This is a genomic window from Mesorhizobium sp. GW821-FHT04C10 (assembly GCF_059420305.1).
Genome location: NZ_JBWKTL010000001.1, coordinates 4,454,054 through 4,508,962 on the forward strand (window position 1 = coordinate 4,454,054; position 54,909 = coordinate 4,508,962).

The 54,909-nt window shown below is 62.7% G+C and carries 57 protein-coding genes (2 of these 57 only partly in view); 27 read left to right on the forward strand and 30 right to left on the reverse strand.

The features are described from left to right. Window positions 1-307, reverse strand: partial view of a GntR family transcriptional regulator gene (locus tag AC07UC_RS21570; protein ID WP_140773567.1) — the start only. 467 nt of this gene lie to the left of the window's left edge; 307 of the gene's 774 nt are visible here — the first part of the coding sequence; the start codon lies at window positions 305-307; its stop codon lies off the left edge, out of view. A gap of 153 nt (window positions 308-460) precedes the next feature. Here AC07UC_RS21570 and AC07UC_RS21575 point away from each other — a divergent pair, with 153 nt between their 5' ends. From AC07UC_RS21575 to kynU, 4 genes are read left to right on the forward strand one after another with little or no spacing between them, the layout of a single operon-like run. Continuing rightward, window positions 461-1,447 (forward strand): ABC transporter substrate-binding protein, encoded by a 987-nt coding sequence (locus tag AC07UC_RS21575; protein ID WP_494907356.1) that lies wholly within the window; start codon window positions 461-463, stop codon window positions 1,445-1,447. Window positions 1,448-1,504: 57 nt separating this feature from the next. Then, a complete protein-coding gene (locus AC07UC_RS21580; RefSeq protein WP_494907357.1) occupies window positions 1,505-2,284 on the forward strand; it encodes an ABC transporter ATP-binding protein in 780 nt (259 codons plus the stop codon). Between the two features lie 5 nt (window positions 2,285-2,289). Beyond that, a complete protein-coding gene (locus tag AC07UC_RS21585; protein WP_140773573.1) occupies window positions 2,290-3,213 on the forward strand; it encodes an ABC transporter permease in 924 nt (307 codons plus the stop codon). Between the two features lie 33 nt (window positions 3,214-3,246). After that, window positions 3,247-4,494 carry a kynureninase gene (kynU, locus tag AC07UC_RS21590; RefSeq protein WP_494907358.1) on the forward strand — a complete coding sequence of 416 codons (1,248 nt, stop codon included), beginning with the start codon at window positions 3,247-3,249 and terminating at the stop codon, window positions 4,492-4,494. Between the two features lie 65 nt (window positions 4,495-4,559). On the opposite strand, the gene kynA is transcribed toward kynU, so the two are convergent. Together kynA and AC07UC_RS21600 are read right to left on the reverse strand one after the other, a co-directional pair. Continuing rightward, the gene (gene kynA, locus AC07UC_RS21595) at window positions 4,560-5,396 is read right to left on the reverse strand and encodes a tryptophan 2,3-dioxygenase (protein WP_081294742.1); all 837 of its coding nucleotides are present in this window, start codon (window positions 5,394-5,396) and stop codon (window positions 4,560-4,562) included. Then, window positions 5,393-7,018: an AMP-binding protein gene (locus AC07UC_RS21600; RefSeq protein WP_494907359.1), complete on the reverse strand. Its 1,626-nt coding sequence runs from the start codon at window positions 7,016-7,018 to the stop codon at window positions 5,393-5,395. Before AC07UC_RS21600 ends, kynA begins: the two co-directional genes overlap by 4 nt. 315 nt (window positions 7,019-7,333) lie before the next feature. Between AC07UC_RS21600 and AC07UC_RS21605 the strand changes: the two genes are divergently transcribed. Continuing rightward, window positions 7,334-8,164, forward strand: a complete 831-nt coding sequence (locus AC07UC_RS21605; protein WP_494907360.1) for a hormone-sensitive lipase — start codon at window positions 7,334-7,336, stop codon at window positions 8,162-8,164. A gap of 45 nt (window positions 8,165-8,209) precedes the next feature. Here AC07UC_RS21605 and AC07UC_RS21610 read toward each other — a convergent pair whose 3' ends face one another. Genes AC07UC_RS21610 through AC07UC_RS21630 form a run of 5 tightly spaced genes read right to left on the reverse strand, consistent with a single transcriptional unit; the run spans window position 8,210 to window position 13,615 of the window. Then, window positions 8,210-9,415, reverse strand: coding sequence for a molybdopterin molybdotransferase MoeA (locus AC07UC_RS21610; RefSeq protein ID WP_494907361.1), 1,206 nt, complete (start codon window positions 9,413-9,415; stop codon window positions 8,210-8,212). Then, window positions 9,415-9,897, reverse strand: coding sequence for a cyclic pyranopterin monophosphate synthase MoaC (moaC, locus tag AC07UC_RS21615; protein ID WP_140773598.1), 483 nt, complete (start codon window positions 9,895-9,897; stop codon window positions 9,415-9,417). The genes AC07UC_RS21610 and moaC overlap by 1 nt, the downstream gene beginning before the upstream one ends. A 2-nt stretch (window positions 9,898-9,899) precedes the next feature. Continuing rightward, window positions 9,900-10,712, reverse strand: a complete 813-nt coding sequence (trpC, locus tag AC07UC_RS21620; protein WP_494907362.1) for an indole-3-glycerol phosphate synthase TrpC — start codon at window positions 10,710-10,712, stop codon at window positions 9,900-9,902. Between the two features lie 3 nt (window positions 10,713-10,715). Next, the gene (gene trpD, locus AC07UC_RS21625; protein WP_202322349.1) at window positions 10,716-11,726 is read right to left on the reverse strand and encodes an anthranilate phosphoribosyltransferase; all 1,011 of its coding nucleotides are present in this window, start codon (window positions 11,724-11,726) and stop codon (window positions 10,716-10,718) included. Further along, window positions 11,723-13,615 (reverse strand): SurA N-terminal domain-containing protein, encoded by a 1,893-nt coding sequence (locus AC07UC_RS21630; protein WP_494907363.1) that lies wholly within the window; start codon window positions 13,613-13,615, stop codon window positions 11,723-11,725. Before AC07UC_RS21630 ends, trpD begins: the two co-directional genes overlap by 4 nt. Window positions 13,616-13,759: 144 nt before the next feature. On the opposite strand from AC07UC_RS21630, the gene tpiA reads away from it, so the two are divergent. The 5 genes from tpiA (at window position 13,760) to AC07UC_RS21655 (ending at window position 19,026) form a co-directional block, all read left to right on the forward strand. Next, window positions 13,760-14,530 carry a triose-phosphate isomerase gene (tpiA, locus tag AC07UC_RS21635; RefSeq protein ID WP_202322352.1) on the forward strand — a complete coding sequence of 257 codons (771 nt, stop codon included), beginning with the start codon at window positions 13,760-13,762 and terminating at the stop codon, window positions 14,528-14,530. A 167-nt stretch (window positions 14,531-14,697) separates the two neighbouring features. Further along, the gene (gene secG, locus AC07UC_RS21640; protein ID WP_140773608.1) at window positions 14,698-15,174 is read left to right on the forward strand and encodes a preprotein translocase subunit SecG; all 477 of its coding nucleotides are present in this window, start codon (window positions 14,698-14,700) and stop codon (window positions 15,172-15,174) included. Window positions 15,175-15,387: 213 nt separating this feature from the next. Further along, on the forward strand, window positions 15,388-16,512 hold the full coding sequence (locus tag AC07UC_RS21645; protein ID WP_494907364.1) for a L,D-transpeptidase: 1,125 nt from the start codon (window positions 15,388-15,390) through the stop codon (window positions 16,510-16,512). Window positions 16,513-16,730: 218 nt separating this feature from the next. Further along, the gene (pyrG, locus tag AC07UC_RS21650; RefSeq protein ID WP_140773612.1) at window positions 16,731-18,368 is read left to right on the forward strand and encodes a CTP synthase; all 1,638 of its coding nucleotides are present in this window, start codon (window positions 16,731-16,733) and stop codon (window positions 18,366-18,368) included. Window positions 18,369-18,480: 112 nt separating this feature from the next. Next, window positions 18,481-19,026, forward strand: a complete 546-nt coding sequence (locus AC07UC_RS21655; RefSeq protein ID WP_494908971.1) for a DUF1697 domain-containing protein — start codon at window positions 18,481-18,483, stop codon at window positions 19,024-19,026. 35 nt (window positions 19,027-19,061) lie between these two features. Here AC07UC_RS21655 and AC07UC_RS21660 read toward each other — a convergent pair whose 3' ends face one another. Further along, the gene (locus AC07UC_RS21660; RefSeq protein ID WP_140773614.1) at window positions 19,062-20,519 is read right to left on the reverse strand and encodes an NCS1 family nucleobase:cation symporter-1; all 1,458 of its coding nucleotides are present in this window, start codon (window positions 20,517-20,519) and stop codon (window positions 19,062-19,064) included. 204 nt (window positions 20,520-20,723) lie between these two features. Beyond that, window positions 20,724-21,854, reverse strand: coding sequence for a LysR substrate-binding domain-containing protein (locus tag AC07UC_RS21665; protein ID WP_494907365.1), 1,131 nt, complete (start codon window positions 21,852-21,854; stop codon window positions 20,724-20,726). On the opposite strand from AC07UC_RS21665, the gene AC07UC_RS21670 reads away from it, so the two are divergent. From AC07UC_RS21670 to AC07UC_RS21705, 8 genes are read left to right on the forward strand one after another with little or no spacing between them, the layout of a single operon-like run. Beyond that, window positions 21,855-23,369 carry a leucyl aminopeptidase gene (locus AC07UC_RS21670; protein WP_494907366.1) on the forward strand — a complete coding sequence of 505 codons (1,515 nt, stop codon included), beginning with the start codon at window positions 21,855-21,857 and terminating at the stop codon, window positions 23,367-23,369. A 55-nt stretch (window positions 23,370-23,424) separates the two neighbouring features. Next, window positions 23,425-24,330, forward strand: coding sequence for a proline iminopeptidase-family hydrolase (locus AC07UC_RS21675; RefSeq protein WP_494907367.1), 906 nt, complete (start codon window positions 23,425-23,427; stop codon window positions 24,328-24,330). 18 nt (window positions 24,331-24,348) lie between these two features. Further along, window positions 24,349-26,010 carry an ABC transporter substrate-binding protein gene (locus AC07UC_RS21680; protein ID WP_140773620.1) on the forward strand — a complete coding sequence of 554 codons (1,662 nt, stop codon included), beginning with the start codon at window positions 24,349-24,351 and terminating at the stop codon, window positions 26,008-26,010. Between the two features lie 22 nt (window positions 26,011-26,032). After that, window positions 26,033-27,049 carry an ABC transporter permease gene (locus tag AC07UC_RS21685; protein ID WP_140773622.1) on the forward strand — a complete coding sequence of 339 codons (1,017 nt, stop codon included), beginning with the start codon at window positions 26,033-26,035 and terminating at the stop codon, window positions 27,047-27,049. Continuing rightward, window positions 27,049-28,020: an ABC transporter permease gene (locus AC07UC_RS21690; protein ID WP_140773624.1), complete on the forward strand. Its 972-nt coding sequence runs from the start codon at window positions 27,049-27,051 to the stop codon at window positions 28,018-28,020. Before AC07UC_RS21685 ends, AC07UC_RS21690 begins: the two co-directional genes overlap by 1 nt. Beyond that, window positions 28,017-28,976 carry an ABC transporter ATP-binding protein gene (locus AC07UC_RS21695; RefSeq protein WP_056577099.1) on the forward strand — a complete coding sequence of 320 codons (960 nt, stop codon included), beginning with the start codon at window positions 28,017-28,019 and terminating at the stop codon, window positions 28,974-28,976. The genes AC07UC_RS21690 and AC07UC_RS21695 overlap by 4 nt, the downstream gene beginning before the upstream one ends. A gap of 8 nt (window positions 28,977-28,984) precedes the next feature. Next, on the forward strand, window positions 28,985-29,971 hold the full coding sequence (locus AC07UC_RS21700) for an ABC transporter ATP-binding protein (RefSeq protein ID WP_494907368.1): 987 nt from the start codon (window positions 28,985-28,987) through the stop codon (window positions 29,969-29,971). Window positions 29,972-29,987: 16 nt separating this feature from the next. Beyond that, window positions 29,988-30,413 carry a DUF982 domain-containing protein gene (locus AC07UC_RS21705; protein ID WP_494907369.1) on the forward strand — a complete coding sequence of 142 codons (426 nt, stop codon included), beginning with the start codon at window positions 29,988-29,990 and terminating at the stop codon, window positions 30,411-30,413. A gap of 70 nt (window positions 30,414-30,483) precedes the next feature. On the opposite strand, the gene AC07UC_RS21710 is transcribed toward AC07UC_RS21705, so the two are convergent. The 4 genes from AC07UC_RS21710 to AC07UC_RS21725 form a co-directional block, all read right to left on the reverse strand. Next, entirely contained in the window at window positions 30,484-30,843 is a 360-nt protein-coding gene (locus AC07UC_RS21710; protein ID WP_494907370.1) for a YybH family protein, read from the reverse strand. Window positions 30,844-30,923: 80 nt separating this feature from the next. Beyond that, entirely contained in the window at window positions 30,924-31,694 is a 771-nt protein-coding gene (locus AC07UC_RS21715; RefSeq protein ID WP_494907371.1) for an SDR family NAD(P)-dependent oxidoreductase, read from the reverse strand. A gap of 57 nt (window positions 31,695-31,751) precedes the next feature. Then, complete coding sequence (locus AC07UC_RS21720; protein ID WP_494907372.1) at window positions 31,752-32,951, reverse strand: arabinose transporter; 1,200 nt, start codon at window positions 32,949-32,951, stop codon at window positions 31,752-31,754. A gap of 69 nt (window positions 32,952-33,020) precedes the next feature. Continuing rightward, window positions 33,021-34,358 (reverse strand): amidohydrolase family protein, encoded by a 1,338-nt coding sequence (locus tag AC07UC_RS21725; RefSeq protein ID WP_494907373.1) that lies wholly within the window; start codon window positions 34,356-34,358, stop codon window positions 33,021-33,023. A gap of 130 nt (window positions 34,359-34,488) precedes the next feature. Here AC07UC_RS21725 and AC07UC_RS21730 point away from each other — a divergent pair, with 130 nt between their 5' ends. After that, a complete protein-coding gene (locus tag AC07UC_RS21730) occupies window positions 34,489-35,394 on the forward strand; it encodes a LysR family transcriptional regulator (protein WP_140773638.1) in 906 nt (301 codons plus the stop codon). A 140-nt stretch (window positions 35,395-35,534) separates the two neighbouring features. Here the strand turns inward: AC07UC_RS21730 and AC07UC_RS21735 are convergent, their stop codons facing one another. Then, window positions 35,535-36,671, reverse strand: a complete 1,137-nt coding sequence (locus AC07UC_RS21735) for a helix-turn-helix transcriptional regulator (protein WP_202322377.1) — start codon at window positions 36,669-36,671, stop codon at window positions 35,535-35,537. A 302-nt stretch (window positions 36,672-36,973) separates the two neighbouring features. Here AC07UC_RS21735 and AC07UC_RS21740 point away from each other — a divergent pair, with 302 nt between their 5' ends. Both AC07UC_RS21740 and AC07UC_RS21745 read left to right on the forward strand, forming a co-directional pair. Beyond that, window positions 36,974-38,047: a YadA-like family protein gene (locus tag AC07UC_RS21740; protein WP_181179936.1), complete on the forward strand. Its 1,074-nt coding sequence runs from the start codon at window positions 36,974-36,976 to the stop codon at window positions 38,045-38,047. Between the two features lie 25 nt (window positions 38,048-38,072). Further along, complete coding sequence (locus tag AC07UC_RS21745; RefSeq protein WP_494907374.1) at window positions 38,073-38,696, forward strand: hypothetical protein; 624 nt, start codon at window positions 38,073-38,075, stop codon at window positions 38,694-38,696. Between the two features lie 162 nt (window positions 38,697-38,858). On the opposite strand, the gene AC07UC_RS21750 is transcribed toward AC07UC_RS21745, so the two are convergent. Further along, entirely contained in the window at window positions 38,859-39,230 is a 372-nt protein-coding gene (locus AC07UC_RS21750; protein ID WP_494907375.1) for a hypothetical protein, read from the reverse strand. Between AC07UC_RS21750 and dusA the strand changes: the two genes are divergently transcribed. Continuing rightward, window positions 39,213-40,208, forward strand: a complete 996-nt coding sequence (gene dusA / locus AC07UC_RS21755; protein WP_494907376.1) for a tRNA dihydrouridine(20/20a) synthase DusA — start codon at window positions 39,213-39,215, stop codon at window positions 40,206-40,208. The genes AC07UC_RS21750 and dusA overlap by 18 nt on opposite strands. Before the next feature lie 103 nt (window positions 40,209-40,311). Here the strand turns inward: dusA and AC07UC_RS21760 are convergent, their stop codons facing one another. Together AC07UC_RS21760 and AC07UC_RS21765 are read right to left on the reverse strand one after the other, a co-directional pair. Next, window positions 40,312-41,019: a TIGR02281 family clan AA aspartic protease gene (locus tag AC07UC_RS21760; RefSeq protein WP_494907377.1), complete on the reverse strand. Its 708-nt coding sequence runs from the start codon at window positions 41,017-41,019 to the stop codon at window positions 40,312-40,314. Between the two features lie 10 nt (window positions 41,020-41,029). Next, window positions 41,030-41,260, reverse strand: coding sequence for a DUF1289 domain-containing protein (locus AC07UC_RS21765; RefSeq protein WP_010909481.1), 231 nt, complete (start codon window positions 41,258-41,260; stop codon window positions 41,030-41,032). 197 nt (window positions 41,261-41,457) lie between these two features. Here AC07UC_RS21765 and AC07UC_RS21770 point away from each other — a divergent pair, with 197 nt between their 5' ends. Then, on the forward strand, window positions 41,458-42,456 hold the full coding sequence (locus AC07UC_RS21770; protein ID WP_494907378.1) for a nicotinate-nucleotide--dimethylbenzimidazole phosphoribosyltransferase: 999 nt from the start codon (window positions 41,458-41,460) through the stop codon (window positions 42,454-42,456). 34 nt (window positions 42,457-42,490) lie between these two features. Here AC07UC_RS21770 and AC07UC_RS21775 read toward each other — a convergent pair whose 3' ends face one another. Next, window positions 42,491-44,011, reverse strand: coding sequence for a sensor histidine kinase (locus tag AC07UC_RS21775; RefSeq protein WP_140773788.1), 1,521 nt, complete (start codon window positions 44,009-44,011; stop codon window positions 42,491-42,493). 76 nt (window positions 44,012-44,087) lie between these two features. On the opposite strand from AC07UC_RS21775, the gene AC07UC_RS21780 reads away from it, so the two are divergent. The 4 genes from AC07UC_RS21780 to AC07UC_RS21795 all read left to right on the forward strand — a co-directional run bounded on the left by AC07UC_RS21780 (window position 44,088) and on the right by AC07UC_RS21795 (window position 46,564). Then, window positions 44,088-44,708, forward strand: coding sequence for a thermonuclease family protein (locus AC07UC_RS21780; protein ID WP_494907379.1), 621 nt, complete (start codon window positions 44,088-44,090; stop codon window positions 44,706-44,708). A gap of 31 nt (window positions 44,709-44,739) precedes the next feature. Further along, window positions 44,740-45,351 (forward strand): glutathione S-transferase, encoded by a 612-nt coding sequence (locus AC07UC_RS21785; protein WP_202322657.1) that lies wholly within the window; start codon window positions 44,740-44,742, stop codon window positions 45,349-45,351. Further along, window positions 45,291-45,965, forward strand: coding sequence for a uracil-DNA glycosylase family protein (locus tag AC07UC_RS21790; RefSeq protein WP_494907380.1), 675 nt, complete (start codon window positions 45,291-45,293; stop codon window positions 45,963-45,965). Before AC07UC_RS21785 ends, AC07UC_RS21790 begins: the two co-directional genes overlap by 61 nt. Window positions 45,966-46,072: 107 nt before the next feature. Continuing rightward, window positions 46,073-46,564 (forward strand): Lrp/AsnC family transcriptional regulator, encoded by a 492-nt coding sequence (locus tag AC07UC_RS21795; protein ID WP_006205209.1) that lies wholly within the window; start codon window positions 46,073-46,075, stop codon window positions 46,562-46,564. Between the two features lie 112 nt (window positions 46,565-46,676). Here the strand turns inward: AC07UC_RS21795 and AC07UC_RS21800 are convergent, their stop codons facing one another. The 11 genes from AC07UC_RS21800 to AC07UC_RS21850 all read right to left on the reverse strand — a co-directional run. Then, window positions 46,677-47,243 (reverse strand): DUF3299 domain-containing protein, encoded by a 567-nt coding sequence (locus tag AC07UC_RS21800; RefSeq protein WP_494907382.1) that lies wholly within the window; start codon window positions 47,241-47,243, stop codon window positions 46,677-46,679. A gap of 44 nt (window positions 47,244-47,287) precedes the next feature. Further along, entirely contained in the window at window positions 47,288-47,866 is a 579-nt protein-coding gene (locus AC07UC_RS21805; protein ID WP_494907383.1) for a GNAT family N-acetyltransferase, read from the reverse strand. Continuing rightward, complete coding sequence (locus tag AC07UC_RS21810; RefSeq protein WP_494907384.1) at window positions 47,826-48,530, reverse strand: DNA alkylation repair protein; 705 nt, start codon at window positions 48,528-48,530, stop codon at window positions 47,826-47,828. Before AC07UC_RS21810 ends, AC07UC_RS21805 begins: the two co-directional genes overlap by 41 nt. Before the next feature lie 8 nt (window positions 48,531-48,538). After that, window positions 48,539-49,408 (reverse strand): NAD(P)-dependent oxidoreductase, encoded by an 870-nt coding sequence (locus AC07UC_RS21815; RefSeq protein ID WP_140773795.1) that lies wholly within the window; start codon window positions 49,406-49,408, stop codon window positions 48,539-48,541. 217 nt (window positions 49,409-49,625) lie between these two features. Then, complete coding sequence (locus AC07UC_RS21820) at window positions 49,626-50,531, reverse strand: ABC transporter permease (protein ID WP_202322661.1); 906 nt, start codon at window positions 50,529-50,531, stop codon at window positions 49,626-49,628. Continuing rightward, the gene (locus AC07UC_RS21825; RefSeq protein WP_140773797.1) at window positions 50,528-51,247 is read right to left on the reverse strand and encodes an ABC transporter permease; all 720 of its coding nucleotides are present in this window, start codon (window positions 51,245-51,247) and stop codon (window positions 50,528-50,530) included. Before AC07UC_RS21825 ends, AC07UC_RS21820 begins: the two co-directional genes overlap by 4 nt. Before the next feature lie 80 nt (window positions 51,248-51,327). Then, window positions 51,328-52,113, reverse strand: coding sequence for an ABC transporter substrate-binding protein (locus tag AC07UC_RS21830; RefSeq protein ID WP_140773798.1), 786 nt, complete (start codon window positions 52,111-52,113; stop codon window positions 51,328-51,330). 158 nt (window positions 52,114-52,271) lie between these two features. After that, the gene (gene mobB / locus AC07UC_RS21835; RefSeq protein ID WP_494907385.1) at window positions 52,272-52,775 is read right to left on the reverse strand and encodes a molybdopterin-guanine dinucleotide biosynthesis protein B; all 504 of its coding nucleotides are present in this window, start codon (window positions 52,773-52,775) and stop codon (window positions 52,272-52,274) included. Further along, on the reverse strand, window positions 52,772-53,398 hold the full coding sequence (gene mobA / locus AC07UC_RS21840) for a molybdenum cofactor guanylyltransferase MobA (protein ID WP_494907386.1): 627 nt from the start codon (window positions 53,396-53,398) through the stop codon (window positions 52,772-52,774). The genes mobB and mobA overlap by 4 nt, the downstream gene beginning before the upstream one ends. A gap of 50 nt (window positions 53,399-53,448) precedes the next feature. Then, complete coding sequence (locus tag AC07UC_RS21845; RefSeq protein ID WP_202322663.1) at window positions 53,449-54,369, reverse strand: DMT family transporter; 921 nt, start codon at window positions 54,367-54,369, stop codon at window positions 53,449-53,451. Window positions 54,370-54,552: 183 nt separating this feature from the next. Next, window positions 54,553-54,909, reverse strand: partial view of a hypothetical protein gene (locus AC07UC_RS21850; RefSeq protein WP_140773802.1) — the 3' portion only. It continues 3 nt past the right edge of the window; only the last 357 of its 360 coding nucleotides appear in the window; the start codon falls outside the window, past its right edge; it ends in the stop codon at window positions 54,553-54,555.

Consider the following 54,909-nt stretch of genomic DNA (forward strand, 5'->3'; position numbering starts at 1 on the left):
TGCCGCCTTTCTCGATCGATTCCAGGAACAGCGGCATCTCCACAACCATCCTTGCACGAGCCAGGTCCTCGAGCTCGGCCCGCGACACCGGAGCCACGGCAAAGCCGCGATTGCTGATGGCGGTAACCAGGCGCTCGGCTTCAAGTCGAGACAAGGCTTCACGCAGCGGTGTCCAGCCGACGCCGTATAGACCGCGCAGCGCGCTCAGTTTGAGCGGTGCGCCCGGCATGAGGCGTGTGGTCAGGATATCGCGCCGCAGCAGCTGATAGGCCGCCTCGGTTTTCGTGGAGTTGTTCTGATCCTGCATCGCGATCCGTCCATCGTCGGCATGCGAAAATTATATATGATGGCGGCCCATGGCAAGAATTATATATAATGTTTGACAGGTGGCGACGGACTGACCATGATCGCCACAGTTGCCGTCCCGATAAGCGGCGCTGATCAAATCTGGGAGGAAATGATGTTGAAGTCGAAATCCGCTTGGCTGTCGGGATTGGCCCTGGCAGGCGCGTTGATGGTCAGCGCGGGGAGTGCCGCCGCCGACCAGATTCGCATCGGCATCGCCAATTTCGGCGAGCATCCGCAGCTCAACGCCGCCATAGCCGGCTTCAAGAAGGCGCTGACCGACAATGGCTTTGTCGAGGGCAAAGATGTCGTCTACACGGAGAGCCATACCAATTTCGATGCATCGCTGGTGCCGCAGATGATCGCCAAGCTGCAGGCGGAGCAGCCCAAGCTGATCTACACCATCACCACGCCGGTCTCGCAGATCGCCAAGAAGGCGCTTGCCGGTTCCGGCATTCCGATCGTCTTTGCCGCCGTCACCGATCCGGTCGCGGCCAAGCTGGTGCCGTCGTGGGACGCCGGAGACGAAGGCATGACCGGCGCCAGCGATCTGCAGGACGTCGCCGCTGTCATGGCCTTCACCAAGAAGCTGCTGCCGAACGCCAAGCGCTTCGGCGTGCCTTACAATCCAGGCGAGGCCAATGACGTTGCCTTGGTCGAGAAGATCAAGGCGGCCGCACCGGCGGCCGGTTTCGAAGTCGTCGAAGTCGGCGTCGACAACGTCAATGACATCCAGCAGCGCATCGCCGCGCTCGCCGGCAAGGCAGACGTGATCTACGGACCGGCTTCGAACCTGATCCAGCCGGCGATCGCCGCTGTCTCCGCGGCGGCTCGCCAGGCCGGAATCCCGATCGTCAACTCCGATGACAGCGCGGTCCGCAATGGCACGGTGCCGGCAAGCTTCGCGGTCAATTACACGCAGGTCGGCGTCAACGCCGGCAACATCGCCGCCGAAATCCTCAAGGGCAAGGATCCCAAGACGATCGCGCCGTCGCGCCCGGCCTACAAGGATCACATGGCAACGATTTCCCGCAAGGCGATGGCCGCGTTCGGCATCGAGATACCGGCGTCGATGGCCGATTGCGGCTGCATCGTCGACTGACATCGGCACTGAAGGATGACGGCGCCGGCGCCGTCATCCTGAGGTCAGGGAGGAACGATGCTCGAGATCCGATCCGCGCGCAAAGTATTCTACAAGGGCCAGGCCGACGAGAAGATCGCGCTGGACGGTCTCAGCCTGTCGCTGGCCACGGGCGAGTTCGGCATCGTTATCGGCTCCAACGGAGCCGGCAAGAGCAGCATGCTCAATGCCATTTCCGGAGCTCTTGTCCTGGATTCCGGCAAAATCCTGATCAATGGCGCCGATGTGACAGCCATGCCGGTGTACAAACGGGCGACAAGACTGGCGCGCGTCTTCCAGGATCCGATGCGCGGCACAGCCGCCAGCATGACGGTGGCGGAGAACATGCTGCTGGCCGACCTGCGCAGCCAAAAACGCACGCTGCGGCAAGGGCTGAACGCCACGCGGCTAACGTCCTACAAGGAGCGCCTGTCGATATTGGGCCTCGGCCTTGAAAATCGCCTCGATACCCGTGTCGACCTGCTCTCGGGCGGACAGCGTCAGTCGCTGTCGCTGATCATGGCCGTCGGCGGATCGCCGGATTTGCTGCTGCTCGACGAGCATACGGCCGCGCTCGACCCGCGCACAGCCGAGATCGTCATGCAAGCGACGGTGCGCGCCGTCAACGCGCTGAAGCTGACCACCCTGATGGTGACCCACAACATGCAACACGCCGTCGACTATGGCAGCCGGGTGATCATGCTCGATGCGGGCCGGGTCCTGCTTGAGGTCACTGGCGAGGAGAAGGCGAGGGTCACGGTCATCGACCTGATCGGCCATTTTTCGGTCAAGACCGACCGCATGTTGCTGGCGAGCTGATCATCATGGGCTTTGTTCAGGAGGTTCTCACCAGCTTCGTCGCGATCATACCGGTCACGTTGGCGCAAAGCCTGATCCTGGCCTTCGTCGTACTCGGGATCATGATCCCGTTTCGCATGCTGAATTTTCCCGACCTAACCAGCGAAGGCGCGTTTCCGCTGGGTGGCTGCGTCTGTGGCGTGCTGCTGGCTGCCGGCGTATCACCGCTGGCGGCCATCGTGGTTGCGTTCGCGGCGGGCTTCGCGGCGGGTTGCTGCACCGCCTTCATCCACCTGCGTTTCCGCATCCACACGCTTCTCGCGGGCATCCTGATGATGACGATGCTCTACAGCATCAACCTTCGCATCATGGGCAAGTCCAACCTCTCCGTCTTCGGCTCGCCCACCGTGTTCGACTGGGTGCCGTTCGCGCGGCCGGGTTTTCCGGCCAGCAAGATCGTTGTCGCCGGCTTCATCGCGCTCATCGTCTTCCTTGCGCTCTATATGTTTTTCAGGACCGAGAAGGGGACTGCCGTGCGTGCCGTGGGCGCCAACCCCGATATGGCCGAGGCTCAAGGCATCAATGTCTGGGCGGCGACCATTGGTGGTGTCGGGCTGGCGAGTGCATTTTCGGCCTCGAGCGGCGCACTGATGGTGCAGTCGCAGGGCTTCGCCGACGTCAATATGGGGCTGGGAATTCTCATCAACGGGCTTGCCGCGCTGATGATCGGCGAGGCGGTCGTCGGCAAGCAGACGGTCTGGCGCCAGCTGCTGGCGCCCTTTGCCGGCGCGATCATCTACTACCAGCTGGTGTCGTTCTGCCTTGCCGCCGGCATGCCGCCTCCCGACCTGAAGCTTGCCACGGGCCTGTTCGTGCTCGCCATGCTTGCTCTGCCCAGCCTCAAGCGCAGCCGGGGCCCGGCACCCGCGCGCGAAGCGATCCGTGAATAATCAGACTTGAATAACCGAGGAACGCCACAAATCATGCGTGCAACGCTCGATCTCGCAGCAGTCGAAGCCATGGATGCGGCGGATCCGCTGCGTGCCATGCGCGACCGGTTCATCTTGCCGGAAGGCGTGATCTACCTCGACGGCAATTCGCTGGGCGCCGCGGCGCCAGCCGTCTTCAACGAGCTGCAGAAGGCCGCGACGCAGGAGTGGGCGCAGGACCTCATCCGCGCCTGGAACACCGCCGGCTGGTTCGATATGCCGGTCGCGCTTGGCGACCAGCTGGGGCGCCTGATCGGAGCAGCGACGGGCCAGACGGTGGTCTGCGATACGACGTCGATCAACATCTACAAGGTGCTGCATGCCGCACTCAACATGAGGCCGGACCGCACGGTCATCGTCGCCGAGGGCGACAGCTTTCCAACCGATCTCTACATGGCCGAGGGCGTGGCCTCGACACGGCCGGGCACGGTGCTGCGGCTCGAGGGTGTCGATGCGCCGACCATTGAAGAGCTGATCGACAGCCAAGTCGCGGTTATCCTGGTCAACCACGTCAACTACAAATCCGGACAGCTGCGCGACATGGCAGCCCTGACGCGCAAGGCCCATCAGGCCGGCGCGCTGATCGTCTGGGATCTCTGTCACACCGCTGGTGCCTTGCCGGTCGAACTCGATGCCGCCAATGCCGATTTCGCCATCGGCTGCACCTACAAATATCTCAATGGCGGCCCGGGCGCGCCGGCCTTCATCTATGCCGCGACACGCCATCACGACGATGTCCATCAGCCGCTGAGCGGCTGGTGGGGCCATGCGCGGCCGTTCGCCTTCGAGCAGAGTTTTGCCGCCGGCAGCGGCATCCGCCGGTTCCTGTGCGGCACGCAGCCGGTGCTGTCGATGCGGGCGCTGAAGGGCGCGCTGGATATCTGGGACGAGGTCGACATGGCGGCGGTGCGCGAGAAGAGCATTGCCTTGACTGACCTGTTCATCCAGCTCGTCGAAGCCAAATGCGGCGCCTATGGGCTCGAACTGGAAAGCCCGCGCGACGGCAATGCGCGCGGCAGCCAGGTGTCGTTCCTTCATCCGCATGGCTACCAGGTGATGCGGGCCCTGATCGAGCGCGGCGTGATCGGCGATTTCCGCGCGCCGTCGACCATCCGCTTCGGCTTCACGCCGCTCTATGTCGGCTACAGGGACGTGTGGCAGGCGATCGAGGTGCTGGAGGACATCCTGCGCACCGGCGCCTGGCAGGAGGCGCGTTTCGCGGTCAAAACGGCGGTGACTTGAGACGTCGGCGCAATTTCAGGAAAAGTGTTGGCGGTTTTCCGTCCGAAATTGCGCCAAGCAAAAAGTCAGAGCCGAGTTCGGACCGTCCACAGTTCCGGAAACAGCACGACCTCGAGCATCTTCTTGAGGTAGGAAGCGCCTGAGGTGCCGCCGGTGCCGCGCTTCAGGCCGATGATGCGCTCGACCGTGGTGACGTGGTTGAAACGCCAGCGGCGGAAATAATCCTCGAAATCGACCAGCTTCTCGGCAAGCTCATAAAACATCCAGTAGCGCTGAGGATCGCGGTAGACGGTCTGCCAGGCAACCAGGACCTCTTCGTTCTCGGTGCGGGTTTCACGCCAGTCAGTGCGCTTGGCATCGGCGCCGATGTCGAACCCGTTGCGCGCCAATAGGAGCAGCGCTTCGTCGTAGAGCGACGGCTCGGCCAGGATGGCTTCCAACTTGCCGCTCAAGTCTGGCCGATGCTTGTGTGGGCCAAGCATTGCGAGGTTGCGGTTGCCGGCCATGAATTCGATGGCGCGGTACTGCCAGGACTGGAAGCCCGAGGATTGGCCGAGCGCGTCACGGAACTCGGTGTATTCGCTTGGCGTCATGGTCCGCAGCACGTCCCAGGCGTTGTTCAACTGCTCGAAAATGCGCGCGACGCGCGACAGCATCTTGAAGCTAGGCTCGAGCCGATCAGCGCGGATGGAGCGGATCGCGGCGGCGATCTCATGCAAGGCGAGTTTCATCCACAGTTCCGAGGTCTGGTGCTGGATGATGAACAGCATCTCGTCATGCGCCGACGACAGCGGCGTCTGTGCCTCCAGCACTTTTTCCAGATGCAGATAGTCGCTGTAGGACATGCGTTCCTTGAACGACATCTGCGCGCCTTCCGACGCCGGATCGTAGGGCTCGCTCAATGGATTTTCTCCGTGCGCAGGCGGAAGCGCTGGATCTTGCCGGTCTGGGTCTTGGGCAGCGCGGCGATGAACTTGACCGAGCGCGGATATTTGTAGGGCGCGATCGTCGCCTTGACGTGGTCCTGCAGGCGCTTGATGGTCAATGCATCCGCTGCCACGCCTTGCACCAGCACGACATGCGCCTCGACAATCTGGCCGCGTTCGCCATCCTCGGCGCCGATCACGGCGCATTCGGCGACATCGGGATGCGACAGCAGCGCCGCTTCGACTTCGGGGCCGGCAATGTTGTAGCCGGCGCTGACGATCATGTCGTCGGAGCGCGCGGCGAAGTGGAAGAAGCCGTCCTCGTCCTGGGTAAACGTGTCGCCGGTGAGGTTCCAGCCGTCGCGCACATAGTCCTTCTGCCTGTCATCGGCCATGTAGCGGCAGCCGGTGGGCCCGCGCACCGCCAGCCGTCCGGTCTCGCCGCGCGGCACTTCGCGCATCGCGTCGTCGACGATGCGCGCTTCGTAGCCGGCTACCGGCTTGCCGGTGGACGCGGGCTTCATGTAGTCAAAACGGTTGGAGATAAAGATGTGCAGCATTTCGGTGGCACCGATGCCGTCGAGGATCGGCTTGCCGGTCTTCTTGGTCCATTCCTCGAAGACCGGAGCCGGCAAGGTCTCGCCGGCCGAAACGGCGACGCGCAGCGATGACAGGTCGGCGCCTTCATCCATGGCCTTCAGCATGGCGCGATAGGCAGTCGGCGCGGTGAAGGAGATGGTCGCTCTGTAGGTCTCGATGATGTGGATCATGTTGGGCGGCGTCGCCTGTTCCAGCAGTGTTGCCGCCGCGCCGAAGCGCAGGGGGAAGATGGCGAGGCCGCCAAGGCCGAAGGTGAAGGCGAGTGGCGGCGAGCCGACAAAGATGTCATCCGGCGTCACCTGGAGGATTTCGCGCGCATAGGCGTCGGCGATGATCAGAAGGTCGCGGTGGAAATGCATCGTTGCCTTCGGCACGCCCGTCGTGCCCGAGGTGAAGCCGAGCAAGGCGACGTCGTCGCGACCGGTGTTGACGGCAGTGAAGGTAACCGGCTTGTCGAGGGCGGCGCGATCGAGTTCGGCGTCATGGTTGGCGGTACCGTCGAAGCCGATCACCTGCTTCAGGAACGCACTGTCCTTGGCGCAGGCGGTCATCTCGTCCATCAGTCTGGTGTCGCAGAGCGCGGTGGTGATCTCCGCCTTGTCGACGATCTTGGTGAGTTCGCCCGCGCGCAGCATCGGCATGGTGTTGACGACCACGGCGCCGACCTTGGTGGCGGCCAGCCAGCAGGCGACCATTGCGGGGTTGTTGGCAGAGCGGATCAGCACCCGGTTGCCCGGCTTGACGCCGTAATTCTCGACCAGCGCGTGCGCCAGCCGGTTCGTCCAGTCGGACAGTTCCTTGTAGGTGCGGCGGCGGCCATTGCCGATCAGCGCGGTGTGGTCGCCGAGGCCCTTCTCGACCAGCCTGTCGGTCAACTCGACGCCGGCGTTGAGGCGGTCGGGATAGTCGAAGCCATCGAGCAGGAAATCCGGCCATTGATCCGGCGGCGGCAGATGATCGCGCGTGAACGTGTCGATATGCGCTGAAGGCCCAAGCATGTCGCCGCCATCCTGTCTGCTGCCTGGCCAGTGCGCGAGAAGCACATGTCCGAGGTGGTGGATCTGAAGTTCCCGTCTTTTCGCGAGAGGCTTCGTGCAGCCAGCTACACCTGTTCGGCGACGCCACCGGGAAAGGGTGAACATCCGCAGGTTTGGACAGCACAGCAGACCTCCCATTGTCGGCTGTTCGTGAGGCAGGATCGCACCAGTCGAAATTTGTTTCAAGCCTAAAATGTTTTGCGCTGGAGCATTGACGCATGGCATGGTGGTGGCCATTGCTAGCGTGAAAACCGAAGCGCTTGGGGAAGGGTGCGGATGCTTGGACATCGCATTGAGGATTGGGACAATGCCTACGCCAACAGCGCGAACATTGCCCGCAGTGACCGCTGGCCGGCCGCGTGGACGGAACCCGCGCAAGCCTTTCGCGACGCGATGTCGGCGCAAGGCCGGGCACGCATCGACATCGCCTATGGTGAGCGACCGCGCAATCGGTTCGATCTTTTCCTTCCAGAGGCTTCGCCCAAGGGGCTCGTCGTGTTCATCCATGGCGGTTACTGGATGGAGTCCGACAAGAGCACCTGGTCGCACCTGGCCAAGGGCTCGGTCAGCAGCGGTTTCGCGGTGGCGATGCCGTCCTACACGCAATGCCCGGACATACGCATCGCCGGTATCGTGCGCGAAATCGGCGTGGCGATCGGCACGGCGGCGGCAATGGTGGACGGGCCGCTGATGCTGACCGGGCATTCGGCCGGCGGACATCTCGCCAGTCGCATGGTGACGATATCAACGCCTCTGGCCGCTGATGTGGCAAAGCGTATACGCCATGTCGTTTCGATTTCGGGCCTCCATGACCTGCGCCCGCTCATGCGCACCGGCATGAACGAGGCCCTGGCAATCGACGAAGCCGAGGCCCAGGCAGAAAGCCCGGCGTTGCTGCGCCCCATGGACGGCGTTCGCCTCACCTGCTGGGCCGGAGGCGGGGAACGGTCCGAGTTCCTGCGCCAGAATGCGCTGCTGGCCAACATCTGGACCGGGCTTGGCGCCGTCACCAGCACCGTGGTTGAGCCCGACCGGCATCATTACGATGTCCTCGATGGCCTAGCCGATCCGGCGCATGGGCTGACACAGACCTTGATCTCGGAATAGCCGAGATCATTTTTCTATATTATCAGCGATCTATGGGACGATTCTTCAGCGTAACATAAGCACGTTGCAGGAGTCTCCGGCAGCGGATGCGGGAGCAAAAGGAGCCCGCACGATCAAACCGTTGGCGTCGGAGAGCATCCTCAGCATCGAGGAATCCTGGATGCCGAACGGTGTCGCCACCAGTTCGCCATCGTTCTCCTCGACCACCGCCCGCACATAATCCTGGCGCAGGTCATTGGCCGGCATCCCGACGCCCAGCCGTGCCTGACGAATGTCCTGGCGATAGTTGCGGCCGCCGAGCCTTGCCAGAAGCGGTTTCAGGAACAACTGCGAGCAGACCAGGCTTGCCACGGGGTTGCCTGGCAGCCCGATGCACCTGATATCGCCGAGGCGCCCGAACATCAGCGGCTTGCCGGGGCGCATGGCGATTTTCCAGAAGCCGAGCGTCATGCCTTCGCCGGTTAGCACGTCATGGATCAAATCGTGGTCGCCGACCGACGCGCCGCCAAGCGTGACGATGACATTCGCACCGGCCGCGACCGCTTTCCTGACCAGCGCGGCAATGGCCTCCTGGCGGTCAGCGGCAATGCCGAGGTCGAGCGCTCGGGCGCCGACCGATTGCGCGGCGGCAGCAACACCGTAAGCGTTGGACGAGATGATCTGGTCCGGCCCGAGTTCGCTGCCGGGCGGCAACAACTCGTCGCCGGTGGCGATGATGGCGACCAGCGGCCGTCTGACCACGTTCACCCGCGGATGATTGGCCGATGCCGTCAGCGAAAGAGCCGCCGGATCCAGCACCCGGCCTTTTTCCAGCAAGACGTCGCCTTGGGAAAAGTCGAGCCCGACGCGGCGGATGTTGCGCCATTCGGCGGTGGGCTCGATCACTTCGATATTGCCACCGCCAAGATCCCGGACGTTTTCCTGGATGACGATGGTGTCGGCGCCGTCAGGCAGCGGGGCGCCGGTGAAGATGCGCACCGCCTGGCGTTCGGCGACCGCGCGGTCAAAGCCACGGCCGGCCGGCGCCATGCCGATCACCGAGAGTTTCGATGGCGCGGACGCCACGTCGGTGGCGCGGGCAGCATAACCGTCCATGGCCGAGGCATTGAAGGGCGGCTGGGTGCGAAGCGCCACGACCGGTTCGGCCAGCACGCGGTCGACCGCCTCGATGAGGGGAACGCTTTCGCCGGCCAGCGGCGCGGCACCATCAAGCAGGCGTTCGAGCGCCTCCGCGACCGGGACCAGCGCCATCAGGCGTCGGCCTTGTAGTCGCCGGACTTGCCGCCGGTCTTCTCGACCAGCCGAATGCCGGAGATGACCATGGCGCGGTCCACCGCCTTCGCCATGTCGTAAATGGTCAGGCAGGCCACTGAAGCGGCGGTCAGTGCTTCCATCTCGACGCCCGTCTTGCCGGTGACGCGCGCCAATGCAGTGACTTTCAGGCCGGGCAGCGCATGGTCGGGCTCGATGTCGACGGAAACCTTGGTCAGGAGCAGCGGATGGCAGAGCGGGATCAGCTCATGCGTCTTCTTGGCCGCCATGATGCCGGCGATGCGCGCGGTGCCGAGCACATCGCCTTTCCTGGCATTGCCGGCGAGGATGGTTGTCAGCGTCTCGGCTTGCATCGAGACGAACCCTTCAGCGATCGCGGTGCGCGTCGTCTCGTCCTTGTCGCCGACATCGACCATGTTGGCCTCGCCCTGCGCGCCGAGATGGGTGAGGGCCGATGTCATGATCAGGCGGCCTCTACCGCCGCCTTGCCCGTCAAAAGCAGGTGCGTCGCCGCTGTGACATCCTGTTGTCGCATCAGGCTCTCGCCGACGAGGAAGGTGCCGATGCCGCTCTTCTGCATCCTGAGACAATCGTCATGGGTAAAGATCCCGCTCTCGCTGACCAGCAGGCGGTCGCCCGGCACCATTGCCGCCAGCCGCTCGGAAGTCTCAAGACTGGTTTCGAATGTTCTCAGATTGCGGTTGTTTATGCCGATCAACCGCGACGACAGTTTTACCGCACGCTGCGTTTCGGCCTCGTCATGCACCTCGATCAGCGCATCCATGCCGAGTTCGAATGCGGTCGCTTCCAATTCGCTCGCCAGGGCATCGTCGACACTGGCCATGATGATCAGGATGGCATCGGCACCCCAGGCGCGCGCCTCGTACACTTGATAGGGATCGAACAGGAAATCCTTGCGCAGCGCGGGCAGGGCGACTGTAGCCCGTGCCTTGGTGAGGAACTCCGGTGCGCCCTGGAAGGACGGTGCGTCGGTCAGGACCGAAAGACAGGCGGCGCCGCCTTTCTCGTAGGCCCGAGCCAAAGCCGGTGGATCGAAATCGGCCCGGATCAGCCCTTTGGAAGGGCTTGCCTTCTTGATTTCGGCGATCAGGGCGAAGCTGCCTGATCCGCGCTTCGCCTCGAGGGCCGCGAGAAAGCCGCGCGGTGCGTCTGCATCTTTTGCGCGCGCCTTGATCTCGGCCAGCGGCACGCGTGCCTTGGCGGCGGCGATCTCCTCGCGTTTGTAGGCTTCGATCTTGCGCAGAATGTCAGACACGGTTCACCCGTTCGAAACTTCGACCAATCGGTCGAGGACCTGCAGCGCCCGGCCGCTATCGATGGCTTGCGCGGCGAGCGCGATGCCGTCGCCAAGTGTCGTTGCCTTGCCCGCGATCACCAGTCCGGCGCCGGCATTCATCAGCACGGTGTCGCGATAGGCGCCGGCAGCGCCGCCCAGCATGTCGCGCAATGCCTTGGCATTGTAGGCGGCGTCGCCGCCGCGCAGTTCGTCCTTGGTATGGCGCTTCAGCCCAAATTCTTCCGGGGTCAGCGTGAAACTGCGGATCTCGCCACCGATCAGTTCCGCCACCTGCGTCTCGCCGGTGGTGGTGATTTCGTCATAGCCGTCGCCGTGAACGACCCAGGCATGCTCGGTGCCCAGCGCCTTCAACGTCTCAGCGATTGGCAGGATCCATTCCGGCAGGAACACCCCGACCATCTGCCTGACGACGCCAGCCGGATTGGAGAGCGGCCCGAGCAGGTTGAAGATGGTGCGGGTGCCGAGCTCGACGCGGGTCGGGCCGACATGCTTCATCGCCGGATGGTGCGCCGGCGCGAACATGAAGCCGAGGCCAGTCTCCCGGATGCAGCCACCGATCGTTTCCGGTGAGATATCGATCTTGAGCCCAAGGGCGATCAGGACGTCCGCGGCGCCGGTCAGCGAGGACAGGCCGCGATTGCCGTGCTTGGCGACAGGAACGCCGCTGCCGGCGATGACGAACGCCGATGCCGTCGAAATGTTGACGCTGTGGGAATTGTCGCCGCCGGTGCCGACGATGTCGATGGCTCCGGCGGGCGCTTCGACGCGGAGCATCTTGGCCCGCATGGTGGCGACAGCGCCCGAAATCTCGCTCACCGTTTCACCACGTACGCGTAGCGCCATCAGGAAGCCGCCGATCTGCCCGGGTGTCGCGTCGCCCGACATGATGATGTCGAAGGCCTCGCGCGCTTCCTCGAAGGAAAGCGCGCTGCCGCCCGCGACCTTGGCGATATGGGTTTTCAGCGCGCTCATCTTGTCGAGGCTTGGGCAACGGCGGCCTGGTCGATGCGGACGTCATACTGCGTCTGCAACTGCGCCACCAACTGGTCGAGCAGATCGTCCGACATGCCGGAGGTGAAGGATTTCTGTGCGTCCTCCGGCACCGAGCTGGCATCGGCCCCGGCGGGTTCGAACACTTCGGCGACCTTGAACAGGATCTGTCCGTCGCCGGTGGGCGAGGGGATCAGCCCGGTGCCGCCTTCGCCGACGCCGAACATCACGGCAGCGCCCTCCTTGCCGAAATCGGCATCGTCGGCTTCGCGCTTCAGGCCGCGCTTGGTCTGCTTCTCCAGCTTGAGCTCGCTGGCGATGACGTCCAGCGTGGCGCCAGCCTTGAGCCGTTTTTCGAGTTCGGCCGCCTTGGCGGCGAGCCGCTTGGTGGTCTCCGCCGCCGTCCAGTCCGCGACGACCTTCTGGCGGACCTCATCGAGAGTACGGTCGCGAGCCGGCGTGATCGAACCGACCTCATAGAAGACGAAGCCGTTGTCGGCCGTGGTCAGCGCCTCGTTTTCGGTGTTGGGTTCAGCGTCAAAGACCGCCTTGATCAGCGCCGGCGATTCAGGCAGATCCTTGACGACCGAGCCGTCCGGCCTGAGGCCGTTGCGGTCGATGGCTTCGATGGTGACGTCCTTCAGCTTCAGCTTGGCGGCCGCTTCGGCCAAGGAACTGCCGGAGGCTCGGGTGTCTTCGTAATTGTCGTGGACATCCAGCAGGATGCGACTTGCCTCGCCCAGCGCCAGGTCCTTGCGGATCTGGTCGGAGACTTCGGTGAGCGGCTTCACCACCTCGGGCTTGATCTCTGTGACGCGCAGCAGCACCGGACCAAAGGCACCCTGAACGACCTGGCTGACTTCATTGGCATTGAGCGTGAACGCGGCATCGGCGACCGCCTTGTCGGCGATCTTGTCCTTGGCGAGCGTGCCAAGCAGCGTGTCTGCCGGTGTCTTGCCTTCGGCGGTCACCAGCTTTTCGAAAGTGGCGCCGGCCTTTAGCGAATCGAGCGCGGCCTTGGCAGCATCCGGTGTCTTGAACACAAGCTGCTCGATGGTGCGCATCTCGGGCGTGGTGTAGCGCGCCTTGTTCTTGTTGTAATCGTCGCTGACTTGTTGGTCGGTAACCGCGGTCGTATCCATGATGTCCACCGGCTCCAGGCGGACGTAAGCGAATTTGCGATATTCGGGTGCGGCATAGGTCTTCTTGTTGGCTTCGAAGTAGGCCTGAAGCACGCTGTCGCCCGGTGCTTCGATCGGCTCGACGAGGGCCTTCGGCAATGTCAGATAGTCGACGGTGCGGTCCTCGCCGCGATAGAGCGCCACCGCCTTGAAGAAGGCGTCCGGCGCCTTGAGGCCGTCCGAGACCGCCTCGACGATCTGCTGGCGCACCGCCACCTGGGCGCGGTTCTTCAGATAATCCTCGGGCCGCATGCCGACTTCGCGCAGCAGGTACTCGAACGTCCTCCTGTCGAACTCACCGCTCGGCCCCTTGAAGGCCGGATCCTCGCGCGTCAACTCGGCCAGCCGGTCCTTGGACAGGCCGAGGCCCAGCTTGCGTGCCTGTTCATCGAGAACGGCGCCGGAAACGAGCTGCGCCAGCACCTGGTTGTCGATGCCGAGCGCCTTTGCCTGTTCATGGGTGAGGCGCTGACCGAATTGCTGCGACATGACGGCCAACTGGCGGTCATAGGCGAGGCGATATTCGTTGATCGATACCTTGGTGCCACCAGCCGTTATCACCGAATCGTGGCCGGCAAAGCCGCCCATCAGCCGCCCGGAGATGCCCCAGACCAAAAAGCTGAGCACCAGCAACACCAGTAGACCTTTCGCGACCCAGGTACCCGCCGCGTTTCTCAATATACCAAGCATCGTTACTTCCGATTTGTGCGCCTTTTTCGCAGGCGCCGAGTCTGAAACAAGCGCAATAGCGCCCTTCCGGTCCACTGTCGATTGCTTTGTGGCCTGATTTTGGTAGTGAGGGCCAGAGCCTGATATCGCCCGGAGAAGCAGACCATGACGCCAGGAATTCGCCCGCTCGTTGCCGGCAACTGGAAAATGAACGGCACCAGCGCCTCGCTGAACGAGCTCAGGATGATCGGCAACGGGTTCATGAGCGGGCTCGACGCCGAGACCGAGGCGCTGGTCTGCGTTCCCGCGACGCTGCTTTCCCATGCCGCGGAGATTCTGTCGCGCACGCCCGTCCATGCCGGGGGTGAAGACTGCCACGCCAAGGAAAGCGGCGCCTACACCGGCTGTATCTCGGCGGAGATGCTGAAGGACGCGGGCGCGAGCCATGTCATTGTCGGCCATTCCGAATGCCGCGAACAACGCGGCGAGGACGATGCGACGGTCCAGGCCAAGGCAACCGCCGCATGGCGCGCCGGATTGGTGGCCATCGTCTGCATCGGCGAGACGCAGCAACAGCGCGAAGCGGGCGCCACGCTCGACGTGCTGTCGCGCCAGGTCGCAGGCTCGGTGCCGCCGAGTGCCACGTCATCCAACACCGTCATTGCCTATGAGCCGGTATGGGCGATCGGCACCGGCCTGACGCCGACCGCGGCCGATGTGGCCGAAGCGCATGCGCATATCCGCGAAAAGCTGTCGGAAAAACTCGGCGCCGCCGCTGCCAGGATACGCATCCTCTATGGTGGCTCGGTCAAGCCGTCCAATGCGGTGGAACTGCTGGGTGTCAGGAATGTCGACGGCGCCCTGGTCGGTGGCGCCAGCCTGAAAGCGGCTGATTTCCTGGGTATCGCTGAAGCCTATCGCAGCATTCCCGGCTGAGATCCATGACGCTGGACGGGGCTCATCCCGTCCAAATTCGTTGCAAAGGGCGCGTTGCTTCCCATATTCCGGCCACGGGCTTGGAAATGCCGTGAAAGCATTGTATTGAGCCGCCTCCAATTCACCGGTCGTGTCCGCGGCCGGGCAAGGCCTTGCCAGGATAAACTATGCAAACCGTACTGATCGTCATCCATCTCATGGTCGTGCTCGCCCTGGTCGGCGTGGTGCTGCTGCAACGCTCTGAAGGTGGCGGCCTTGGCATTGGTGGCGGATCGGGCTTCATGACGGCGCGCGGCGCCGCCAATGCGTTGACGCGGGCGACGGCGATCCTGGCGGCGGCTTTCTTCGTTACGTCGCTGACGTTGTCGATCATTGCCCGCTACGGCGAGAAGCCGATCGACATTCTCGACCGCGTTCCCGCGACTTCGGACGGTGCTGGCAAGGGCGTGCTCAACCAATTGCCCGGCACGACGACCCCGGCGCCCGCCGGCAATACCGCGCCGACGCCGCCATCCGGCAATGACGCCGCGGCGACGCCTCCGGCAACTGCCCCGGCGACCGCGCCTGCTGCCGGCGCGACGCCGCCGGCAAGCAACGGCACCACCAACACCGCGCCGGCGACACCGCAAGTCCCGAACCAGTAAGCTCCCACCTGGTCCAAGCCGCGATCTGTGATCGTTTGAACACAGTCGCGGCAAATGCTGCGCGATCACGAAGATTCGACGGGCGGCAGCGCGGTCTCGCGCTTGAGGCATACGCGCTTATTCGACTATAGATTGCAGGCGGCATTTTCGGTGTCCTTGGGGGGCGCCGGGCGGCGCCGTGGGCAACAAGCATTGAACGATCGGATCTTCGCCATGCAGCTTCGCAGCTTCATTTTCCTGGGACTTTGCGCCGTACTCGGCCTGAGTTCCCCGGCTTTCGCCGGCGTGCCGGCCAATTTGGCCGCCAACCAGTCGGTCGACAAAACCGACGCCATCAACGTCGCAGCCAAGAGCGATGCGGCGCAACTGAAGCTTCTCAAGAAGAAGAAAAGCCCGACACCGGACGATCTCGCCCAGATCAAGAAGATCGAGGCCAAGATCGTTGCCGACAAGGAAGACGCCAAGGCCAAGGCGCTCGAAGCCAGGAAGCTGGCGATGCGTGAAGCAGCCAAGGCCAGGGCCGACGCGGACCGGCAGGCCTTCCTGGCCCAGAAGGGCAAGACTGCTCCGGCAACCGAAGTGGCCGAGGCCAAGCCTGCCAAGAAGACCACCAAGGTGATCGAGCCGATTGAACCGATTACGCCAATCCAGTCGGCCGAGCCGCTCCCGGCCGAGGCGATGAACGTCGCCTTGACCGGCAACAATGGCGAACTGCGCAGCGAGGTCGTCGGCCAGACGCGGCCGAGCAGCGGCGGCCTGTTCGCCGGCCTGTTCGGCGGTACCTCGTCCGGTTCGTCGATCAGCTATCTGCCCGAGACCCGCGCGCTCGACTCCGCGCTTGCCAAGAAGGATGCCAAGAAGCCGTTCAAGGTGAAGCCGGAATTCGTGCCGCAGGACGTGGAGTTCACCGGCTACGATGCCGGCACCATCGTCATCGACACCAGCGCGCGCCGCCTCTATCTCGTCGAATCATCGACCACCGCGCGTCGCTACGCGATCGCGGTCGGCCGTGAAGGCCTGCAGTTCAAAGGCACGGTTGCCGTTGGCGACAAGCAGGAATGGCCGCGCTGGATCCCGACGCTCGACATGCAGAAGCGCGAACCGAAGCATTACGCCCAGTACAAGGACGGCATGCCCGGCGGTGGCCAGAACCCGCTCGGCGCGCGCGCCATCTATCTCTATGACGGCAAGAAGGACACGCATCTGCGTATCCACGGCACAATCGCGCCGCAGTCGATCGGAACCAGTGCCTCCAATGGCTGCTTCCGCATGATGAACGAGCACGTCATGGACCTCTACAGCCGCGTCAGGGTCGGCACCAAAGTCGTCATCATCTGACGTTTTCACCATCATGCCGAAAGGGCCGGCCCAGCCGGCCCTTTTGTTTTGCCTCGTTCACGATCAAGCCTGTTCGGTCGTGATCCCTGGACAAACGGAAACCGTTTGCCCGAGAAAACCGGATTCCACTTTTCAGGATCACGGTCCAAGCGCCTTTTTGGGAAAAAGCCTTCGCGGTGGTTTTTTCTCTGGCGGAATCAATCCGGCCGCGTTAAGCGATGACTCCCATGGCGCGATATGTATTCATCACAGGCGGCGTGGTTTCCTCACTTGGAAAGGGCATTGCCGCAGCGGCCCTAGGGGCTCTCCTGCAGGCGCGAGGTTATCGCGCACGCATCAAAAAACTCGACCCTTACCTCAATGTCGATCCCGGCACGATGTCGCCGTACCAGCATGGCGAGGTGTTCGTCACCGATGATGGTGCGGAGACCGACCTCGATCTTGGCCATTACGAGCGCTTCACCGGCCGCTCGGCCAATCAGCAGGACAACATCACCACCGGCCGGATCTACAAGAACATCATCGAGCGCGAACGGCGCGGCGACTATCTCGGCGCCACCGTCCAGGTCATCCCGCACGTCACCGACGAGATCAAGAATTTCGTCCTCAACGGCAATGACGACTATGATTTCGTGCTGTGCGAGATCGGCGGCACGGTGGGCGACATCGAGGCGATGCCGTTCCTCGAGGCGATCCGACAGCTCGGAAACGACCTGCCGCGCAACAATGCCGTCTATGTGCATCTGACCTTGATGCCCTACATCCCGACGGCGGGCGAGCTGAAAACCAAGCCGACCCAGCATTCGGTCAAGGAATTGCGCGGCATCGGTATCGCGCCGGACATCCTGCTGGTGCGTGCCGACCGCGCCATTCCCAAGGAAGAGCGCAGAAAGCTGTCGCTGTTTTGCAATGTCCGGGAAAGCGCCGTCATCCAGGCGCTCGACGTGCCGCATATCTACGACGTGCCGATGGCCTACCACAAGGAAGGGCTCGATTCGGAAGTGCTGGCCGCCTTTGGCATCGATCCGGCGCCGAAGCCGCGCATGGAGCCCTGGCAGAAGGTCTCCGATCGCATCCACAGCCCGGAAGGCGAGGTGACCATTGCTATCGTCGGCAAATATACCGGCCTCAAGGACGCCTACAAATCGCTGATCGAGGCGCTGTCGCATGGCGGGCTCGCCAACCACGTCAAGGTCAAGCTCGACTGGATCGAATCGGAGATCTTCGAAAAGGAAGATCCAACGCCGTGGCTGGAAAAGGTGCATGGCATCCTGGTTCCCGGCGGCTTTGGCGAACGTGGCTCCGAAGGCAAGATCCTGGCGGCGAAGTTCGCGCGCGAGCGCAAGGTGCCGTATTTCGGCATCTGCTTCGGCATGCAGATGGCTTGCATCGAGGCGGCGCGGTCGCTGGCGGGCGTCGAGCATGCGTCTTCGACCGAGTTCGGCCCGACCAACGAGCCGGTCGTCGGCCTGATGACCGAATGGCTGAAAGGCAACATGCTGGAGAAACGCCGCGAGACCGGCGATCTCGGCGGCACGATGCGGCTCGGCGCCTATCAGGCCGAGCTCGCCAAGGGGTCGAAGATCGCCGACATCTATGGCGACACGCAGATTTCCGAGCGCCACCGCCACCGCTACGAGGTCAATATTGACTATAAGGAGCGGCTCGAGGATTGCGGCCTGGTGTTTGCCGGCATGTCGCCGGACGGCGTGCTGCCGGAAACGGTCGAATATCCCGACCATCCCTGGTTCATCGGCGTGCAGTACCATCCCGAGTTGAAGAGCCGGCCGCTCGATCCGCATCCGCTGTTCGCCAGCTTCATCGAGGCGGCGGTCGAGCAGAGCCGATTGGTGTAGGCACCCGATAAAGCGGCCTTGTCTCACGGAAACAGTGGACCGCTCTATCCCTTTGTTTCGACGCAATTTCTGTCGGAAACCTTCCTGGAATTGCTCAGGCGAGGCCCACTTGATGCAGACCTATGTGGCGCTCCTCTACAGCATCATTCTTGGCGCGGGGCGGCGAGTCGTCATGTCGGACCTCAAGGCCATGGCGGAAAGCCTCGGCCTCAGCAATGTTCGCACTTTGGTGGCGACCGGCAACCTTGTCTTCGAGAGTGAAAAGACTGCCATCCCCGTCCTTGAAAGGCGGCTGGAGGCCACTTTCGAAACGGCCTTTGGCCGCCATGTCGACATCATCGTCCGCGGCGCCGAAGATTGGCTGAAACTCGCGTCACGCAATCCATTCCCCAGCGAATCGACGGGCGCCGGCGATCAGGTCGCGGTGCGCGTGATGCGCAAAGCCGTGGCCGAAGATGTCCTGCCAGGGCTTCAGGCCCATGCCGCCGAGGACGAGAAGGTGCTCTTGGTCGGCGGCGACATATGGCTCGTGTTCTCGCGGGAAAGACCAAGCTCTCGGTTGCTTGCGGCCGCCAATCACAAGCGCATGGGCATAGGCACATCGCGTAACTGGAACACGGTGCGCAAACTGGCCGAGATGGTGGGCAGTAGGCAGTAGGGATTCCCTGACGCCTACCGCCTACTCCCTCATTTTCAGGCTTTCGCCGTCCTGGCGCCCGCACCCACGGCGGCGGTGCGCAGCACGTAGTAGATGACGCCGGCGATGGAGACACCGAAGAACCAGCCGTAGACGCCCCACCAGGCAGGCAGCCAGTTGGTGAAGTTCGGCAGGATCGACGAGAAGACAGCACCAATGCCGGCGGCGATGAAGGCATTGACATGCCAGCCGCCCTGGAAACGGAACTCGCCATGCTCGCGATAAAGCGCCTCGACGTCGACCTCGCCTTTGCGGATCAGATAGTAGTCGACCATCATGACGCCGAAGATCGGTCCCATCGTCGCGCCGATGACGCCGACGAAATGCGCCGCGCCGCCTTCCCACGGTGCGAAGGGATAGAGCACCAGCGCGATCAACGCCGCGATGTAGCCGCCCTTCTTGAAGTCGATCTGGCGCGGGAAGACGTTGGAGAAGTCGAAGGCCGGCGACACGAAGTTGGCGACGACGTTGATGCCGAGCGTCGCCACCGCGAAGGTCAGCGCGGCAAGGGCCGCCAGGAACCAGCTGTCGAACTTGGCCGATATCTGGTCGGGATGCAGCAGCACTTCGTGATAGACGTCGTAGGCTGCAATGGTGGTGACGCCAGCGACCAGCGAGAACAGGATCAGATTGACCGGCAGGCCCCAGATATTGCCCTTGCGCAGCGCAGCCTTATCCGGCGCGTAGCGGGCGAAGTCGCAGAAATTGAGATAAAGCGCCGAGAAATAGGTCACCCAGATCGCGGCAACCCCGAAGAGTGCCGTCCACGATCCGGGATCGCCCGGAATGCCAGCATCGGCGGTCTTTTCGCGCAGCACATCCATTGGAATATCGCTGGTGAAGGCGAAGGTCCCTGACTTGACGCAGAGATAGATGGCCAGGAGCAGCATCATCACCCAGACCGCAGGCCCAGCCCAATCCTGGAAGCGGCGTACCGTTTCCATGCCTCTCTGGATGATCAGCAGTTGCAGCGCCCAGATAATGACGAAGCAGATCACTTCCAGTGTGGAATGGCCGAGAAGATGCGACGTCTTGTTGAACTCGTCGAACCATTGGATACGGGTCAACAATGCCACGATCGCGCCGGATGCGGCCGCCGTTTGCGCGCCGTACCAGAAGCAGGCGACGATGGCGCGCACCAGCGCCGGTATGTTGGCTCCCCAGACCCCGAAGGAGGCGCGAGCAAGCACAGGGTAGGGCACGCCGGTCTTCACGCCGGCATAGCCGACCATGTTCATCAGCGCGTAGATGATCAGTGACCCCATGCCGATGGCTATGATGAAATTGACGAAGCCGCCGCAGAACAGAAACAGACTGGCGGCGAGATAGTAGCCCCACAGACTATGGACGTCCGACGTCCAGACGTTGAAGATCGAAAACGCTCCCCAGTTTCGAACTTTGGCCGGAGCGAGGTCCTCATTGTATAGGCCAGGCGATGCGCCCTGTATTGTCATTGCAATATCCCCTTCTTGCAGCACGCGCCCTCACGCGTTGGCCGAAGAGGTTACGCCTGACGCTGGGGAACCGACAAGCAACCCATTTGCCGGCTTTGGCCTTAAAGATATTCAATATGAACCGCGATTATCGACGGATCGCATTGGTGGGCCGTTGTTGAACAAGGCGGTCCGGTGATTCGGATTCGGCAACAACGGCTCGGGCTAGGTGATGGCCATTACCCGCTTGTGGTCCTCGACTTCGGATAATAGCCAATCCTGAAACAGGCCGGTGCCTGGCTTGTTGCCGATGCTGCGTCGCTGGTGCAGATAAATGCCGGCCGGGTAGGTGTGGCGGGCACGAAACGGGGCGACGAGTTTGCCCTGCTCAAGAAAATCCTGTGCCATCATCGTGTCGGCAAGCGCTATTCCGGCGCCATTGATCGCCTCGCGCATGATCAGTGTGCAATCATCCAGCGTCGTGCTGGATTTCGGCGTCGTATCCGAGACACCTTCCTGCTCAAGCCACCGCTTCCATCTCATGGTCTCGCATTCATGGATCAGGTGGTGATTGACCAGATCGGCGGGCGATCGCAGCGGCACGGGCCCTTCGAGCAGTGAGGGCGCGCAGACAGGCGTCAGAACCAGCGGGATGAGCAACGTCAGAGCCGGGCCGGCCTTGTAGACGAACTCGTCGACAATGGCCAAATCGAAGTTGGCGCGCTTGCCCGACGTTGAGATCTCCAGTTCCACCGTCGGGTGCAACCGGCGAAAGTTCGGCAGTCGGTCCGCCAGCCAAAGGTTTAGAACGGCCGGCACGCACAACACCCGGACACGTTGGGTCCTGCCGTGACCCGGACCATCGGTGAGGCTGACATCGTCAGTGGCGCGCCAGATGGCCTCGAACGCCTCGGAAAGGCTGCGCGCATAGTAAGAGCCCCTGATGGTCGGCGTTATCTGGCGAAAGCCGCGCTCGAACAGATCCTGGCCGAGATTCCTTTCAAGCGCACGGATGTGGCGGCTTATGGCCGAGGGCGTCAGGTGCAGTTCCTCGGCCGCATCCTTGATGCTGCCGAGACGTGCGGCGGCCTCGAAAGCGCGCATGCCATTGAGTGACGGTAAGGCCATGGGCCAATCATGAATTGTCAGTTGAGTTTTTGTCAATCGACTTGGGCAAAATTGGCGTTTGATCGCCTGGCCTGTTCGGGGATACCCAAAGACAAGAGCGACTAAGTCGCCGTCCAAAAACAATGATTTGGGGCCTCTGGCACCAACAATGGCGGAGGCCGGCCTGATCGGTTTCACCGCCGGCGGTGGATGCATTGCGCACATCAGCAAATGGGAGAACGACTGCATATGCCTCAATCGCCAGTGCCGGTCTTCGAAACGGTGGACGAGATTTCCGCGGAAGCCTCTGTCGTCGTGATCTTGCAAACCGCCCAAACAGGCTTTGGCCCCCGGGCAGCGGCGCTGGATACTGAAATGGGTGGGATTCTGTCCCGCGCCTGCTCCGACCCGGCCGCATTGGCCGAATCCGGCACCTGCATCGATCTCATCGCCCCCCAGGCCGTATCGGCCCGGCGCGTAGTCGTCCTGGCCCTGGGCAAAGCTGAAGCCGTGAGCGCCCTGTCATTGGCGCGCGCCGGCGGTTTGCTTGCCGCGCATCTGGAAGGCAAGGGCGAATGCGCCGCCACGCTTGTCCTCGACCCTATTGCCGGTGTCGGCTTGCCCGGAGCCGAGATCCTGGCGCGCGTCGCGCTTGGCATGCGGCTGCGGCGCTATCGTTTCGACATGCGCAACCGGCGCCAGGGGGCGGGAGCGGATCGAACCCTGCGGGTGCAACTGGTCGGAGCAAGCAGCGCGGAGCTGACCCCGGCGCTGGCCCGGGTCAATGCAATCGCCGATGGCGTCGAATACGCGCGCACGCTGGTCAACCTGCCGCCGAACCATCTTCACCCCGACAATTTCCACGATCATCTGGAGCCGCTGCGCGAGGCCGGCATCGACATCGAAATACTCGATGCCGCGCAACTGAAAGAGCTCGGCATGAACGCGCTGCTGGCGGTCGGCTCCGGCTCGGCGCGGCCGCCACGGGTGGCTGTGCTGCGCTATCGCGGCAAGGGTGCTCCCTCCCAGCCGATGGCGTTCGTCGGTAAAGGCGTCTGTTTCGATTCCGGTGGCCTCTGCATCAAGCGCGGCGAGCAGATGTTCGACATGAAGGCCGATATGGGCGGAGCGGCGGCGGTGGTCGGCCTGATGATCGCGCTCGCCCGGCAAGGCAGTCCGGTACACGCCGTCGGCGTCCTCGGCATTGCCGAGAACATGCCGTCCGGCACCGCGCTCAAACCGCGCGACATCATCACGACGGCCTCGGGACAGACCGTGGAAGTGTTCGACACCGATGCCGAAGGGCGCCTGCTCCTGGCCGATTGCCTCCACTACGCGGCAACACGCTTCAATCCGTCGGTGATCGTCGATCTGGCGACGCTGACCTATTCGGTGACGCGCGGCCTGGGATCGATATTCGCCGGCCTGTTCAGCACCGACGATGCGATTGCCTTGCAGATGATCACGGCCGGTGAAACCGTCGGCGAGCGGTTCTGGCGGCTGCCGCTCGACCGTGCCTATGACGAGGGGCTGCAATCGCCATTCGCCGACCTCCGCCACCATGCCAAGGACATGGAGGATGGCGATGCTCCCTATGCAGCTGCTTTCCTGCGCCATTTCACGGAAGATCGCCCATGGGTGCATCTCGACATCGCCAGCAAGGAGTTGACCGACACCGATCGGCCCTTGGGCAGGCAAGGTGCCACCGCCTTCGGCGTGCAGATGCTGGAAGAGTGGGTGCAGGCCAGCCGCAGGGTAAATTAGGCGCCTGCCGTCAGGGACAGCAAAGAGATGCGTTCGAACGTGATGGGGAACCGGGATGTCGTCTGAGATCATTGGCAGGGAAGGGCGGGCCACCTTCCGCGGCTACGAAACCTGGTATCGGATCTCTGGCGACATCGACGCCGCCAAGGCGCCGGTGGTGATCCTGCATGGTGGGCCAGGCGCCGCCCACAACTATGTCGATGCCTACAAGCTTCTTGCCCGAGGAGATCGCGCCGTCATCCACTACGACCAGTTGGGCTGCGGCAATTCCACATTGCTGCCCGAGAAAGGCGCCGACTTCTGGACACCTCGGCTTTTCATCGACGAGCTTGAAAACCTCGTAGACCGTCTTGGCATTCGCGCGGGATTCCATGTGCTTGGCCAGAGCTGGGGTGGCATGCTGGGCGCCGAATACGCGGTCACGCGGCCGAAAGGTCTGAAGTCGCTGACCATCGCCAACTCGCCGGCTTCGATGAAGCTGTGGGTCGAAGAGGCCAACCGGTTGCGCGCCGACCTGCCCGAGGACGTGCAGGAGACGCTGACCCGCCACGAGCAGGCCGGCACGACGGACGATCCGGCCTACCAGGCGGCGACGATGGTTTTCTACGAGCGGCATGTCTGCCGGGTCGTGCCGTTCCCGCCAGAGGTGACGGAGACATTCGCCCAGGTCGTGCGCAATCCCACCGTCTATAATTTGATGAATGGGCCGAACGAGTTCCACGTCATCGGAACCCTGAAGAATTGGAGCATCATCGACCGCCTGCCGGCCATCGATGTTCCCACGCTGATCATCTCCGGACGTCACGACGAGGCCACGCCCACGACCGTGCAGCCCTTCAAGGACGGCATCCGAGGATCGCGCTGGGAGATATTCGAGCACTCCAGCCACATGCCGCATGTCGAAGAACAGGATGCGTGCATTCGGGCGGTGGGAGACTTCCTGGACCACAACGACAACTGAGAAAAGGGGAATCAAGACATGAAGAAACTGCTTCTGGCGGCATCAGCCGCGGCATTGCTGGCCGGCACATGGTTGGCTCCGGCACAGGCCGAATATCTCAAGGAGCACCGAGGCGGCACCATCCGCCTTCTGGCCCGCTCCGCGGCGGGAACGCTCGACCCGCATATCAACTACACCGACCAGGGCTGGCAGATGTACCAGCCGATCTATGACGGGCTGGTGGCCTTCCGCAAGGCCGAGGGCATGGACGGCTTCACCATCGTTCCCGACCTGGCCGAGGCGCTGCCCGAGGTCACCAATGACGGCAAGACCTTCACCTTCAAGCTGCGCAAGGGCATCAAGTTCTCCAGCGGCCAGGATCTTGGCGTGAAGGATGTCGTCGCCTCATTCCAGCGCATCTTCAAGGTTTCAGGGCCGACCTCCGGCACGTTCTATGCCGGCATCGTCGGCGCCGACAAATGCCTGGCCGACACCAAGGGCTGCACGCTGGAAGGCGGCGTTGTCGGCGATGAGGCGGCCGGCACCATCACCGTCAACCTCACCAAGCCCGACGCCGAAATCCTCTACAAGCTTGCCTTGCCACATGCCGTGGTCCTGCCGGCGGATACGCCAGCAGAAGACATGGGCTCCAAGCCCATCCCCAGCACCGGTCCGTACATGATCTCCGCCTTCGACCCCAACAAAGGCATGACGGTTTCGCGCAATCCCAATTTCAAGCAGTGGAGCGAGGAAGCGCAGCCGGACGGCTATCCGGATGTTGTCCAATATGATTTCGGCCTGTCCGAGGAAGCGGCCGTCACCGCGATCCAGAACGGCGAAGCGGACTGGATGTTCGACGCATTGCCGAGCGACCGCCTGGGCGAACTTGGCAGCAAGTCCATGGACCAGTTGCACATCTCGCCGCTTTCGGCCTGGTGGTACGCCCCGCTGAACAACCGCCTCGCTCCATTCGACAATGAAAAGGCGCGCCAGGCCGTTGCCTATGCGATCGACCGCAACACACTGGTCAAGCTGTTCGGCGGCAAGGTGCTGGCCTCGCCGGTCTGCCAGGTCCTGCCGCCGGACTTCCCCGGCCATGAAGACTATTGCCCCTTCACAAAGGACCCCGGCGCCAAATGGTCGGCACCTGATCTCGACAAGGCCAAGCAGCTCGTCGAGGAATCGGGAACCAAGGGCCAGAAGGTGACCATCATTGTCGAGGATACCGCCATTTCTCGGTCGATCGGCGTCTATCTGCAGAGTGTGCTGACGACCATCGGCTATGTGGCCGACGTCAAGCCGATCTCGTCCAATATCCAGTTCACCTACATCCAGAACACCAACAACAAAGTGCAGATGTCCGTCACCCAATGGTACAAGGACTATCCGGCGGCTTCGGACTTCCTGAACATCCTGTTCAGCTGCGCTTCCTTCCGTGAAGGTTCGGATGCTTCGATCAACATCGCCGGCTTCTGCGACAAGGATATCGATGCCAAGATGCAAAAGGCGCTGGACCTTGGCGTGACCGACCAGAAAGCCGCCGACAAATTGTGGGCCGAAATCGACAAGCAAGTCACGGACAAGGCACCGGCCGTCGGCCTCTTCACGCCGAAGCGGCTTGACTTCGTCAGCAAACGGGTTGGCAATTTCAAGTTCAACCGGCAGTTCAACTGGATGATCACCCAGTCCTGGGTGCAGTAACGACCTTTGGAGGGACACGTCCGTGTCGAACCAAGCTGTCGCCATGCCGCGCAAGACGCGAGGGCCCTGGGCCGTCGCGTTTGCGAAGCTGGCAAGGGACAGGGCCGCGATGGCGTCCCTGGCCGTGTTCCTCCTCATCGTCCTTGCCTGCCTCAGTGCACCTCTTTATGCGCAATGGGCAGGCGTGGACCCCTTCGCCTCGACGCTCGACGCCGTCATCCAGATCGACGGTGCCGACGTCCCGGTGATGGAACAATCGACCGAGGGGCTCGGGCTCGGCTACACGCCGATCGGTCCGACCTGGCGGCTCGGCAACTATTTCCTCGGCGCCGACAGTCAGGGGCGCGATGTCATGGCCCGGATGCTCTATGGCGGGCTGAGCTCGCTGCTGATCTCAGGGGCGGCCACCATCTTCACGCTGATCATCGGCACGGCGGCGGGACTGATCGCTGGCTATTTCGGCGGCGTCACCGACACGGTGCTGTCGCGCTTGCTGGATGTCCTGTGGGCGTTTCCGATCTACCTGCTGGCGATTTCGCTTTCCATCGTCACCATCGCGCAGGGGATCAGGATCGGGCCGATAGATATCGAGTCCGGCAGCCTGTGGCTGCCGGTCATCATCATCGGCATCGTCTACGTGCCCTATGTGGCTCGACCGATACGCGGGCAGGTCCTGTCGCTGCGCCACAGCGAGTTCGTGCTCGCCGCGATCAATCTCGGCGTGCCGGGATGGCGCATCCTGTGGCGTGATATCCTGCCCAACATCACCACCACGCTCATCGTTTTCGTGCCGCTGATGATGGCGCTGAACATGCTGACGGAATCGGCACTCTCCTTCCTGTCGATCGGCGTGCAGCCGCCGGCGGCGAGCTGGGGCACCATCATCCAGGACGGACAGGCGCTGCTTTACACCAGGCCGCTGGTGGCGCTGGTTCCGGGCCTGGCGATCGCGGTTTCGGTCATGGCGCTCAATGTCTTCGGTGACGGGCTGCGCGACGCGCTCGACCCGCGCTCCAAGGTTCGGCTGGGGCGCGACTGATGATCTACGCCATCCTGCGCCGTTTCGGTCAGATGCTGTTCGTCATGTTCGGCATCTCGGTCATCGTCTTCCTGATCTTCTTCGCGACGCCGGGCGCCGACCCGGCCGCGCGCATCGCCGGCCGCAATGCGTCGCCCGAAGTGCTGGAGGCGGTGCGCCACAGCTTCGGCTTCGACCGGCCTCTTTACGTGCAATATGTGAAGATGATGGAGAAGATCTTCGTCACGGGCGACCTGACCTCGTTCGTCAATCGTGGCTGGAAGGTGGTGCCGGCGGTCATGGATTCCATTCCCGTCACGCTCTCGCTGGTGTTCGGGGCTGCGATCCTGTGGGTGGTTGTCTCCATCATCATCGGCATCGTCGCCGCAGCCACCCGCGACAGTTGGCTGGACAAGCTTCTGATGGCGCTGGGACTGCTCGGCATTTCCATGCCGGTCTACTGGCTGGGCGAGGTGATGAACCTGATCACCCAGAGCCGCTACCATGACAGTTGGGCGTTCTCCTGGGTGCCACCGCTCGGCTACAAGAATTTCTCCGACGATCCCAAGGGCTGGTTCCTGACGCTGATCATTCCATGGATCACGCTGGCCATCCTCTACATCGGCATCTATGGGCGCGTGCTGCGCGCGGCGATCATCGAATCCCTGCAGGAAGACTATATCCGCACGGCCCGAGCCAAGGGGCTGTCGGAGACCCGCATCCTGCTGCGCCATGCCTTGCGCACGTCGCTCATTGCCTTCGTCACCCTGTTCGGCCTCGACTTCGGCGCTCTGGTGGGAGGCTCGGCGCTGCTGACCGAGGTGGTGTTCGGGTTGCACGGTATCGGCAAGCTCACCTATGACGCACTGCAGAACCTCGATCTGCCGATGATCATGGCAACGGTGATGTATGCTTCCATGTTCGTGGTGATCGCCAACGCGGTCGTCGATTTCGTCTACATCCTTCTCGATCCGCGCCTGAGGACATCATGATACTGTCGGTGCGCGACCTCAAAGTATCTTTCCGCACCAATGACGGCCTGGTGCGGGCGATCGACGGCGTTTCCTTCGACCTCGCGGAAAGCGAGATCCTTGGTGTCGTCGGCGAGTCCGGCTCCGGCAAGACGGTGTCGCTGCTGGCCGTGATGGGCCTCATCACCGATCCCAACGCTACCATCGAAGGCTCGATCCGCTACAAGGGCCGCGAACTGGTGGGGCTGCCCGCGCGGGAGCTTCGTCGTTTACGCGGCAACGAGATCGCGATGATCTTCCAGGATCCGATGACGGCGCTGACGCCTGTCTACACGATCGGCTGGCAGATCGCCGAACAGATCCGCGCGCATCGCACCATCAGCAAGGCCAAGGCGATGGAGCGGGTGGAAGAACTGCTGGCCGAGGTTAATTTCCCCAACCCGCACGAGGCGATGTCGCGCTACCCGCACCAGCTTTCGGGCGGCATGCGGCAGCGGGCGGTGATCGCAATGGCTTTGTCCTGCAATCCGGCGCTGCTGGTGGCGGACGAGCCGACCACGGCGCTCGACGTCACGGTGCAGGCCGGCATTCTCGACCTGGTGCGCAAGCTGCGCGCGACACACAAATCAGCTGTCGTCTTCATCACGCACGACATGGGCGTGGTCTCCGAACTCGCCGACCGGGTGATGGTCATGTATGCGGGCCGCGTGGTGGAACGCGGCAGCCGGATGGAGCTGTTTTCCGATCCGCGACACCCCTATACGCGGGCGCTGCTCGGTTCGATCCCGCCGCTGACCGGCGACAAGCCGCGCCGCCTGCCTGCCATCCCCGGCTCGCCGCCATCGCTGCTTCGATTGCCGCAAGGCTGTGCGTTCGGCCCGCGTTGCCCGGTGCATTACGAACCCTGCGTGACCGGCAAGCCCGACCTTGGGGCCGGTACCCACGCCGCGGCATGCTTTCGGGTGGCACAGGCATGAGCGGACCCATGACCGACAAAGACCGCCCGATTCTCGAGACGCGTTCGCTGGGAAAACGTTTTTCGATCGGCACCCGCTTTTCCGCCGAAGGCATGCGAACCGTGCATGCGGTCGACAATGTTTCGCTGAGCGTGCGGCGCGGCGAGACGGTCGGGCTAGTCGGCGAGTCCGGGTGCGGCAAGTCCACTCTGGCGCGCTGCCTGGTGAGGCTCTACGACATTACGGACGGCAAGCTTCTCTTCGAAGGCGACGACATCACCACAAAATCGCTGTCCGAACTGAGGCCGCTGCGGCGGCGCCTGCAAATGGTCTTCCAGGATCCATCAGCCTCGCTCAATCCGCGCCGGCGTGTCGGCGATCTGGTGGCCGAGCCGTTGCGCATCCATGGCAAACTTTCGTCACGCGAGATCACCGCGCGCGTCGCCGAACTGTTCGACCTCGTCGGGTTGCTGCCGGATCATGTCATGCGGTATCCGCACGAATTCTCCGGCGGGCAGCGCCAGCGTGTCGGCATCGCGCGGGCCATCGCGTTGAACCCCGATCTTGTCGTGCTGGACGAGCCGGTCTCCGCGCTCGACGTGTCGGTGCAGGCGCAGATCGTCAACCTGCTCGCCGACCTGCAGGAGAAGCTCAACCTCACCTACATCTTCATCGCCCATGATCTCTCGGTGGTGCGCCAGGTGTCGACCCGCATCGCGGTCATGTATCTCGGCTCGATCGTCGAGGAAGGGCCGGCGGAGGAGGTGTTCGCGGCCCCGGCCCACCCTTACAGCCAGGCGCTGATCTCGGCGGTGCCCGTGGTCGAGACGACGCCGAGCGGGACGCGCAAGCGCATCATCCTCACCGGCGATGTGCCGAGCCCGCTCAAGCCACCATCCGGCTGCCGTTTCCACCCTCGATGCCCGATCGCGGCCGAGCGCTGCCGCACGGAGCGGCCGGAGCTGAGGGAGTATCGGCCCGGGCGGAAAGTTGCCTGCCACTTCCCAACGGTGTAGCCGAGCGGTCATCCTCGTGTCGGCGATCGCATTCGCCCAAAAGATTTTTAAAGATTCCGTTTTTTGCATGGAACCGACTGCCAGGCGGCGCGTTTCAATGGGTTCGATCGGGCGCATCGCGATCGACCGGGAGGAAACGATGGACTACCTGCATTTCTTTTCGCCCGTGCGGATCTCGCGCGGGCAGGGACACCCTGTAGAAGAAGTGGATAGTGTCGCCGAGGCGATGGTTTTCTTGCGTAAATGGCCGACGGGACGACGTGGACCTGTGTATCAGTGCGCGCTGAATTGCTGTTCGGCCGCCCTGTCGGGACAAATGTCGGCTGAAGAGGCGAGGAAGGCATTCACGGGCTTTGCCCGGATCACGCGCCTTCTGGACGATGACATGGCGTTGCCTGTCGCCGGCGAAACCATGGCAGGCGTATACGCGCTACGGCGATAGACGCGTCGGACTGCTGGACGTCTTGCTGAACGTTATGGACCGCGTCCATAACGCCTGTTTATCTGTCTGCTCAAGCGACGGAATAACGGTCGATCACCCAGAGCCACGAGCCGTCGCTTTGCCGCCGTGCCACTTCGCTGGTTATGTCGCCATCGGGAAGACGGGTCGAGGTGAGTGCCAGGTCGCCGCAAATAAGCGCAGGCCGCTGTTCTCCCATGGCAAACTTCCGTCCGGACGCGAGGATCTCGGCATAGTAGCGGCGAATGGCTTCGCGGCCGCGCAGAAAACGCCCGCCGCCGCAGTCGATCACCGCATCGGGTTCGAACAAAGCGGTCATGCCATCGACATCTCCGGCATGCTGCCGCGAAATCAGCAGCGGCTCCAGATCCTGCGGATCGTAGACTGGTTTTCTTGCGACTGAATCGCCCATGCCGGCTTCGCTTCTGCTTCGACCAGATCCTACCGTAGAATGCCCCTTTGTATTCGTGACAGCTCACGGAATGTTCTGGATCAGGCAGGCAGATTGATGCCGGAAAGCTCGGCGCAGATTTCAAGCAGATGATCCTGAAGCGCCTTGTCGTCGGCCTGGCGGTTGGCGGCCAGCGGACGCAGATGATAGAAATAGCGGCCGGTTGCAGTGGCTTGCGGTTCGTCGCTGGCAGCGAGCCAGGCCTGCGTCAAGTGCGCCTGCATCATATCGTCGGGCGCGCCGGGGCCACCCATTCTTGTGGGTACCCAGCCCGGTTCGAGCGCGTTCGACAGCACGTCGGGCCAGCGACGGGCTACCGCGAATGCCAGCATCGCATCATGCAATTTGCTCTCGGCATAGGCGGTCGAACCGTTCCAGCGGCGCTTGCGCCAGAGGATATCGTCAAGATTGGCGTCCGCATGATGGTGCATGCCTGAACTGAGGAAGACCAGCCGGTGTGGTCGCTCGATCAAGGCGGTCAGGATATAGGCCGACAATGTGTTGAGGGCGAAGACGTGCGGCAAGCCATCCGCCGTAAGGCGATGGCTTTCGCGATAACCGACGGCGGCGTTGTGGATCACCGCATCGAAGCGGCCAAGTCCATTGACGCGCGTGGCGACTTGCCTAGCTCCAGCAACTGTATCGAGGTCGCCCTCCACGATCTCTTCGGCCTGAGGCAACGCCCGGCGGGCGTCGCTGGCGCGAACTGCGTTGCGAGCATGAAGGACGACCTGATGGCCTTGGCTGACGAGCAGTTCGCCCGCCATCAGGCCGAGGCCGGCGGACGAACCGGAAATGAAGATGCGAGACATGGCAATTCTCCTTGAAACTGGCCGCGTTGGTGCGCGGCGATGGTGCCTGGTCGGCGGTCAGTTTTCACGACGGCGTGCCGTGGAGACCAACACCACGCCGAGCAATGCGCTGGCGGCACCAAGCAGATAGACGGCAGCGTAACCGAACTGACCGGCCACAAAGCCCGCGACAGGTCCAGCGAGCCCGTAGGCGATATCGAGGAATGCGACAAAGGCACCCATCGCACTGCCTCTGTTTGCCGGCAGGACGCGCTTCAAGGCTTCGACGCCAAGGGCCGGAAAGATTAGCGCGCAGCCTAGTCCGGTGACCAGGGCGCCCGCCAGTGCGATGCTCTCATGCGGGGCACTCCAGATCATCAGCTGTCCGATCGCCTCGATGACCATGGACCACAGAGCGACGCGATAGCCGCCGATCCTGTCGGGCAGATGCCCGAACAAGACCCGCATGAGAATGAAGCCGATGCCGAAAGCGGTCATCACCAGACCGGCATGACCCCAGCCAAGCGCGGCGAAATAGAGCGAGGCAAAGGCGGTGAGGCCGGAAAGGCCGACGCCTTGCAGCATGAGGCCGAGACCTTCGCGCCAGATCTGACCGACGACGCGGTGGAAGGGCCGTCGTTGGCCGCCAGGCGTCATGTAAGAGGTCGAGCCAAAGGCGATCACGGCGGCAATAAGCGGTGCCACGACGCAGGCAACCATGGCGGCATCGAGCCCATAGGCCTGATAGAGCGCCATGCCGACCGGCGCACCGACGGCAAGCGCGGCGAACATCGCAATGCCGGTCCAGGACATCGACATGCCGGCGCGCTGCGGACCGACGGAGGCGATCGACCACGAGACACAACCCGTGACGAATTGGCTCTCGCCGAACCCGGCCGCCAGGCGGCCGACAACCACGATGGCGAGGCTGGTTGCAGGAGACAGGCCGGGCAGCGCGGAGACGAAATAAAGGAGGCCGGCACAAGCGCAAACGATCGCACCTTGAACCGCCGCGCGCTTGCCGCCTTGCTGATCCGTGACGCGCCCGGCATAGCCGCGCGTCAGCACCGTGGCCAGGAACTGGATGCCGATGGCCAGCCCGACGATCAGGCTGCTGAATCCAAGTTTGTCATGGATAAACAGCGGCAGCACCGGCAGCGGCAAGCCGACGCAGAGATAGCCGCAGAACAGCGCCGCGATGATCCCGGGTGCGGGACGGGAAAGATTAGCCGGCGCGGCATTCGACCGGTTCGACGCAGGGGTAGCGAGTGCTGACATGACAGCCTCCATGGGATGGGTGAGGCCGGCAGGCCGCAGCTTGTTGGGCGGCCAGCCGGATCAGGCGGATTATTTCGCAGCGGCTCCGAAGAGGCTGGCGCGATAACCGCTGGTTTCGAGCAAATGGTCGCGTGAGGCGACTGCCTCGGACGCCAGCCTGACAAGATCGATGTCGACCAGTTTGCCGGCGTGTTTGCGTATCTTGCCGGCGACCATCACGGTGTCGACGTCAGAGCGTTCGACCGCCTGGACGATCGTGCCGATCGCGTTGGTGAGCGGGAACACGGCGACATCGTCGGTGCGCACCATGATGATATCGGCCTGCTTGCCTGATGTCAGCGTGCCGATGGCGGCTTCGAGGCCGGCGGCACGGGCGCCGTTGATGGTGGCGGCTTGCAGCACCGCTTCGACGGAAATCGGCCCCGGAACGTTGGTTTCCCCCCGGAAGCGGCGATAGCGCATTGCCGAACGCTGCTGTCCGAACAATGCACGCATTTCGCCGAACAGGTCGCTGCCGAAAGCGGTGTCGAGGTCGATGCCAAGCGCCGGCGTGAGACCATGGTCGATGGCCTGCTGATAGGCGAAGCGGTCGTCGTCGAAGCCGAACAGCGCGTCGGAGCGCGGATTGACGGTCACGCTGACCCCGGCATCGGCAAAGCGCTTCCAGGTGTCTTCGGGCAGGCGCGTGCAATGATTGAAAATATTGTGCGGACCCAACAAGCCATTCTCGGTGACTTCCGCGGGCAGCTTCGCGAGGTCGCCGATGAACTCGGTCAGGATCCGCATGTCGAGGTCGCGCGCGACCTTCCACCAGTCGAGATTGAACTGGCCGAACAGTCCAACCTGCACGAGACCACCGGTGGAGTTCCAAGTGCGGGCGAGGCGTTCGAGATCGCCAGGCAAGTGCGCGCTGGACGCATTCTTGTCCATGGCGGCACCTGCCAGATGCAGCGCGCGGATGCCGGCCCCCTTGAGCGCGTCAAGTGCCGCATCGGTATGTTCGGGGCTGCGCGAACTGTGGCAGGCGTCGATGATCGTCGTTATGCCGGCATCGAGCGAAGCGGCGGCCGTCAGGCTGGTGCTGACATACATATCGTGCGGGCGATAATGCGCGCCGAGCGTTTCGGCGACGACACCGATATAGGCGAAGAGATCGTCGACATCAGGCATCAGGCGCCGCATCACGCCAAGCCACATGTGATGGTGCGCATCGATCAGCCCCGGCATGACGATGCTTGCCGTGGCATCGATCACGTCGGCGCCATCCGCCTGGATGTTTGCACCGACCGCGACGATGCGGTCGTTCTCGACAAGAACGTCTCCTGTCGCGAGATTGGGGACGGCGGCATCCATCGTTATGACGGTGCCGCCCTTGAATAACGTGCGGGGATTCTTTTGCGTGCTCATGGCTCTATTCCTTTCCAGGTGCGCGGGGACGAGTGGCGGGTTCCGCATGGCCGGCCTTATCGCTCCTGGGCGAGCTTGAATTAAGTGCTGATATGTCCGATACTTCCTGACTGAAAATCAGGAATGACCAATGGCGTTCGATGGTCGGATCTTGTCAGGGGTAAGCGTGCTGGCGGCGGTGGTCGAAGGCGGCACTTTCGTCAAGGCCGCCGAGCTCATCGGCATTACCGATTCAGGCGTCAGCCGGGCCATTGGACGGCTTGAAGCGCGTCTTGGCGTGCGGCTGCTCGAGCGCACCACGCGATCCCTGTCGCTTACCGATGAGGGCCGACGCTTCTACGAAGAAGTAAAACCCCACCTGAACGCGATCGAGGATGCGGCAATTGTCGCCTCCGGTACGGCCTCGGCCGTACGAGGCCGCCTCAAGGTGGACATCGACCCTTTCTTCCTGCCGTTGGTTCTGGCCGGCCGGCTCGGCGCCTTCTGTGATCGCCATCCCGAGCTGACGATCGAGTTCGTGTCGAAAGAGCAGTTCGGGGACCTGGTGTCGGATGGCATCGACCTTGCGATCCGTTTCGGACAGCCACGGTTCTCGACCCTCGTTGCGCGCAAGTTGATCGAGGCGCCGATCCTGACGGTCGCTTCCCCGCGATATATCGAGCGCCATGGACGGCCCGGCGATCCCGCGGATCTCTCAGCGCACCGATGCCTGCAATTCCTGGACCCGCACAGCGGCACGCCATTCGACTGGGCGTTCGTACGCGGCGAGGAAACGATCGAGGTTCCAACCAGCGGACCGCTGACCTTCACCGACCCCAAATCGATGCTGGAGGAATGCATCGCTGGAACTGGTGTCACCCAGGTTATCAGTTGGGGCGTCGGGGATCTGCTCGCGGAAGGGGCGCTGATCGATCTCTTTCCGGACTGGCATGGCGAGCTCTTCCCGCTGTTTGCCTTTCACCCGTCGCGCAAGCATCCGCCTGCCAAGGTGCGGGCCTTCGTCGATTTCTGCGTCGAGGTTTGTCGGGAGCTGTAGCAACGCCTACCAAGCGAACCGGTTGAAAGAGGCAGCAATAGGCTAGATAGGGCCGCGACACCCCAATTTGGCCGATCCATTGAGACGATTGCCATGACCTTGGGTGAGGTGCTGGATCTGCTCCGCCTCACGCGGGGTTCTCAGCCCGGCAAGATGATTTCGCGACTGAGCTTGACCAGGTCACCCCGGGTGTGGCGGTTGGTCTTCTCGAATATCTTCAGCAGATGGCTTCGCACGGTGCTTGTCGCCACGCCCAGCGAGCGTGCGATGCTCGCCGTGGTTTCACCCGAGACGACGAGTTCGAAAATCCGCTGTTCGGCCGGCGTCAGTTCGTAAAGCAGGCGCATCGCGTCGGCGGGCATCTCGAGCGGCGCAGTGGCGTCGGCGATGAATACGGCCACCGTGGCCCGGCGGTCCAGACCGCCGCGCATCGTACGCTTTTCGAGCGGCATCACCTGCAGAGAAAGTGCCGTACCATCGCGGGACTTGGCCGCGATGCCAATTCCGCGCCTTCCCAACTCATGTTCTGCGCGCGCCGCGGCCTGAACCGCTGCCTGGAGGCGGTTCGGCACGAGTTCGCGTGGCAAGGAGAGCTTGCCGCGTACGGAGGCGATCGGATCACCGTTCCCCAGCATGGCTCGGGCTGCGGAGTTCGCATGAACTATCGCCATTTCCGCGTCAACCAGGACCACGGCCGATCGCGTGGCGTCGAGCGCGGCTTCGAATGTCGCGGCGGCCGACGCCGCGCCGTCCAGCATGCGGCTGATGATCGCTGCGCGCCGCACGTGCGGAGCCATCAAGCGCAACCCTTCCATGTGTGCCTCGGTAAGCGGTTGCGAGGACTCGTGAACGCCAAGCCCGATATTGCCCACCATTGTGCGGTCGCGCGCCAACATGATGCCGACCTGATCGACGAGGCCGAGCGGGCGCACCCATTCTTCATAGAATCGGTTGCCCTCCCATACGTCGGGCCCTGTGATCCGCGACTGGAGAATGGGCTCCTCCAGCGGCATCTCGGCCATGCGCGCAACGCCACCCCAAAGCTCGATCACATCGTCATTGTAAGCCTGCATTCCGGCAAGGTACTCGTCGGGAATGTTGGTAGTCACTTGCACCACGGCGGTGCCGGTCGGCATCGCTATCACGGAGATTGCCCCGAGATGGAAGCCGAAGTGACCGCGCATATCGTCGAGCGCCTTCTGCCAGAGACGGGGCTCAATGACCGCATCGTAGAAAGTGCCTATCATGGCGGTGAGTTCGGAAAACTTATCTGGCAAGGTATGCTCTCCCCCGAAAGCGCCCAATGGGTGAAATACAGCATAGTGTGGGTACGTTGGCTAGTTAGGACAGTGATCTTGTCCAATTCGTCGTTGATACATTGTCTCCGGCCTCGCCGTATCCACCAATTGGTGGATGCCGTCGTCCGCCCCGACGACTAGTTTCCAGCCGATTGCGAATCTTGTTGATCAGGCGGGGGCGTTTGGGGATGACAAAACAGTGCGGCGGGGCGAGAGACGCGTTTAAAGCTTGCGGTACGAGGGATGGCTCTTTTTCCGGATCCCCGCCGAAGATGCGATCTTTGCTGGGCGTTTCCTCGGTCGTGCTCGGCATCATGATGTCTTCAGGGACCTCGGCCCGTGCCGACGACTGTGGCGACGGCGACGGTCTAGACGGTGCCTATGCCTGCGGCGTTGACGCTTTGGCATCGGGCAGTGCTTCCAACAGCGCGTTCGGCAATGAGGCTCACGCCTTTGACGGTGGCCGCAACACCGCACTCGGCGCCTCCGCCAGTGCCTTCAACGGGGCCAACGCCACGGCCGTGGGCGCCGGTGCCACCGCGTTCGGCAACGACACCACTGCTGTCGGCCAAGGCAGCAATGCGGGGTTCGCTGGGTCCACAGCCGTGGGCAAGGGCGTTGCCACGACGAGGGCAGACCAGGTCGCCATCGGCGGCAGCCAGGCAACCTACACGCTCGCGGGCCTGCCGTCGGCGGCCAGCACGAACGCCCAGTCCGGCACGACCTACATGGTCACGACGGACAGCGCCGGGAATCTGGCGGCCTCGACATTCGACCTGGCAACGCTGTCGTCACTGCCCGCGCAGGTGACGCAGAACAGTTCCGACATCACCGCGCTGCAAGGCACCGTGAGCGGCCACACCACCGAACTGGCCAACCACGAAACGCGCATCACCAACGCCGAGGGCGGTATTGCGCAGCACACGACCCAGATCGCCTCGCTCGACACAAGAGTGACCACGAACACTGCCGACATCGCTACCAATACCAACAACATAGCCATCAACACCGCCAATATTGCCATTAACACCGCCGATATCGCCACCAACACCACCAATATTGCATTGCTGGATGGCCGGGTGGGAAGCCTCGAAAGCGGTCTGAATGCGGTCAACGGCAGAATCGACAAGGCGTTCGAGGGCACTGCCATGGCACTGGCTATGGCCGGGAGCGGCCTTCCTGGCGACAAGAACTATGCTGTCTCGCTGAACTGGGGCACGTTCCAAGGCGAGAACGCCTTCGCAGGCAGTGCACAGGCCCGCATCAGCGAAAACGTTGTCCTGAGCGGCGGCATTGGCGTCGGCGCCAGCAACCATACTGTTGGCGGGCGGGCGGGCGTGACGGTGGCCTGGTAGTAAGGGTCAGGCCGGGCTGTTGGCTATGAGCGTTGTCGACCTGGGGGCCTCAATGTGGAAAGGCATCGCCCTGGGCGCACTGTTACTGGCGGTGCCTGCAGCTCCCATCGCATCGCCAGCTATGTCCCAGGCCTCCAGCACGCCGGACAAGAAGGCCCAGCCCAAGCCGGCCCAGATCGACCGAAACGGTGTGCTGATCCTGACGCGGAGCGTCCTGCTGGCGCTTGACCAAGCCAACAAGACTGGCAACTACACCGTGCTGCGCGACCTTGGCTCGCCCAATTTCCAGGCCAACAGCGCAGCTGGACTCGGCGATATCTTTGCGGCGCAGCGCAAGCAGGCGCTCGATTTCAGCGCGGTGGCGGTGTTGGAGCCGCAGCTAACCCTTCTGCCGCAGATCGAGCCCAACGGCATGCTGCACATGGCCGGTTTTTTTCCTTCGGCACCGTTGCAGGTGAACTTCGAACTGCTCTTCGAGCCGGTTAGCCGGCAGTGGAAGATTTTTGGTGTCTCGGTCAACCTTACCCCCGGCGGACCACAGGCGCCGGATAAGCCATTGGCCGATGATCCCAAGCCTTCGCAAGCAGCGCCGCCCCCCGAAGCGCCGTCGGTCGCGGTCGGGAAAAAGATGAAGGCCACCAAGCCGTAACTCCGCTGGCGACTCGCGCATTCTGCTGTTCCTGCCGCCAACCTCACTTGCGCGGATTACGCTGCCCTCGCGGCTCGGATAGTGTGAAGCATTTCCGGCTTGAGATGCGTATAACGCCTCAATATCTTCCAATCCCTGTGACCTGTGACCAGTGCAACCTGTTCAATTGTAAATCCCGAGAGCCATCGGTCCGGCACCTTGGGCGGCCCGTTCTCGACCAAATCGAATGAGCCGTTCGCGATCCAATGCTGCGATGTTGCACTTCCCCAAATGTCTTCGGAGCATGTCGAGGGCCACGGCCTTGGAGCGGCGAGGGGACTTGCCTACATCGCACATGTCGTCGATATGAAGGTCGATGAGTTCGCCGAAGGTTTTCAGGCGCGCTATACGGGACTTTGTCGGCGTCTCACCGCGATCGACTTGGCGCTCGGTTTCGGTTGCCCAGTGCCGCGCGTCGTCTCTCTGGCGTAAATTCGTGTGCACCCGGCAGGTTCTGACGATTTGATGTAAAAAAAGATGAAAAATCAAGATCATAGAGTGGCTGTAGCGCCCATGATGGACTGGACGGACCGGCATTGCCGATTCTTCCACCGCCAGCTGACGAACCGTGCGTTGCTTTACACCGAAATGGTGGTGGCAGACGCGGTCCTCCACGGCGCGCGCGATCGGTTGCTTGGCTTCGATGCGGTGGAACATCCGGTCGCCTTGCAGCTCGGCGGTTCCGATCCCGCGAAACTTGCCGAGGCGGCGCGCATTGGCGAGGCTTTCGGCTATGACGAAATCAATCTCAATGTCGGCTGCCCGTCCGACCGCGTCCAGTCGGGGACGTTCGGTGCCTGCCTGATGAAAGTGCCCAACCTTGTCGCCGAGTGCGTCGCGGCGATGAGAGCTGCGGTGACGATCCCCGTCACCGTCAAATGCCGCATCGGCGTTGACGAACAGGATCCCGAGCCGGCGCTTGACACGCTGGCCGACGGGGTCTTCGATGCCGGCGCCGACGCGTTGTGGGTGCATGCACGCAAGGCATGGCTGGAAGGGCTGAGCCCCAAGGAAAACCGAGACATTCCGCCGCTTGACTATGACAGGGTCTATAGGCTGAAGGCTGGAAAACCGAGCAAATTCATAGGCATCAATGGTGGTATTCAGTCACTTGAAGAGGCGCGGGCGCATCTCGATCAGGTTGATGGCGCCATGCTTGGACGCGCCGCCTACCATACACCAGGCATTCTGGCCGGCGTCGATGCCGGCTTCTATGGCGCAAAGCCCGAGGCGTTCGACTTCGCAGCGCTTATCGACGCGATGGCCGGTTATGCAGCGCGCCACATCGAGCAGGGCGGGCGGCTCGGCCATGTCACCCGCCATATGGTCGGGCTGTTCCATGGGCTGCCCGGCGCGCGCCGTTACCGCCAGATCCTGTCGACCGACGCGAACCGGCCCGGTGCCGGGCCTGATGTGCTGAAGACGGCGTTTGCGGCCGTCGACTTTGGCGCAGGGACCGCCGAAGCGGCCTGAGCTGGAGCAATTCCAGGACAGTGTAAAACGGTTTTCCGTCCGTGAATTGCGTCGAAGCAAAGAGTGGGAGCAGCTCACCGTTTCCATGAAACGGTGAACTGCTTTAGTCCCTGAGGATCATGCGGTCGCCGCGCACGTCGAAGCCTGACAGCGAACCGATGAAGTTCATGCCGAGCAGGCTCTGGCTCAGCATGCCAGGGGCCGCGACCATCACCGACATGTCCTTGCGCACGATACCGCCGATCGCCACCGCGTCGGTCTTGACCGCCGCGGCGCGCGCCATGCCGTTGGCTGTCGAAACCGGTATCGTGTAGTTGAGCGCGGCAGGGTTGAAGCCGGCGGCTTGCGCGTCTTCCGACGTCAGCACCGTGCTGGTAGCGCCAGTATCGACCACGGCCCGCACCGGGTTGCCGTTGACCAGGATGCGCGCCTCGAAATGGCCGTTGTCGGCCTTGTCGAGGGTCACGGTGGCGTGGCCGTCTTCGACGCCAAGCGCCAGCGGGCTGCCGGGAACGAGGCCCGCCGTCACCCGGCTGGCGACGTCCTGCAGTTCGTAGCGATACTGGTAGCCGGTGATCAGGGCGAGCACGATTGCCGCCCAGGCGCCAAGGTTGCGGGCCATCGCGCCCAGCGGGCGGCCTGACCGCAGCAGGCCGGCACCGATCAGGGCGCCGAAGGCGCCAAGCCAGATCAGCCGGCCGAAATCGTAATTTGCCACGCCAAGCGTGCTGCCGGCGGAATCGTTGAGCATGAGCAGGACCGCGCCCACGCCGATCACCGCCATCATAATCCAGAACAGCCGGCTGCTCATCCGTGCCTCGCTAGAGTGCGTCGCGTTCGCGCGCCATGCGGGTGCGGCGCGTTTCCCGGCGCGGCCGGCGCTCGACCGTTTCCAGCCGGGCCGGCAGTTCGGCCATCACATTGCGGCGCGTTTCGGGCGTCATCCCCATCCAGGCGCCGATTTCCTCGCGCGTGCGGCCGCAACCGAAACAGAAGCCGGTTTTCATGTCGATCGAACAGACGAGGATGCAGGGCGATTCGATGGCCGTCATGACTTTCTCACGAGCGACCCGTTTGGAATCCGCTCTTCCATCTCCACATGGTGCAACGGCAAAGCCAATGCAAGCCCTCGCAATCGCGCCGTCCCGGGCCATCTTTGCGGCAATCAAGGCGGATGTTTGGGGGAGGTTGTGCCGATCACGCAACGCGGCTATGCCGCTCACCAAATCCAGGAATGATTGCTCACGACATGACCAGCGCGTTACCTTTCGACGATTTTCGCAACCTGCTCGACAATTTGCCGGCAGCCGATCTCAAGGCGGAAGCGCGCGTGCATGCGTTGTTCGCCAAGGCGGACAAGCCAGCGCATTCGCTCGGCCGCATCGAGGAGATCGCCGCGTGGCTTGCGGCCTGGAGCGGCAGGGCTCCGCCCGCCGTGACAAGGCCGTTGATGGCGGTCTTCGCCGGCAATCATGGCGTGGTCAGACATGGCATTTCGCCACGCCCGGTGGCAGCAACAGCCAATGCGGTCGAGCTTTGCGCGGCCGGTGGCGCGGCTATCAACCAGATCTGCATCGCCAACGATCTCGGGCTGAAGGTGTTCGATCTTGCGCTGCACATCCCGACCGGCGACATCACCGATGATGCCGCGCTTGACGAGCGCGGTTGCGCGGCGACCATGGCCTTCGGCATGGAAGCGATCGCCGGCGGCACCGACCTGCTTTGCCTCGGCGATCTCGGTGTCGGCAATTCCACCGTCGCTGCCGCGCTGTTTGCGGCACTGTTCGGGGGCAGGGGTGCTGATTGGGTCGGCCCGGGATCCGGCGCCGATGCGGCCATGCAGGCGCGCAAGGCGGAGGTGGTCGATGCGGCACTGGCGTTTCACGGCGACCATCTAGAGGACCCGCTGGAGGTGTTGCGCCGGGTCGGCGGTCGCGAGTTCGCGGCGATAGCCGGCGCCATCCTCGCCGCGCGGATGCAGAAGATTCCCGTGCTGCTCGACGGCCTTGCGGCAACGGCCGCAGCGGCGGTGCTTTATGTCGCGAACCCCGGAGCGCTAGACCATTGTCTTCTCGCCAGCCTGTCGCCGGAGCCCGCGCATGCAAGAGCCGCCGAACTCCTTGATTTGCGCCCGCTGCTCGACCTCGGCATAAGCCATGGCGAAGGGGCGGGGGCGGCGCTTGGCGCGGGCCTCGTCAAGGCGGCGGCGCTGACCAGTTCGGGCATGGCGGCGGCTGTTCGGGGTTAGCCACGAGGCATACGCGGCGTTGACGAGGTAGCGCCTATCGCCGCCGTGCCGCTACTGCCGCGGTCGGCAATGCCGGCAGCTCTTCCATCACTCGGCTCAGCGGGAAGATGGCAATCGCCTCGGTGCCTTCGCGCAGCTTGGAATGGAGCTCGAATTCGCCGCCATGCATGGCAAGCAGCCCTTGCACGATCGGCAGGCCAAGCCCGGTGCCTTGCTCGGCGCTCTTGATGGCGATCGAGCCCTGGCCGAAGGCTGAAAGCACGATCGGAATCTCGTCCTCGGGAATGCCCGGGCCATTGTCCTTGATCGAAATGTATTGCCCGCCGCCCGCCGTCCAGCCGACGCGGACGCGGATTTCGCCGCCGGTGGCGGTGAATTTTATGGCGTTGGACAAAAGGTTGAGCGCGATCTGGCGCACGGCGCGCTCGTCGGCGAACAGACGCGGCAATGTCTGTTCGAAATCCTGGATGACGCGGATGTCCTTGTTGCGCGCCCTCAACTCCATCATATGGCAGCAATCCTCGACGATGTTCAGCAACATCACCGGCTCCTCGTTGAGCTGGTAGCGGCCGGCCTCGATGCGCGACAGGTCGAGGATCTCATTGATCAAGTCGAGCAGATGCTGGCCGGAGTCGTGCACGTCATGGGCGTAGTCGCGATAGGTGGGGTTGCTCATCGGGCCCAGCACTTCGTTCGCCATCACCTCGGAAAAGCCGAGAATGGCGTTGAGCGGCGTGCGCAATTCATGGCTCATCGAAGCGAGGAAGCGCGACTTCGCCAGATTGGCATCCTCAGCCCGCCGCCGCGCCTCGTCCGACATCGATTTCGCCGTCTCGAGTTCGGCGATCAGCGCGTCCTTTTCGGAGCGGAACGACAACAGCATCAGGGAGGAGCGGTTGAGTTGACGGGCGACATAGGCGAAGAAAGGCAGCGACACGACAAGCAGCCCTGCCATGATCGCCTCGACCGGCATCCACAATCTGGTGCCGACATAGGCATAGAGTGCGACAGGAACGGCAAAGGTCACCAGCAGTGCTCCGCTGAGCGACGAGGCCATGAGAGCCGTCCCGGCCATGGCAAGCAGCATCACCACCGCCTTGACCACCTGGAACTGGTCGACCTCGCAGGCGGCGCAGCCGAGCAGGACGAACCAGGCCCAGCCGAGGCCGCACAGGAAGTGGCCGACCAGGAATTCCCTTCGCGTTTGCAAGGGGTTGAGCTCGGACGCTTCCGTGCGCTCAATGCGCCGGGCCATGAAGGCGACGATGGTATAGCAAGTGAGCGTGAACAGCGCCCAGAGCCCGATCTCGTTGCCGACGCCGGCCAGCCGGCCAGCCGCGGCGATCGCCAGGACCAGCAGCGGGATGGCCACGGCGCCGCTTGTCATGGCGCGGGCGTGGAGATTCAGCAGTTCACGGTCGAAATCGGGATTGCCCGCCTGCTGCGAAAGACGGTCGCGCGTCTTGCGCACCGCGCGCGCCACATCGCTGTTGCGATGAGGTTTCCTGCGGTCCACAATGAACTTGTCCGCTGTGTTCGAGCGTTGCAAGGGCATCAAAAACTTCAATTTATGCGTGCAGCGGTTCCAAGGTGTTAAGCTACGTTCGAATGATTAACCAACCGTTTGCCATATGAGCCGTTCCTGGTCGCCAAGATCGCGCCGGTACGCGGCGCCGCGCCCGAGAAGCCTGTGGCGCAAGCTCATGGACTACGGGCTGACTATCGTCATTCTGGGGCTGCTGATCCTGCTGGCGGCACGCCTCGACCGGGTCGAGACGCGCAAGACGCAAGGCGCGGCCGTCATCAATGACGGCGATTCGATCACGCTCGGCACCGAGCGCATCCGCATGCGCGGCATCGACGCGCCTGAATACACCCAGACCTGCCGCAGGAACGGCGCCGATTATGCCTGCGGCACGCTTGCGCGCCAGTCGCTGGTGCGCCTGATCGCCGGCAGGCCGGTCACTTGCAGCGGCTGGCAGCGGGATCGTTATGGCCGGCTGCTTGGCAACTGCAATGCGGGTGACACGGATCTGAACCGCGCCCAGGTCGAGGCTGGCTGGGCCGTTGCCTATGGCGATTTCGAAAGCGAGGAAGCGACTGCTCGCGCGGCAAAGGTCGGCATCTGGGCGGGGACGTTCGACCGGCCGCAGGACTGGCGCGACAGCCATCGCGGCGAAGTCGTGGAGCGAAAACACGGCACGCTGGCATCGATCGGGGATGCCGTGCGGGAGATTTTTCGCTTCTGGTGAAACGCATCTGGCGGAAGGGAAGGAGGATCGAATGAAGCTTTTCGACGGCGGCCGGGCGCCCAACCCGCGGCGGGTACGCGTTTTCCTTGCCGAGAAAGGGATCGCGGTTCCAATCGTGTCCGTCGACATGGGCGCGCTGGAGCACAAGAGCCAAACAGTGAGTTCGCGCAACCCTTTACAACGCCTGCCGGTGCTGGAACTTGACGATGGCACCATCATCACGGAATCAGTCGCCATCTGCCGCTACTTCGAGGAGTTGCAGCCCGAACCGGCCCTGTTCGGACGCGGCGCGCTCGGCAAGGCGCAGGTCGAGATGTGGCAGAGGCGGATGGAGCTCAATCTGCTGGGCAGCGTCGCGCAGGCCTTTCGCCATATCCATCCGGCCATGAAGGAATGGGAAATCCCGCAGGTCCCGGAATGGGGCGAGGCCAACAAGCCGAAGGCGGTCGAGTTCCTGAAGATCCTCGACCGCGAGTTGGCGAGCCGTGAGTTCGCCGCCGGTGACAACTATTCGATTGCCGATATTACCGGCCTGATCGCGATCGACTTCATGAAGCCGGCCCGCATCAAGGTGCCGGAGGAATGCACCAATGTGTTGCGCTGGCATCAGGCGATCTCCAGCCGGACGAGTGCCGCCGCTTGAGTGTGGAACTGGACAGCTTTGCTGCGACGGTCCGGGCCTGCCGCATCTGCGTCGAGAATCCCGTCGGCAAGCCGCTGCCGTATGAGCCAAGGCCGGTTCTGCGGCCGTCGTCCAGCGCGCGCATCCTGATCGCCAGCCAGGCGCCGGGAACCAAGGTGCACCTGTCAGGCATGCCGTTCACCGATGCCTCCGGCGACCGCCTGCGCAACTGGCTTGGTGTGACCAGCGACGAATTCTACGACATAGAGAAATTCGCCATCGTGCCGATGGGCTTCTGCTTTCCCGGTCAGGATGCCAAGGGCAGCGACTTGCCGCCAAGGCGCGAATGCGCACCGGCATGGCGCGCGCCCTTGATGGCCCTGATGCCGGCGATCGACCTGGTGCTGACGATCGGCATCTATGCGCAGTCCTGGCACATGGGCGCCGCGCGCCGACCCTCGCTGACGGAAACGGTGATGGACTGGCGTGCCATCTGGGAGGATTCGGTCGGCACGAAAGTGCTGCCTCTGCCGCATCCGTCCTGGCGCAACACCGGCTGGCTAAAGCAGAATCCATGGTTTGAAATGGATTTGCTGCCTTTCCTTCGGTCGGAAATCCGCTATCGCATTGGCTAGGCATTCAGCAAGAAATCACTCGCTTTAGTGGCGATTGGCAGAATTTCTTTCTTGTTAAAGCCTCGAATAAGAGGGAATATAGATAAACTATTCCCCAGGAGCCTCTCATGGACCGCCTTGACCGAAAAATTCTACGCCTCCTGCAGGAGGACGCGACGCTCGCGGTCGCCGATGTCGCCAAGAAAGTCGGCCTGTCGACCACGCCCTGCTGGCGCCGCATCCAGAAGCTCGAGGAGGAAGGCGTCATCAAGCGGCGCGTCGCCATTCTCGACCATGAGAAGGTCAATGTACGGGTCACTGTCTTCGTCTCGATCCGCACCAATTCACACAGCCATGAGTGGCTGCGGCGGTTTTCCGAGGTCATCCAGGAATTTCCCGAGGTGGTCGAGTTCTACCGCATGAGCGGCGACGTCGATTACCTGCTGCGCGTCGTGGTGCCCGACATCGCCGCCTATGACGCCTTCTACAAGCGGCTGATCGCCAAGATCGAGATCCGTGACGTGTCGTCGTCCTTCGCCATGGAGCAGATCAAGTACACCACAGAGATCCCGCTCGACTACATGGTGTTGGACAAGGAATCGGGTGCCAACGCTGCCTGAGCGCCAAACCGTTAGAGCATTTCACCGTTTCGCGGAAACGGCGAAATGCTCTAACTCTTTGTTTTGACGCAATTCCTGTGGGAAAACCGTTCACGCTTTTCCTGGAATTGCTCTAGTTCTTCTTTTTGTTGAGGAAACTCCAGGGCGAATTCACCGGCAGGACGATGGTGTCCGGCACGGTGTCGACGCCGACAACCTCCGCCTTGCGCACGGTATAGCCGGACTGGATGACACTGACGCCATCCAGAATGAACAGCTGGCTCTTTTCCATGTCCGGCCTCAGGGCGCCGGTGACGGCGACCGACTGGTAGGCTTGCGACATCTTGTAGGGATGGGCTGGCGTGACCAGCACGATCTGGTTGGGTGGCGGCGTCGGCATGTGGCTGCACGCGCCCGTCCATGGCACCAGCAGGAACTGATACACAAGGTCACCGTCGCGATCGACCGGCAATGCATAGCCGGCTAATTGTACCGTCTTGTCCTGCAGGCCAAGCGACAGCGTCTCGCCATGATCGGGCAATTTTGCCGCGATCATCGGCAGGCCGGCGTCTTCGGCAACCGCCTGGCTCGCCGGGCGCAGATCCTTCCAGAATATGTGCGTGGTCTCGGCCGAGGCACCGGCGGCGCAGAGAGACAGCGCGGCCGCGAGCGCCAGCATTGATTTGAAATGGATGCTCATGCCGCTTCCTTTGCGGGCGAGTAGAGACGCCGTGCCCAATGACGTCAATGCTCGAGCCGCATCACATGTCGGCGAGAACCGGCCATGCCGGCCTCGCGGAAGCCACGCGATGCAAACATGTCGCGAAAACCCATGAAACGGTAACTCGGCGACGCCTCGGACACCGGATAGGCCTCGATGATACGCGCGCCCTTGGCGAAGGCATGATCGATGGCGGCATCGAGCAACGCCGAAGCAAGGCCGCCGCCGCGCAAAGCCCTCGGCACATAGAAGCAGACGATCGACCATACGCCGCTCTCGCCGTCATCCTGCTGCTTTGAAAGCTTGCGATAGGTCTCGCGTGGCGCGACCGAGCACCAGCCGATGGTCTTGCCGTCGAGCTCGGCGGCTATGCCGACCGGGGTGCTGGCATCGATGAGCGCCATCATCCGCCGCTTCTTCTCGTCGCTCTGGATGTGCTCGCGGCCGGACTGCCGCCAGACCATGCACCAGCAATATTTTGGCGCCCCCGGCTGCTCGAACAAAGTCTCGAAGCCGCCACGGGTCGCTCGCGTCACCTCGGTGAAGCGGATGTTGGCGAGGTCAAACGTTTCTGGCGGCGATCCGCGCGAGCGTTTTGGCATCGGTCAGCTCCTTCACGGCATTCCTGCCGTTCCAGCGTGCCGTCTTGTCGGTCGATCGCGCGAGCCGTTCAGCGACAGCAAGGGCCGCGCCGTGCATGGCCATCGATCGCTTGCCGATCGAACGAAGCGCCCAGTTCACGGCTTTCTTCACGAAATTACGGTCGTCAGTGGCATGCGCCTCGATGATCGGCAGGAAGGTGAGAAAGGTCGCCTCCGGCTCTTTCTTCCGGTGGACGACAGACCAGGCCATCATGGCAAAGGCCGTGCGTCGAACGAATTCCCGTTCATCGGCCGCGAACTCGCCGATCAGATCCTTCCAGGCGCCCGTGTCGACGAAGAGATCGGAGACGCCGTCGACGATATCCCAGGAATCGAAACTCGACGCCCATTGCCTTGCGTTCGCGGCGGAAAACCGGCTCGGGTCGGCCGTAACGGAAGCGATGAACTGCGCCTCCATAATGCCTGACTCCCAAAGCTCAAAAGCGCGCTCATGGTTGCGTTTGATCTTCCGGGCGATCTGCCGCTGGACGCCATGTGGGATTCCAAGCGCGCGTTCGATCCTGATACCGTAGCGCAGCATGCCAAGACGATTTTCCTCCGAGCCGATCAAGCGCAGATGCGCGACGATTTCGTCGGCACTGGATTGGGGCGAAAGCTCGGCCATTGCAAATCCTACTTCTCCAGCCGCGCCAGCAGCGAGGACGTGTCCCAGCGCTTGCCGCCCATGGCCTGCACGTCCTTGTAGAACTGGTCGATAAGCGCGGTCACCGGCAGCCTGGCGCCGTTGCGATCAGCCTCCTCCAGGCAGATGCCGAGATCCTTGCGCATCCAGTCGACGGCAAAACCGAAATCATATTTTCCCGCATTCATGGTCTTGTGCCGGTTTTCCATCTGCCAGGATCCGGCCGCACCCTTGGAAATCACCTCGATCACCTTCTCGATGTCGAGCCCGGCCTTCTTGCCGAAATGGATGCCTTCCGACAGGCCCTGCACCAGCCCGGCGATGCAGATCTGGTTGATCATCTTGGTCAGCTGGCCGGCGCCCGCCGATCCCATCAGCCCGACCATGCGGGCATATGCGTCGATAACCGGCCTGGCCCTGTCGAACGCGGCCTGGTCGCCGCCGACCATGACGGTCAGCACGCCATTCTCGGCGCCAGCCTGGCCACCGGAGACCGGCGCGTCGAGAAACGAGAAGCCGCCGGCTTGCGCGGCCTCCGCCAATTCGCGCGCGACCTCGGCCGAGGCCGTGGTGTTATCGATGAAGACCGAACCTTTCTTCATCGATTTGAACGCACCATCGGGGCCTGTCGTCACCGAGCGCAGATCGTCGTCATTGCCGACGCAGGAAAAGACAAAGTCCTTGTCCTTGGCTGCCTCCGCCGGCGTCACCGCAAGGCTGCCGCCATGCTGGCCAACCCATTGCTCGGCCTTGGCCTTGGTGCGGTTGTAGACAGTGACGTCGTGGCCCCCCTTGTTCCTGAGGTGCCCGGCCATCGGATAACCCATTACGCCAAGACCGAGAAATGCCACGGATGCCATAAGCTTGCCCTTCAGACTGAAAATGGAATTTGCTGCGAAAGCTCTAGAGCAATTCCTGGAAAAATGTGAAGCGGTTTTCCCACAGGAATTGCGTCAAAACAAAGAGATAGAGCGGTTCGCCGTTTCCGCGAAACGATGAACCGTTCTAGACTCTGGGTTCAATTCGTCAAGACGCGAGGGAACACGATCGACTGGTGCAGCCGAAGCCGAGAACAGGTCAGCGTTTCAGGTGAATGGTGATGCGGCGCTCGATCCATTCGATGGCATGACGCAAGATCTCGACCATCACCAGATAGACGATGGCGACCCAGATATAGGCTTGAATGTCGAAGCTGTTCGCGAAGGCGAGCTTTGCATTGCCCATCAGATCATAAACCGTGATGATGGCGACGATGGCGGATGCCTTGACCATCAGGATCAGTTCATTGCCATAGGGTCGCAAGGCGACAATCAACGCCTGTGGCAAGACGATCTTGCGCAGCGTCTGCAGTTTGTGCAGGCCGAGCGAGGCTGCCCCTTCCCATTGCCCTCTTGGCACGCTTTCGATGGCACCGCGCAGGATTTCGGCCTGGTAGGCGGCGGTGTTGAGCGCAAAGGCGAAGACGCCGCAGTTGAAGGCGTCCTTGAAGAAATCCCAGAGCGTGAACCATCCCATCGTAAATCCGACCGGGATGCTTACGTGAGGCAGAACTTGGACCCAGTCGCTGACGACCGGTAGGTATAAGCCAACCGCACTGAGCTCCGGTCTGAACGAACCCACCCCGTAATAGACCAGAAATGTCTGAACCAGCAGCGGCGTGCCCCGGAAGAAATAGACGTAACAATAGGCAAGACCGGACAGGATCCGGTTCCTGGACATGCGCCCATAGGCGACAGGCACCGACAGGACGGCGCCAAGCACCATTGAAATGGCGACCAGCGACAGGGTGACGCCAAGCCCTCTGAGATAGGCCGGCGCATATTTGGCGAAGAAGGCTGCGTTCCAGGCAAAGAACAAGTAGCTGACGATGCCGAGGCCAAAGGCGATCCACAGGCAAACAAGCGCGTAGCCGACGATGCGTCGTCGCGGCCAGCCGCGAGCTCGCGGTGGTGGCCGTTCGACCATGGTGGCTGTCGCGCTCATCGTTGTGCCTCGCGTTTGCCGAGCGAGCGCAAAATGGCGTTGGTGGCGAAGGATGACACGACGGCCAGACCAAGAAAGACCAGTGCCGCCACGCCGTAAAACAGGAACGAATGCTTAGTGACGCGAGCGGCCACGCCGGCGTTGCGCAACGTCTCTGCTAGACCGACGACCGACACCAGTGAGGTGTCCTTCAGCAGGCTGAGCCAGCAATTCTCGAGACCAGGAAACGCTATGCGCAGCAACTGCGGCAAGATCACAAGGCGCATTGTCTGCCCGTAGGAAAGACCAATGGCATAACCACCCTCATACTGACCTTTCGGTATGGCACGGAAGGCCGACAGGAAAACCTCGCTGGCGTAGGACGAGAAGATCAGGGCAAGCACGATCATGCCGGCGACGAAGCTGTTGACGTCGATGGTCGCTTCGGGGCGGAAATACCGGATGATGTGCTGCAGCAGGATCGGCACGCCGAAGAAGAACAGGAAGAGCGTGACCAGTTCCGGCAGGCCACGAAAGACCGTGGTGTAGATGTTGGCGGCCAGGCGCAGCGAAGGCTCTTCGGATTGCTTGCCGAGCGCAATGAAAAAGCCGATCGTCAAACCAATGGGGAGCGTCGCCAGCGCCAGCAGAACCGTTACTACGACGCCATAGGCAATATCGTCACTCCAGCCATCGGGTCCCCAACTGAGAAGTGTCCATATGCTTTGGGCTGGCATTGACGGGTCTTATCTCCACGGCATTCCCAAGACGAATAGAAAGACGGCGGGGAATTTCCCCGCCGTCTTGATCCAGTCTATCAGGACTCGGCGCCGTAGACGTCGAACTTGAAGTACTTGTCGTTGATTTCCTTGTATTTTCCGCTGGCGCGAATGGCGTCGATGGCCTCATTGAGCTTGTTGACCAGGTCGGTCTCGCCCTTGCGCACGGCAATGCCGGCGCCAGGTCCGAAGATCTCGACCGGTTGCGGCGAGGGCTGGCCGAGAATCTTGCAGCAGGCACCATCGGGCGAGTCCAGCCACTGCTGCAGCACGACGATATCGTCCTCGATCGCGTCGAGACGACCATTGGCAAGATCCGCCTGCTCCTCGGGGCTGCTCGGATAACCCTTCACGGTGCTGTCGGTGTAGGTCTTCGAGGCATAGTTGAAATGCGTGGTCGTGGTGGCGACACCGATGGTCTTGCCGGCGAGATCTTCCTTGGTCACGCCCTTCAGCGTCGAGTCTTTCGGCACTGCCAGAGCCGAAGGCGTGTTGTAGTATTTGTGGGTGAAGTCGACCTTCTCCTTGCGCTCGGGGGTGATCGACATCGAGGCGACGATTGCGTCGAACTTACCGGCCTGAAGCGCGGGGATGATGCCGTCCCAATCCTGGGCGACGAAGGTGCACTTGACCTTCATCTGGTCGCACAGCGCCTGGGCGATATCGATGTCGAAGCCGACGAGCTTGCCGTCGGAGGTTAGGTTGTTGAACGGGGGATAGGCGCCTTCGGTGCCGATCCGCAGGGTCTTTTCCTGGGCCTGGGCTACGCCGAGCGTCAGCAGCGCGGCCGATGCGGCGAGCGCGATACGCAGTGCAATACGCATGATAGTCCTCTCTTTATGGTCCCGGCCGTCGTTCCGAAACGGCTCTGTGGGGCGGTGCTTTTGACCGCCCGCTGAAGCGATACTCCCACTCTTTCAAAGAAAAAAGCAACTGCAAAACCACCAAAATCGGTAACGGGGTTCTGCCGTTACGTTAGATCTCAAGCAACGAGGCCGGTGGTGCGCTCGATGAAGTCGACTATCGATTTTACGTCGTCGAGGTCGAATACCGGCAGGCTCTTGTCCGTGACGGCGAAATCCGCGGCGACGGCGACAATATTGGGATCGTCAGCCGAAAGCGGCGCCCGGTCCTTTGCCTCCAGCCGCCTCGTTTCGATCTTGCGGTGAGACTCGCGCTTGTAGCCTTCGATCAGCACGATGTCGCATGGGGCGAGCCGCGAAAGGATGCCCTCCAGCGGTGGCTCGTCCTCGCCGCGCAATTCATGCATCAGCGCCCAACGGTTGCCGGACACGATCGCGACCTCGGTGGCGCCGGCCTGCCGATGGCGGAAGCTGTCGGCGCCAGGCTTGTCGATGTCGAAGTCATGATGGGCATGTTTGACCGTCGAGACCTTCCAGCCGCGTCGCACAAGCTCGGCGACCAGCTTTTCGGTCAATGTGGTCTTGCCGGAGTTTTTCCAGCCGGTGATGCCGAAGATGTTCATGATGTCATGCTCTGCAACAGGCGTCTGGCCTCGGCAAGATCGTCCGGCACGTTGATGTTGAAGAAAGGATCGAGCCCTGTGAATTGCTGGATCGGGAATTCCACCTCGACATGACCGTGGCGCTCGATGAAGGCCAGCACCCGCCGACTATCCTCATCGACGAGGAAATGCCGCAAGGCGTCGCGACAATCGGTTGGCCACAGCGCGAAGGTCGGGTGGAGCCGTCCGGCCGAGGAGGCGACAGCGATCGAACCGGGGCTTCGGCCGGCCGCCGCCGCCAGGCGGTCGACGAGATCAAGCGGCAGGAAGGGCGTGTCGCCGGCAGCGGTGACGACAGCCTTGCAAGGTGTGCTGGCAACGGCCCATTCGAGGCCGGTCAGAATTCCGGCAAGCGGGCCAGCAAAGCCTTCGACGGTGTCGGCAAGCACGGCCAGTCCGAAACGGGAAAAGCGTGCCGGATCGCCATTGGCACTGAGCGCCAGGGTTTCAATCTGCGGGCCAAAGCGCGACAGGACCAGGTCAAGCACGCAGCCGGCGCCAAGCGGCAACAGGCTCTTGTCGCCGCCTCCCATTCGCCGTGACTGGCCGCCGGCCAGAATGATCCCCGCGACATCCCGTTTCATGCCGCCCAGCCTCTACGCCAGCCGACGGAAATCGCAAGCAGCTTCAAGGGCTAGATTCCGTCCGGCGCCATGGCCGGCCCGGTGCTTTCGGCGACGATTCTTCTCCGGCCGACCAGCCGTTCGCGGTAAAGCGTATAGAGACCCGAGCCGACGACTATCGCCGCACCGACGATCATCGGCATGTCCGGGAAATCGCCGAAGACGATCAAGCCAAGCAATATGGACCAGAGGAGAGCGGTGTAACGGAATGGCGCGACGAAGGAGATCTCGCCCGAGCGCATCGCCATGATGATGAACTGATAGCCGACGAGCACGAGCACCGCAGCCAGAGCCAGCAGTGTCGTGCTCTTGCCGGTCATCGGCGTCCAGCCACCCATCGGCGACAACAGCACCGCGCCAACGACGGTCATTGCCAGCGCGGTGGCGGTCGAGACCAGCATTGTCGGTATGGCTTGAGGGATACGCTTGGTGGCGAGATCTCGCACGGTGCAGCATGCAACGCTGACCAGTGCCACAAGGGAATAGATGCTGAAGCCGTCGAAACCCGGCCGCACGATGATCAGCACGCCGGCAAAACCGATGGCGATCGCCATCCAGCGTCGCCAGCCGACTGGTTCGCCGAAAAACAGCGCGGCACCCATCGTCACCGCCAGCGGCAGCGCCTGAAGAACCGCCGAGACGCTGCCGATCGGCAAATGGGCCAGCGCCACGAGGAATGACACGGTGGCACCCGCTTCGCCCAGGACTCGGATTGCCACCAATGGCTGCAGCATCAGGCGCGGCTGCAAAAGCGCGCCACGTTGCCAGGCCAGCAGGCCGACGAAGAGTGAGGCAAAAGCTCCCCTGATCAGCATGACCTGCGCCATGTTCATCGATTGCGAAGAATATTTGGTGATGGCGTCGTTGAGCGTGAAGCCAACCATCGCCACCATCATGAACAACGCGCCGCGAAGATTTGGAGAAAGGGGCAAGAGATCTACCGATTGCCTGAGCAAGCAAGCCTGTAACAGCCCGCCGCGAAACAGCAATGGCAAAGGGCTGTGCCAGAACAGGGAGAATCCGTCGTCGCCGGGGTGAAATCACATCCCGGCTTCGTCACGGATCGTGTCGGGAGGCCGCTTCGCCTCCCGGAAACCGACTAGCCTGGGCGATCCCTATTTCTTCGGCGTCAGCACTTCGGTGCCGTTGCCCTCCTTGCCGGCGATCGTCCACAGGCCATGCAGCGAGCCGTCCTCCTCGACCTTGTAGACAACGAGGCCGATATCCTTGTCCATGACATAGCCGGCGGAGAATGCGTCGTCATTGCGCATACAGATGCCGTCCGAGGAGGAGCCGCCCGTCTCCCAGTGGATCGTGCAGGTGGTTCCGCTGGTCAGCGTGATGGTGGCTTCGCCGCCATAGGCCGAGCCATCGAAGTTGGTGCCGGCGACGGTGTAAGTGCCGCCGATCGACTGCGCTGCCGCGGGCAGGGCCGTGAAGCCAAGCAATGCAAGAGAAAGAATGAGTTTGCG

What these genes read in the sequence shown, in the direction of transcription:
- AC07UC_RS21575 (WP_494907356.1), top strand. Translation starts at nt 461, where the DNA reads ATGTTGAAGTCGAAATCCGCTTGGCTGTCGGGATTGGCCCTGGCAGGC.
- AC07UC_RS21580 (WP_494907357.1), top strand. Translation starts at nt 1,505, where the DNA reads ATGCTCGAGATCCGATCCGCGCGCAAAGTATTCTACAAGGGCCAGGCC.
- AC07UC_RS21585 (WP_140773573.1), top strand. Translation starts at nt 2,290, where the DNA reads ATGGGCTTTGTTCAGGAGGTTCTCACCAGCTTCGTCGCGATCATACCG.
- kynU (WP_494907358.1), top strand. Translation starts at nt 3,247, where the DNA reads ATGCGTGCAACGCTCGATCTCGCAGCAGTCGAAGCCATGGATGCGGCG.
- AC07UC_RS21600 (WP_494907359.1), bottom strand. Translation starts at nt 7,018, where the DNA reads ATGCTTGGGCCTTCAGCGCATATCGACACGTTCACGCGCGATCATCTG.
- AC07UC_RS21605 (WP_494907360.1), top strand. Translation starts at nt 7,334, where the DNA reads ATGCTTGGACATCGCATTGAGGATTGGGACAATGCCTACGCCAACAGC.
- AC07UC_RS21610 (WP_494907361.1), bottom strand. Translation starts at nt 9,415, where the DNA reads ATGGCGCTGGTCCCGGTCGCGGAGGCGCTCGAACGCCTGCTTGATGGT.
- moaC (WP_140773598.1), bottom strand. Translation starts at nt 9,897, where the DNA reads ATGACATCGGCCCTCACCCATCTCGGCGCGCAGGGCGAGGCCAACATG.
- trpD (WP_202322349.1), bottom strand. Translation starts at nt 11,726, where the DNA reads ATGAGCGCGCTGAAAACCCATATCGCCAAGGTCGCGGGCGGCAGCGCG.
- AC07UC_RS21630 (WP_494907363.1), bottom strand. Translation starts at nt 13,615, where the DNA reads ATGCTTGGTATATTGAGAAACGCGGCGGGTACCTGGGTCGCGAAAGGT.
- tpiA (WP_202322352.1), top strand. Translation starts at nt 13,760, where the DNA reads ATGACGCCAGGAATTCGCCCGCTCGTTGCCGGCAACTGGAAAATGAAC.
- secG (WP_140773608.1), top strand. Translation starts at nt 14,698, where the DNA reads ATGCAAACCGTACTGATCGTCATCCATCTCATGGTCGTGCTCGCCCTG.
- AC07UC_RS21645 (WP_494907364.1), top strand. Translation starts at nt 15,388, where the DNA reads ATGCAGCTTCGCAGCTTCATTTTCCTGGGACTTTGCGCCGTACTCGGC.
- pyrG (WP_140773612.1), top strand. Translation starts at nt 16,731, where the DNA reads ATGACTCCCATGGCGCGATATGTATTCATCACAGGCGGCGTGGTTTCC.
- AC07UC_RS21655 (WP_494908971.1), top strand. Translation starts at nt 18,481, where the DNA reads ATGCAGACCTATGTGGCGCTCCTCTACAGCATCATTCTTGGCGCGGGG.
- AC07UC_RS21660 (WP_140773614.1), bottom strand. Translation starts at nt 20,519, where the DNA reads ATGACAATACAGGGCGCATCGCCTGGCCTATACAATGAGGACCTCGCT.
- AC07UC_RS21665 (WP_494907365.1), bottom strand. Translation starts at nt 21,854, where the DNA reads ATGCAGTCGTTCTCCCATTTGCTGATGTGCGCAATGCATCCACCGCCG.
- AC07UC_RS21670 (WP_494907366.1), top strand. Translation starts at nt 21,855, where the DNA reads ATGCCTCAATCGCCAGTGCCGGTCTTCGAAACGGTGGACGAGATTTCC.
- AC07UC_RS21675 (WP_494907367.1), top strand. Translation starts at nt 23,425, where the DNA reads ATGTCGTCTGAGATCATTGGCAGGGAAGGGCGGGCCACCTTCCGCGGC.
- AC07UC_RS21680 (WP_140773620.1), top strand. Translation starts at nt 24,349, where the DNA reads ATGAAGAAACTGCTTCTGGCGGCATCAGCCGCGGCATTGCTGGCCGGC.
- AC07UC_RS21690 (WP_140773624.1), top strand. Translation starts at nt 27,049, where the DNA reads ATGATCTACGCCATCCTGCGCCGTTTCGGTCAGATGCTGTTCGTCATG.
- AC07UC_RS21695 (WP_056577099.1), top strand. Translation starts at nt 28,017, where the DNA reads ATGATACTGTCGGTGCGCGACCTCAAAGTATCTTTCCGCACCAATGAC.
- AC07UC_RS21700 (WP_494907368.1), top strand. Translation starts at nt 28,985, where the DNA reads ATGACCGACAAAGACCGCCCGATTCTCGAGACGCGTTCGCTGGGAAAA.
- AC07UC_RS21710 (WP_494907370.1), bottom strand. Translation starts at nt 30,843, where the DNA reads ATGGGCGATTCAGTCGCAAGAAAACCAGTCTACGATCCGCAGGATCTG.
- AC07UC_RS21715 (WP_494907371.1), bottom strand. Translation starts at nt 31,694, where the DNA reads ATGTCTCGCATCTTCATTTCCGGTTCGTCCGCCGGCCTCGGCCTGATG.
- AC07UC_RS21720 (WP_494907372.1), bottom strand. Translation starts at nt 32,951, where the DNA reads ATGTCAGCACTCGCTACCCCTGCGTCGAACCGGTCGAATGCCGCGCCG.
- AC07UC_RS21725 (WP_494907373.1), bottom strand. Translation starts at nt 34,358, where the DNA reads ATGAGCACGCAAAAGAATCCCCGCACGTTATTCAAGGGCGGCACCGTC.
- AC07UC_RS21730 (WP_140773638.1), top strand. Translation starts at nt 34,489, where the DNA reads ATGGCGTTCGATGGTCGGATCTTGTCAGGGGTAAGCGTGCTGGCGGCG.
- AC07UC_RS21745 (WP_494907374.1), top strand. Translation starts at nt 38,073, where the DNA reads ATGAGCGTTGTCGACCTGGGGGCCTCAATGTGGAAAGGCATCGCCCTG.
- dusA (WP_494907376.1), top strand. Translation starts at nt 39,213, where the DNA reads ATGAAAAATCAAGATCATAGAGTGGCTGTAGCGCCCATGATGGACTGG.
- AC07UC_RS21750 (WP_494907375.1), bottom strand. Translation starts at nt 39,230, where the DNA reads ATGATCTTGATTTTTCATCTTTTTTTACATCAAATCGTCAGAACCTGC.
- AC07UC_RS21760 (WP_494907377.1), bottom strand. Translation starts at nt 41,019, where the DNA reads ATGAGCAGCCGGCTGTTCTGGATTATGATGGCGGTGATCGGCGTGGGC.
- AC07UC_RS21765 (WP_010909481.1), bottom strand. Translation starts at nt 41,260, where the DNA reads ATGACGGCCATCGAATCGCCCTGCATCCTCGTCTGTTCGATCGACATG.
- AC07UC_RS21770 (WP_494907378.1), top strand. Translation starts at nt 41,458, where the DNA reads ATGACCAGCGCGTTACCTTTCGACGATTTTCGCAACCTGCTCGACAAT.
- AC07UC_RS21775 (WP_140773788.1), bottom strand. Translation starts at nt 44,011, where the DNA reads ATGCCCTTGCAACGCTCGAACACAGCGGACAAGTTCATTGTGGACCGC.
- AC07UC_RS21780 (WP_494907379.1), top strand. Translation starts at nt 44,088, where the DNA reads ATGAGCCGTTCCTGGTCGCCAAGATCGCGCCGGTACGCGGCGCCGCGC.
- AC07UC_RS21785 (WP_202322657.1), top strand. Translation starts at nt 44,740, where the DNA reads ATGAAGCTTTTCGACGGCGGCCGGGCGCCCAACCCGCGGCGGGTACGC.
- AC07UC_RS21790 (WP_494907380.1), top strand. Translation starts at nt 45,291, where the DNA reads ATGCACCAATGTGTTGCGCTGGCATCAGGCGATCTCCAGCCGGACGAG.
- AC07UC_RS21795 (WP_006205209.1), top strand. Translation starts at nt 46,073, where the DNA reads ATGGACCGCCTTGACCGAAAAATTCTACGCCTCCTGCAGGAGGACGCG.
- AC07UC_RS21800 (WP_494907382.1), bottom strand. Translation starts at nt 47,243, where the DNA reads ATGAGCATCCATTTCAAATCAATGCTGGCGCTCGCGGCCGCGCTGTCT.
- AC07UC_RS21805 (WP_494907383.1), bottom strand. Translation starts at nt 47,866, where the DNA reads ATGCCAAAACGCTCGCGCGGATCGCCGCCAGAAACGTTTGACCTCGCC.
- AC07UC_RS21810 (WP_494907384.1), bottom strand. Translation starts at nt 48,530, where the DNA reads ATGGCCGAGCTTTCGCCCCAATCCAGTGCCGACGAAATCGTCGCGCAT.
- AC07UC_RS21815 (WP_140773795.1), bottom strand. Translation starts at nt 49,408, where the DNA reads ATGGCATCCGTGGCATTTCTCGGTCTTGGCGTAATGGGTTATCCGATG.
- AC07UC_RS21820 (WP_202322661.1), bottom strand. Translation starts at nt 50,531, where the DNA reads ATGAGCGCGACAGCCACCATGGTCGAACGGCCACCACCGCGAGCTCGC.
- AC07UC_RS21825 (WP_140773797.1), bottom strand. Translation starts at nt 51,247, where the DNA reads ATGCCAGCCCAAAGCATATGGACACTTCTCAGTTGGGGACCCGATGGC.
- AC07UC_RS21830 (WP_140773798.1), bottom strand. Translation starts at nt 52,113, where the DNA reads ATGCGTATTGCACTGCGTATCGCGCTCGCCGCATCGGCCGCGCTGCTG.
- mobB (WP_494907385.1), bottom strand. Translation starts at nt 52,775, where the DNA reads ATGAACATCTTCGGCATCACCGGCTGGAAAAACTCCGGCAAGACCACA.
- mobA (WP_494907386.1), bottom strand. Translation starts at nt 53,398, where the DNA reads ATGAAACGGGATGTCGCGGGGATCATTCTGGCCGGCGGCCAGTCACGG.